Here is a 55,371-nt window from a genome sequence, read left to right as displayed (position 1 = left end):
GCCCTCTATCGCTGCGCTGGAAAGCCCACGCCGTCCGATACGCTGGATCGCACGAACACGGGGATCATCGCGGGCGATGCGGCGGGCCTCGTCGGAGGTGCCATCGGACGAGTTGTCGTCCACGACCAGCACTTCCCAGCCGAACGGGCCAAGTGCATCCTCGATCCGCTCTACCAGCGGGGCGAGGTTGTTACGCTCGTTGAGCGTTGGGAGGATGATCGCCAGGTCGAGCGCCATGGCCCTCGCCTGAAGCGAATTGCGTGTAAGATCAAGCCAGCGCGTTGAGCGCGCGAAGGACCGCGTCGCCGATTTCACCGGTCGAGGCAGTGCCGCCAAGGTCCGCCCCGCGCACATCGCTGGCCACGACCGTGGAGACGGCGCGCTCGATCCGTCCTGCCTCGGTCTCCCGGCCGAGCGAATGGCGCAGCAGCATGGCGAGGCTCAGGATCGCGGCGATCGGGTTCGCCTTACCCTGCCCCGCGATATCGGGCGCGCTACCGTGGATCGGCTCGTAGAGGCCGAACGTGCCGTATTCTGTCTGCCGCTCGCCGAGGCTGGCGCTGGCGAGCAGTCCGATCGATCCGACGCATGCGCTGGCCTGGTCGGACAGGATGTCGCCGAAGAGGTTTCCGGTCAGGATCACGTCGAACTGGCCGGGGCTGCGCACCATCTGCATGGCGGCGTTGTCGACATACATGTGGTCGAGCTCGACATCGGGATATTCTGCCGCGACCTCGATCACCGTCTCGCGCCATATGCGGCTCGTTTCGAGGACGTTGGCCTTGTCAACGCTGGTCAGGCGCTTGCGGCGCTTCTGAGCAGCAAGGAAGCCCGTATGTGCGATGCGGCGCACCTCGGCCTCGTTATAGGACATGGCGTCCCAACCCTCGCGCCCGCCGTCGCTGTCACGCTCGCCCTTGTCGCCGAAATAGACGTCGCCATTGAGTTCGCGCACGACGAGCAGGTCGATGCCTCGCGCCACCTCCGGCTTCAGCGAGGACATGTCCTCCAGCCCCGGATAGCCGGCTGCAGGACGCAGGTTGGCGAACAGGCCGAGCTCGCTTCGCAGGCCGAGGATCGCCTGCTCGGGGCGATGTTCGCGCGGCAAATCGTCGCACTCGGGGTCGCCCACCGCGCCGAACAATACGGCATCGGCTGCCCGCGCCATATCGAGCGTTTCTTGCGGCAAGGGATGACCGTGGCGCTTGTAGGCGATCCCGCCGACATCGCCTTCGAACAGCGTCAGCCCCGGCAGTGAAAGTACATCGAGCACGCGCCTCGCCTGCTCAGTAACTTCAGGCCCGATCCCGTCGCCGGGCAAGATCGCGATTTTCATGTCAGGCCATCCGTTCGAGCCGCTGCATCAGGAGAGCCCTAGCGGCTAGAACGTCATTGCGGGTGTCGGCAAGGAGGTATCTGGCGATGAGAGGCTCGGTGCCGCGCATAATTTCCAGAGCCTGCTCAAGTCCCTCTATCTCCGGTCTCGCACCGCCATAGCCGAGCTCGCGCAGAAGCAGCACTTCATAAGCCGCCAGCGCCGGCGCCCAACCCCTCGCTGAGGGCGCGTTGCAGACGGCATCCAGCAATGCGGAGAGCGCGCTGTAGAGGCTGGGATAGGGATTGCGTTCGGGCAAGGCGCTGGCGGTAAGCGCGCAGGTCCAGGCGATCGCGGCTGCTGGCAGCGGCTCGGTCAGCCAAGGCCCGCGGCTCTGTGCCAACTCCAGCCGCGCGAAAGGCAACTGGCTGTCCGACTTGGCGCGGATTTCGGCTTCGACCATGTTCCCGGGAATGACCACGGGCCGCAACTGGCGCCCCCGCCCTCCCGCGACATAGGCCGCGACGACACCGCTTTCCTCGGTCAGCAGGCGCGCAATTACCGCCGTCTCGCCGTGAGGGCGGGCAGCGATCAGGATTGCTGGTGCGCGTAGATGCATGGGGCACCCCTACCGCGCGGCAGGGGCGGAAGTCACTTGTGCTTGGCTTCCAGCGCCGCGACGCGAGTGGCGAGGTCTTCGGCCTGCTCGCGAGCCTTGGCGGCCATCGCCTTGACCGCGTCGAATTCCTCGCGGGTGACGAAGTCCATGCCGCCGAAAGCTTCCTTGGCCCGTTCACGCGCAGTTTCGCGCGCCTCGCGGGTCATGCCCGCAAGGGTACCGGCCGCCGAATTGGCGAGTTTGACGAAGTCGGCGATCATCGGGTTCTGGCTCTGCATGCAGGCTATCTAGGCCGACCGTGCCGCCAGTTCAATTGCCGATGCGCACACGCTCGACCGCTTCGCCCGACGAACCGCCGTCCGCATCCGGATTGAGCTGCAGGAATTCGTAATTGAGCAAGGTCGCGAAACAGACCCATGCGAGATAGGGCAGCAGCAGCAGCGCAGCGAGGCGGCGTACCTTCCAAAACAATGCGATCACTACCAGCAGGGTGAGCACGATGAGCACGATCACGACGAGCGCGGCACCCATCTGCTGCATGCCGAAAAAGGTCGGCGACCACGCAAGGTTGAGAAGGAAGTGCAGCGCGAAGGCGATAAGCGCAGCGGTGCGGCCCCGTGCGCCCCACGCCGATGCGACGAGCGCCACCGAAAAACCGATCATTACGTAGAGGATCGACCAGACGATACCGAACCACTTCGGCTCGGGAAAGATCGAGGGTTTCTCCAGCGACTGGAACCACGCGCTTTCAGGCCCCGGCCCCAATTGCCCGGCAACGAAGCCGAGCAGGACGATCAGGGGCACCAGGAAAAGGGCCCAGCGGATGAAACTCGCGCGCAGCTGTCCGCGCGATGCCAGCATATTCATGACTGCAATTCCTGTCGGCGACTCGTCAATTCAGGATGGTTCTGGCGAGGTGCGCACGGGCTGGCAATGCACGATAGCCCCCCGTCCACTTTCGGGACCCGTCAGGTCTTGACCACGCCGTGCTCGATAAGGGACTTCGCGCAATCCACGATACTCTCCTCCTCGGGCCGGGTCTTCCAGCCCAGGCGTTCCAGCGCATGGCCCGGATCGACATTGCGCGTCTTGCCGATCTCGCTCTTGATCGAGCGCACGCCCGGATTGAACAGCGAAAGGATCGAGACCATCCAGTTGGGCATGATCTTCCTGGGCACCTTGCGGGTATGCTCGGGCGGGAGGCGATCGCGCAGGACATCGGCGATCTCGATGATTTTCATGAACTTGCCGGCGGCAAGGAAGCGTTCGTTTGCAAGGCCCGGCTCTTCCAGGCAGCGGACGTGCAGGTCGGCAACATCGCGCGTGTCGACGATCGCAAAGCCAAGATCGGGGGCCATCGGCATGGAGCCGTCGAGGACCTGTTTCACCGCCTCGACCGAGGGGGAAAAATCGGGATCGTCCACCGGTCCGAGGACCATCGACGGATTGACCGATACGAATTCCATTCCCGCACCGTTCTCCTCGATCCAGTCGCGCGCTGCACGTTCGGCAATGGTCTTGGATTTGACGTAAGGGTAGATGTCGGGATGCGAGATATCGGTCCAGTCGCTTTCATCGACTGTGTAGACCTTGTCGCTCCGGCCATAGGCCACGGCTGCCATCGAACTTGTCTGGACGAACCGCTTCACGCCCGCGTCCTTCGCAAAGCGCAGGGCACGCAGCGTACCTTCGCGAGCCGGGACGATCATCTCGTTCTCGTCCTTGGGGGTGGACGCGGCGATGGGCGAGGCGACATGCGCCATATGCGTGCAGCCGGCGACGGCTTCGGCCCAGCCCGCATCATCCATCAGCTCGGCTTCGAAGACCTTGAACTGGGCCTCGTCAGGATTGCCGAAGCGGCGCTGGAGGATGCCCTTGCTCTTCGCCTTGTTGCGCACGGTCGTGTGAACCGTCCAGCCCTTTGCAAGCAGCTGCCGGATCAGCTCTCCGGCAATGTAGCCGGTGCCGCCGGTGACAAGCACGGTTCCAGTCATCGCAATTCTCCCTTTCGGGCGATGCTATGACCAAAGGTTGCGCGCTGCAACCGACTGGCGCGATCAACGCATCAGGACGAGTTCTTCCGCCATCGTCGGATGGATTGCGGTCGTTGCATCGAAATCCGCCTTGGTGAGGCCAGCCTTCACCGCAATCGCGGCGGCCTGCATCATCTCCGGCGCTTCGGGAGCGATCATGTGGATGCCGACGATCTTCCCGCTGTCGCCATCGCAGACCATCTTGATCAGGCTGCGTTCGTTACGACCGGCCAGCACGTTCTTCATCGGGCGGAAATCGGACAGGTACACCTTCACGCTGCCGAGCTTGTTCTTGGCCTCGCCCTCGGTCATGCCGACAGCGGCGATCGGGGGATGGCTGAACACGGCGCTGGGGATGCAGGAGTGATCCACCGCAACCGGGTCGCAGCCGCCGAAGATCATGTCGGCAAAGGCCTGGCCTTCGCGGATGGCGACGGGAGTCAGTTGGACGCGGTCGGTCACATCGCCGACGGCATAGATGTGGTCGACATTGGTCTTGCTGAAACGGTCGACCTTGACCTCGCCGCCATCGCCAAGTTCGACGCCCGCCTTGTCCAGCCCCAGCCCCTCGGTATTGGGAACACGACCGACGGCGAACATGACGAGGTCCGCCTTTTCCTCGTCCTGGTCGCTGAGCTTGACGAAATAGCCGCCTTCGTCACATGGTTTGATGTATTCGAAGGTCGTGTTGAAGCGGAACTTGATGCCCTTCATCGTGCTGATCTGGAGCAGGCGGTCGCGCACCGCCTCGTCATAGCTGCGAAGCAGGCGATCGCCCCGATTGACGATATGAACATCGCAGCCGAACTCGTTGAATATTCCTGCGAATTCGTTGGCGATGTAGCCCCCGCCGGCGATGATGACCTTCTTCGGCAGCTCGTCGAGGTGGAAGGCCTCGTTCGAACTGATCGCGTGTTCGGCGCCCTGGCATTCGGGCATACGCGGCCGGGCGCCGGTGGCGATCAGGATGTACTTGGCCGTGACCTTGCGCCCGCTTGCGAGCGTGATCTCATGCGGGCCGGTAATCTCGGCACGTTCCTTGAAAATCTCGACCTCGTGATTTTCAAGCGTTTCGGTGTAGGCGCCCTCGATGCGTTTCACATCGTCGAGCACATTGTCGCGCAGCACCTTCCAGTCGAACTTGCGCTCGCCGATTTCCCACCCGAAGCGCTGGCAATCCTCGAGGTCCTCGGCGAAATGCGCGCCGTAGACGAGCATCTTCTTGGGCACGCAGCCACGGATCACGCAGGTCCCGCCGACGCGGTGTTCCTCGGCAATCGCGACCTTCGCGCCATGCGCGGCAGAGACACGGCTGGCGCGCACGCCGCCCGAACCGGCGCCGATGGTGAAGAGGTCGTAATCGTATTTCTCGGCCATTCGGCGCTCCTGTCAGCTTTCGAGCGTGTCTCTCGCCAACCGTGAGCCGATAAGCAAGTTCCGACTTACCTTCCGCTGCGCGGCCGGTTCCGGTTACGGTTGCGATTACGGTTTCCGCCGGGGCGGCCGCCGGGCTTGCCGCCCTGCCCCGCCCCCTCGGGCTTGCCCTTGCGAGCAGGGTGCTTCTGCTTGGGCTTCGGCTTGGTGGCGCCGCCAGTCGGGCGAACCTTTGGCTTGGCCATGCGCTGCTTGGGCTCGCGCTTGGTCGGGCCGACGCCTTCGACCACGGCACGGAAATTGTCCGGCAGCGGCAGGCGCTCGAATTCCGCATCGGTCTTCTTGCGGATGTCCTTCAGGTAATCGCGCTCGTCTTCGGCACAAAAGGCAATCGCGATGCCGTCCTTGCCTGCACGCGCGGTGCGGCCGATGCGATGGACGTACTGCTCCGGCACGTTGGGCAGTTCGTAATTGATCACGTGGCTGACGCCCGGAATGTCGATCCCGCGCGCGGCGACATCGGTCGCAATCAGGATCGGCGTCTTGGCGCGCTTGAACTCGTCGAGCGCACGTTCGCGCTGCGGCTGGCTCTTGTTGCCGTGGATGGCATTGGCCGGAATGCCCGCCTGGCCGAGCTTCTTCACGATACGGTCGCAGCCATGCTTGGTGCGGGCGAAAATCAGCACGCGCTCGAACTTGCCGGGGACCTTGTGACGCTCGGACAGGATCAGCTCGATCAGCGTCTGCTTCTCGTCCTGCTGGACCATGAAGAGATACTGGTCGATGCGTTCTGCCGTGGTGCTTTCCGGGGTCACGCTGACCTTCACCGGGTTGCGGCAGTATTTACCCACCAGTTCCTGGATCTGCTTGGGCATGGTGGCGCTGAAGAACAGCGTCTGTCGGTCCGCAGGAACAAGTTCGCTGATCTTGCGCAGCGCGTGGATGAAGCCGAGGTCGAGCATCTGGTCGGCCTCGTCCAGCACCAGCACTTCGACGCCGTCGAGGCGGAAGGCCTTCTGGTCGATCAGGTCGAGCAGGCGGCCCGGCGTGGCGACGAGGATGTCGGTGCCGCGGTGCAGCTTGTTGCGATCCTTGTTGACCGAGGTGCCGCCGACGATGGAGTGCACCTTGAGGCCTGCCAGCGCGCCATAATCCTTGGCGCTTTCCGCAATCTGCCCTGCCAGTTCGCGCGTCGGGGCGAGCACCAGCATGCGGCAGGACTTGAACGGCGTCTGCTTGTCGGCGTCGCGCAGGCGGTCGATGCTGGGCAGCATGAAGGCAGCGGTCTTGCCGGTACCGGTCTGCGCGATACCGAGCAGGTCACGGCCTTCGAGAAGGTGCGGAATGGCCTGTGCCTGGATCGGGGTCGGCTCGGTATAGCCCTTCATGTCGAGGGCCTGGAGCACGGGCTGCGAAAGCCCGAGGTCATTGAATTGTGTCATGGCTAAACTCGCAAAATATGCGGCGCACTGACGGATTCCGGGCGGAATCGTCGCGCGGCGCGGGGGTTGGAACCACCCGCGTGAAAAGGGAAGTCTGGAAAAACTGGACCGAGGCACGGCCGGGGCGATGGATGTATCCGCATCGCCGCTTCACGCTGGCTTGCGCGCTTCGATGGGCGCCATGTGGTCCTAATACTGTGAATAGTCAACCGCACTCGCTGTTTCCAGCAGCCTGCAGAACATATTCGACCTCAAATTGTAGAGGGGAGAATCAGCATGCCGGTATGGGCATCAATCGTACTGCTTGTCGCCGGCATCGGTTTCGTAATGATCGCGATAGCGACTGCGATCCTGCATTTCTTCGTCGGCCTGAGGCAACCTCCAGCCAAAAGGGCTGCTCTCACCGTGGCGGTAGCCTATATCATTGTTGCAGCGTTTTTGGTCCTTTTCGGCCCGTCGGACTATCGCCTGTTCGCGCCTGTGGTTCCGATACCCGGTGCGATTGTAGCCTATTTCTTCTGGTGGCATGATTTTCGTATGAAATGGATCGAAGCAGAAGACATCGGCGATCAGGCGATTGCAGATGACGACTGGCGCGCAGGAATAGTACGGCTTCTTATGGTCCTTATGATCGGCGTGGGGATCGTTCTCTACAAGGCCCTGGTCACGGGAATGCTTAGTTCCGTCTTCTAGTCGGAAAGCCCAGCCGCCTCCAGAAGCCCTTCCGTGCTCGCGTCGAACTCCTCTCCGCGTTCCTCAGTCGCCTTGGCCATCCGCCTGCCCGGCTCGACGCCGTACTGGTCGAAGGGGTTGGTGCCCATCAGGATGGCCCTGGTGAGTTTGGCGTAATGGTGGAAGGCTATCAGCGCACGGTGAATGCGCATCACACCTGCCTGAAGTTGATCGTCGCGTTGAGCGCGAACACCGCCAGCCCCGCGAAGACCGACACGACGACGCGCGCCACGAGGTAATTCATCGGCGTCCATTCGGTGAGCACCCAGAAAAGGCCGACCGTCACGATCAGGCCGACAACCGCGTTGGCGAGGAACAGCGCATAGCCGGTCGAGAGCTTCCGCTCGGACCCGGCGAAGATCCACGTACGCCCGAAAATGTAATGGATCGAATTGGCGACCAGGAAGCTTATGCCCGTCGCCAGCACCGGGTCGACGCCTGCCTGTTCGACCAGCAGCCACAGCACGCCCAGCCCGAGGAGGAACACGCCCGTGCTGACAACCGTGTTGCGCCAAAGCATGCCGCCCGCACGGCGGTTGAAGAACCGTTTCAACATGAAAGGCTCGCTCAGCCGGGCACGGCAATCTTGGGCGTTGGCTTGGGATTGCTCTCGCCCGCATCGCGCCATTCCTTGCGGCGCGGCGCACCGAACCACAGGAACAGCAGCGGCAGCTTGATGAAGAGCAGTTCGGAATGGATCATCCGGTCGATCCACACTTCGCGCCGGTTGGGCATGCGGCGCTGGTTTTCGGCGAGCCACTTGTCATAGGGCAGGAAATGGTCGGGCTCGTCGACATGGACGACCTCGAAGATCTTGTGCAGCGCCTTGTCCTGCTTGACGAGCGGATGGTCGAGCAGGATTTCGACCTGCTTCAGCCCGCGCTTCTCGGTCAGCGAGATGACCCGACACAGCCGCTCGAACAGGTCGTCGCTGGCGATGATGGCATCGGTGTCGAGGCTGTCTATCGAGGTGCCGAAAGTGATCTCGATAAAGCGGTCGATATGGCCGAAAGTCCGGTCGAGCGCGATCGGCATGGTCCCGCGCAGCTGGAACCAGCGCTTGAACATGGTGTAATGCTTGCGCTCGTCGGCGCGGTGCTTTTCGACCGCTGCGATCAGTTCGGTCGCCTCGGGATGCTTCGCCTTCACCGCCTCCAGCACCCGGTCAAGCGCAGTGTAACCGCGATGCTCGTTATAGATGTAGATCGAGCCCAGAAGGTCGAGATAGCGGCGTGCGAACCATTGTTTCATGTCAACGGTTTACCATCTTTCCGCTGACGTTGTCACGACATTCCGGCGGCACCGAGCAAGGCTTCCGTACTCGCATCGAATTCCTCGCCGCCTTTCTCGATCGCCTTGGCCATTTCCTTGCCGAGTTCGACGCCGAACTGGTCGAAGGGGTTGATGCCCATCAGCACCGCGCTGGCGAAGGTGCGGTGTTCGTGGAAGGCGATGAGCGCGCCCAGCGTGGCGGCGTCGAGATCGTCGCACAGCATCGTGGCCGAAGGGCGATCGCCCGGGTAGTTGCGCGCGGGGTCCTTGCCCTGCTTGCCCGCCATCAGCGCCGCGCCCTGCGCAAAGCAGTTCATCAGGAGGATGCGGTGGTGCGCGGGGTCGAGCTCGTCGCCGGGCGCGATGCTGGCGATGAAGTCGACGGGGATGAGGTGCGTGCCCTGGTGAAGGAGCTGGAACACCGCGTGCTGCGCATCGGTGCCCACCCCGCCCCAGGTGATCGGCGCGGTCGGGCCGTCGACCGGCTGCATGTCGGCGGTCACGCGCTTGCCGTTGCTCTCCATCTCCAGCTGCTGGAGATAATCGGGGAACAGGCCGAGCCGCTCGTCATAAGCGAACACGGCGCGGGTCTGGCAGCCGCGCACGCGGGTGTAGTAGAGATCGGCGAAGGCGGCGCGCAGGACGAGATTGTCTGCCAAGTCGCTATCGCGGAAATGCTTGTCGACCTCGGCAGCGCCGGCAAGCATTTCGCGGAAATCGTCCATTCCCACCGCCATGGCGATCGGAAAGCCGATGCTCGACCAGATCGAATAACGCCCGCCCACGCTTTCCTGGAAGGGCAGGATACGCGTTTCGTCGACGCCCCATTCGACCGCGCCTTCGGGGTTGGCCGTCAGCGCAATCACGCGGCCGCCCGGATCGGATACGCCATTGTCGGCCAGCCATTTGAGCGCGCTTGCCGCGTTGGTCATGGTCTCGATCGTGGTGAAGGTCTTGCTGGCCACCGCGATCAGCGTCTTGGCAGGATCGCACTTCGCAAAGGCCGCCTCCAGCGCGACACCATCGATGTTGGAGACCACATGCACGTCGCAGCGCGCGAAATCGCGGCTGAGCGCATCGACACCCAGCGCAGGTCCAAGCGCGCTGCCGCCGATGCCGATATGGATGAGGTGGTCGATTTCGCCCAGCGCCCCCTGGTGGATCGCCTCGACCAGCATGCCCATGCGGTCGATCAGCGCAGCCGCTTCCTCGACCTTTGCCTCGTCACCCACGCCGCGCAGCGTCACATGATCGGCTGCGCGACCTTCGGTCGGGTTCACCACTTCGCCCGCAAAGAGCTTGCGGCGCATTTCGGTGAATTCCATCGCCTCGGCCAGCTCAGCAAACTTCGCCAGCACGGCGCGGTCGAGGTGCGTTTTCGACCAGTCGAACAGTATGCCGCCCGGCGCCATCGGATCGCCCGCAGCATCGCCTGCCAGCTCGATCCGGCCCGACAGCATAGCAACGCGTTCCTCGCCCCCCGGCTCGTCCGTGCCCTCGCCTCCATCGCGCTTGGTACTGAACAGTTCGAGCAAGGTCGGCTGCGGCAGCTTGGCAAGGTCGGTCCAGATATCGGCGGCGGCTTTGGTCATGGCGGGCAAAAATCCTTTCGCAGGGTGTGAATGCGGACTAGGGACTTCGGCGATGAATGAGAACCCCCGCCTGACGCAACCGAACGCCGATTCCGATCCGGAATTCGTATCCCAGCCCGAGAGCAAGCCCGAGAAAGAGGAAAGCTGGGGCGACTTCACCAAGTTCCTGCTCAAGCTGGTGCTGGTGGTCGTGATCTTCCGCAGCTTCATCTTCTCGCCCTTCACCATCCCGAGCGAAAGCATGCTTCCGGGGCTGCGCAATGGCGATTACCTCGTCGCGGCGAAGTGGCCCTATGGCTATTCCAGCCTGTCGCTGCCTTTCGAGGCACCGCTGATCCCGGGGCGTGTGTTTGCCCACCTGCCCGAACGCGGCGACGTTGTGATCTTCAAGCACCCGGTCGACGGCACCGACTACGTCAAACGCGCCATCGGCCTGCCGGGCGACACGATTGCCATGCGCAATGGTGTCCTGATCCTCAATGGCGAGCCGGTGAAACGCGAAGCGGTCGAAGATGCCCAGATCCCGATGAGCGAGAATACCGGCTGCCGCAGCGATGGCGGCCAGGTTTCGGACGGGATGATCTGCCGCTATCGCCAGTTCAGGGAAACGCTGCCTTCGGGGAAGAGCTACATGACGCTCGACTTCGGGCCGCGCTCGCAGGACAATTTCGGCCCCATCGTAGTGCCCAGAGGCAAGATCTTCGTAATGGGCGACAACCGCGACAATTCGCTCGACAGCCGCTTTCCCGCCTCGCCCGGACAGGGCGTGGGGCTGGTCGATGCGGACCTCCTCGTCGCACGCGCCAGCATGGTGCTGTGGTCGACCGACGGGAGCGCCGAATGGCTGCTGCCGTGGACCTGGTTCACCGCTGCGAGGTGGGACAGGATCGGGACCGACATATGAGCGTGCTTAATCCCGACACCCGCAAATGGCTCGAGGATACCGGCTTCACGGTCGGTGACGAGGCGCTGTGGCAAGCCGCGCTCACTCACGGCAGCCTCGGCGAGAAGCGCGATTACGAGCGCCTCGAATTCCTCGGCGACCGCGTGCTTGGCCTCGCCATTGCGCAATGGCTGTTCGAACAGAGCGAGGCGCCAGAAGGCAAGCTTGCCCAGCGCCTCAATGCGATCGTCAGCCGTGAAATGTGCGCCAATGTCGCGCGCGGCATCGAGCTTGCCGATCACATCCGCATTTCGAAGCAGGCCCGCGCCGACGGCGGCCGCGACAGCGACAACATCCTGGGCGACGTGATGGAAGCCCTGCTCGGCGCGCAGTTCCTCGACAATGGCTTCAAGGCCTCGCGCAAGCTGGTGAATGTCCTCTGGCGCCCCGCACTCGAAAGCGGTGCCGGGGAAAGCAAGCACCCCAAGAGCGCGCTCCAGGAATGGGCGGCAGGCAATCGCCGCAAGCCGCCCGAATACGAGGTGATCGACCGTTCCGGCCCCGATCACGCCGCAAAGTTCACGGTCCGAGTTTCGGTCCACAAGGTCGGCGAAGCAACCGCCACCGCCAACAGCAAGGGCGAGGCCGAGAAGGCCGCCGCCAGGGAATTCATGGAGAAATTCGGATGAGCGATCCGAAGACCAAATGCGGCCTCGTCGCCGTGCTCGGCGCCCCTAATGCGGGCAAGTCCACGCTGGTCAACCAGCTCGTCGGCCAGAAGGTCGCGATCACCAGTGCCAAGGCGCAGACCACGCGCGCGCGCATGCTCGGCATCGCCCTGCACAAGTGCGATGAGGCCGACACGCAGATGATCCTGGTCGATACGCCCGGCATCTTCGCGCCCAAGCGTCGCCTCGACCGCGCGATGGTGAACGCCGCGTGGGAAGGTGCGGAAGCGGCCGATGCCGTGCTGTTGATGGTCGACCCGATCAAGCAGCGCCGGCACGAGCTTGAACCGCTGGTCGAGGCGCTGGCGAATAGGCCCGAACGCAAGATCCTCGTCCTCAACAAGGTCGATGCCGCGAAGAAGGAACCGCTGCTCGCGCTGGCGCAGGAGCTGACCGACAAGGTCCAGTTCGAGACGGTCTACTTCGTCTCCGCCCTGACCGGCGACGGCGTGCCCGAAATGAAGGAAGCGCTCGCGGCGATGATGCCCGAAGGCCCGTGGATGTACCCCGAAGACCAGGTGTCGGATGCCAGCGAACGCCTGCTCGCCACCGAGATCACCCGCGAACAGCTCTACAAGCAGCTCCACGAAGAACTGCCCTATGACAGCGCGGTTCGGCCCGAGAAGTATATCCAGCGACCCGATGGCAGCGTGGAGATCCACCAGCAGATCGTGGTCATGCGCGACAACCAGCGCGCCATCGTGCTCGGCAAGGGCGGTAGCCGGATCAAGGCGATCGGGCAGGCTGCACGCGAGGAGCTGTCCGAATTGCTCGGCCAGAAGGTCCATCTTTTCCTCCACGTGAAGACCGACGAACGCTGGAGCGAGGACAAGGAAATGTTCGAGGAAATGGGCCTCGACTGGACCCGTTAGGGCACATCGGGCGGATGGACTGGCTCGGCATCCTTCCCCATCTCGGCGCGGCGCTGGCCGTGGGCCTGATGATCGGGATGGAGCGGGGCTGGAAACTTAGAGGCGCCCAAGACGGACAGCGGGTCGCCGGGATCCGGACCTTCACTTTGCTCGCCGTTTCGGCAGGCATTGCCGGCCTGCTAGCCGACCTTGGATATGAAATCGTCGCGGGCGTAGTGGTCGCGGGCGCGGCTGCCGTCATCGCCATCGGTTATTCGCGGTCGGTTGGCGACAGCGGCAGGCCGGATGCGACATCCGCGGTGGCCGCCATGGTCACGCTCGGCCTCGGTTTCCTCGCCGGGCTCGGGCAAGGCGCATTGGCCGTGGCCGGAGGCGCCGTCGTCACCCTGGTGCTTGCCTTGAGGACGGAAATGCACCGCTTCGTCGGCGCGATGGACGAGGCCGATATCAAGGCCTTCGCGCGCTATGCCGTCATTGCGCTCGCCGTCTTCCCGTTCCTGCCCGAAGGCCGGTTCGGGCCTTACGATGCATGGGAGCCGCGCAACCTCTGGCTGGTGGTGATCGTCGTCACCGGTTTTACCTTTGCAGGTTATGTCGCCAATCGCCTTTTCGGCGCACGCAGGGGCACTATCGCGACCGCAGTCATCGGCGGGCTCTACAGTTCGACCGCCGTCACCCATTCCTTCGCGCAGAAGATCGGTTCCGGAACCGGCGGCGGGGCCGAGAACGCGGGCATCGCCCTCGCCAGCGCTGTCATGTATCTCCGGGTCATCGTGCTTGTCGGCGTGCTCGCGACCAGCCTCCTGCCCCATTTCGTCATCATCGTCGCACCCGCCCTGCTGGTTGGCTTCGCGGCCGCGTGGAGGCTCTACCGGCAGGCGCCCTCGACCACCGGGCCCGCGCCGCCCGGAAACCCGATCGCCCTGTTGCCGGCCCTCACCTTCGTGACCTTCGTCGCAGTGGCAGCGGTAGCGGCACGCTGGGCGCAGAGCGAGTTCGGCGAACAGGGCATCGCAATCCTCCTGTTGCTGATGGGCAGCATGGACGTGGACGCAGCGATCATCACCGCTGGAGGGCTGGAACCGGGCACCATCGCACCCGACCTCGCCGCCCTCGCCATAGCGGGCACCATCCTTGCGAACATGTCGGTGAAGCTCGGCGTTGCGCTGGTTTACGGCAAGCGCGAGGCACGTCCGGCGGGCCTGGCGCTCGGGGCGAGCATGGCCGCTTTGGCAGTAAGCCTGGCCGTCGGGTATTTCCGGCTCTAAGTCCCGATTATCAGCGCTTTTTCGCCACTTTAATATTGTTCTTCTTGGCGAAATCCTTGGTCGATTCCTCGCTGCGTCCCAGCGCCTTGGCGATCTGCTTGAGCCCCTGCCCCTTGGCGGCGAGGGTGCGGAGCTGGCCCGCCTCCTCGCCCGTCCAGGGTTGCTTGTGCCTTTCGAAGCGCTCCTTGCTCATCAGTCGGCCTTCTTCTTGGCCGCTGGCTTCTTTTTCGCTGGAGCCTTCCTCTTGGCCGGGGCCTTCTTCTTGGCTTTCTTCTTCGCCGGGCCCTTCGCCGCACGGGCATCGATCAGTTCGATCGCCTGCGCTTCGGTCACATCCTCGGGCTTCATGTCCTTGGGGATCGTGGCGTTGGTTGTGCCGTCGGTGACATAGGGTCCGTAGCGGCCCGGCATGACCTTCATCTCGCCGCCGCTGGTCGGGTGCTCGCCCAGCGTCTTGATTGGTTCAGCCTTGCCGCGCCCGCCGCCCTTGCGATTGGCAGCCTCGGCGAGGAGCGAGACGGCAGCATTCATGCCGGTTTCGAACACATCGCGGGTGCTGGTCAGCTTGGCATATTTGCCATCGTGACGCAGATAGGGGCCGTAGCGGCCGATGTTCGCCTCGATCTCCTTGCCCGTTTCAGGGTGCGTGCCCACGATGCGCGGCAGGTCGAGCAGTTTCAGCGCCCATTCGAGATCGAAATCGTCGAGGTCCTTGGGAATGCTCGCGCGCTTGGCATCTTTGCCTTCGCCCAGCTGGATATAAGGACCGAAACGGCCCGTCTTGCGCTCGACCGGGAGGCCCGTTTCCGGGTCCTTGCCCATTACGCCGTCATCCGCGCCGTCATCCCCATCGCTGCCGGGCTTGGCGAACTGGCGGGTAAACTTGCATTCGGGATAATTGGCGCAGGCCACGAAGGCACCGAAGCGGCCACCACGAAGCGCCAGGCGGCCACCTTCGCGGCCCTCGGTCTCGCACAGCGGGCAATGACGCGGGTCTTTGCCGTCGGCGCGTTCGGGGAAGAGATAGTCGGACAGGAAGTCGTCCAGCACCTCGGTCACTTCCGAGGGCTTCTTCTCCATGATCTCTTCGGTCTTGGGTTTGAAGTCCTTCCAGAACTCGGCGAGCAGCTTCTTCCACTCCTCGCGCCCGTCGGACACGGTGTCGAGTTCATCCTCCATCCCGGCGGTGAAATCGAACGACACATAACGCTCGAAAAAGCGTTCGAGAAATGCCGTGAGGAGACGCCCCGATTCCTCTGCAAAGAAACGGTTTTTCTCCATCCGCACATAGGCTCGGTCGCGCAACGTCTGGAGCGTCGAGGCATAGGTCGAAGGCCGCCCGATGCCGAGTTCTTCGAGCTTCTTCACAAGGCTCGCCTCGCTGAAACGCGGCGGAGGCTGGGTGAAGTGCTGGTTCGCCTCGACCGCCTTCTTCAGCGGGCTGTCACCCTTGTTGACGATGGGCAGAAGGCCGTCCTCGTCATCCTCCGAAGGCTCGTCGCGGCCTTCCTGATAGACCGCGAAATAGCCGGGGAACTTCACGACCTGGCCGGTCGCGCGCAGCTCGTGCTTGCCGGTGCCGTCGCGCAGCGTGATCGTGGTGCGCTCGAGATTGGCGGACGCCATCTGGCTCGCCATCGCGCGCTTGAAGATGAGGTCGTAAAGCTTGCCCTCGTCGCCCGAACTTACGCGGTCGCGGGTGAAATCGGTCGGACGGATAGCTTCGTGGGCTTCCTGCGCATTCTTCGCCTTGGTCGCATAGAACCGCGGCTTGTCGGGCAGGTAATAGGCGTCATAGCGGTTCGCGATGGCCTTGCGGCAGGCATCGATCGCGCTGCCGTCCATCTGCACGCCGTCGGTACGCATATAGGTGATCGCGCCCGCCTCGTAGAGCGACTGGGCCAGACGCATCGTGTGGCTGGCGGAGAAGCCCAGCTTGCGCGCAGCCTCCTGCTGCAAAGTCGAGGTGGTGAACGGCGGCGCGGGACTGCGCTTGAGCGGCTTGGTCTCGATTTCCTCGACCGTGAAGCGCGAATCCTCGACCGCCTGTTTGGCGGCCTTGGCGCTGCCTTCGTCGCCCAGCGTCAGCTTCTGCAGCTTCTTGCCGTCATACTTGACCAGCCGTGCATCGAACTCGGTGCCGTCCTGCTCGAGCTTGGCGAGGACCGACCAGTATTCGTCCGCCTTGAAGTGCTCGATCTCGATCTCGCGGTCGACGATCAGGCGCAGTGCGACCGACTGCACGCGGCCCGCGCTCTTCGCCCCCGGCAGGCGGCGCCACAGCACCGGCGACAGCGTGAAGCCGTAAAGATAGTCCAGCGCGCGGCGGGCGAGATAGGCGTCGATCAGCGGCTGATCGAGCTCTCGCGGCGACTTCATCGCCTCGGTCACGGCGGCCTTGGTGATTGCGTTGAAGGTTACGCGGTCGACCTTCTCAGGCAGTGCCTTGCGCTTGCTCAGCAGTTCGCGGACATGCCAGCTGATCGCCTCTCCTTCGCGATCAGGGTCGGTCGCGAGGACCAGCCGGTCGGCCTTCTTGGCCGCATCGCTGATTTCCTTGAAGCGCTTCTGCTTGTCGCGATAGAGCTCCCAGTCCATCGCGAAATCCTCGTCCGGGCGCACGCTGCCATCCTTGGGCGGCAGGTCGCGGACATGGCCGTAGCTGGCGAGAACCTTGAAGTCCTTGCCGAGATATTTCTCGATGGTTTTCGCCTTCGCGGGCGATTCAACAATAACCAGTTGCATGGGGGTAAAAGCGGTCCCTTACGTGTGTACGTGTATGTACGCGCGATTTTCGGTTCGGTTTGCGGGCCGTCAAGCGGGCAATTGCTGCTCGGTCTCAATTTGGCTTACGAAGCGGTAGGTCGAGATACTCAGCAGCGTATACCAGACGATCGATGACAGCATCGCCAGATTGGAAACAATGGAAATCACAAACTCGTATCTGGGGGAATAATCCCAATCCTGATCGACCAGATAGACATAGTCGTGATGAAATATGGCAGCGACTGATAGCGCCATAGTGAATACGGGTCCGATCATGGCAACCAGCAACGGCTTGATCAGTCGCTCCGTGCTTTGCCAGCTCCAGACCAGCGCATCACGTTTCGAACCGCCGGCGATAAATACTCTCGGGAAGACAGGTAGCCATCTAGTCAGCAAGAAGATGCCTGGCAGAGCGAGTGCAAAAACACCGAGAATGATGGGTATTCCTGTCACCATTCCGAGAACGAAATAAGTCCCGATCCCCGCTCGCAGTCCGCTAGCGAGCAGCCCACTCCTCCGCAGTAGTTCCAGAAACAGGAGAAACATCGCACCCCAATCAAAAAGCGCGAACACCCAATAAAGGGCGTATGATGACAGCGCTGAGGTCTCGAAATACACATAGCCGCCGGTAAAAACGGCAAGATACAGAACGATTGGTAGGAGGCCCACGCGGAGCAGGCGAAATGTTTCGCTCGCGATCTTTAAGTAGGCTGGGCCAATCATCACGCCAAACTCACCCGACCCGCAGCATGCCGCTCCAGCCGTCCGGCAATCTCCAGCTCCAGAAGCGCCAGTTGCACCGCCGCAGCACTTTCGCCTGACTGGCGGATAAGTTCGTCGATCGACACCGGAGCGGTAGTCAGCAGTGAGGCGATGTCGGCAGGTTCCGCCTCGGCCATCTCCTCATGCGAGAAATCGAATTGTGCGACCGGCTCGCGGAAAGTCGAGCGCGGCTGGCCGTCAAACCCGGTGAGCAGTTCCACCACGTCCTCGGGCGATTGCACCAGCACCGCGCCTTCACGGATAAGGTGGTTGCAGCCGTGGCTCCGCGCTTCCAGCGGGGAGCCGGGAATCGCCATGACCTCGCGCCCTGCCTCGCCTGCCAGTCGTGCGGTGATGAGGCTGCCGGACTTGACCGCCGCCTCGACCACCAGCGTCCCGCTCGCCAATCCTGCGATGATGCGGTTGCGGCTCGGGAAGTGGCTGCCGCGCGGCTCGGTGCCGGGCGGCTGTTCGGCGATCAGCAGGCCCTCGGCCGCGATCCGCTCCTGAAGTTCGGTGTGCTGCGGCGGATAGGCGATATCGATGCCGCTTGCGATCACGCCGATGGTTCTGGGCATCGCGCCTTCATGCGCAGCGCCGTCGATACCGCGGGCAAGGCCCGAAACGACGGTGAAACCGGCCTCCGCCAGCCCCTTGCCGAAATCGCGCGCCAGCTTGACCGCCGCCGCACTCGCGTTGCGGGCCCCGACGATAGCAACACAGGGTTTCGAAGCGAGCGAAAGGTCGCCGCGATAGGTCACGATCGGCGGCGCGCCGTCGATCTCGCCCAACAGGCGCGGATAATCGGGCTGGTCGTGGAAGAGGTATTTCGCGCCCGCCTTGCGGACGCCCTCGACCTCGCGCTCGATTGTGTCGAGAGGCGCGGCGCGATACTGCCGCTTGCCGCCCTTCCCGAGCTCTGGAAGCGCCTCGAGCGCCTTTGCCGCCGTGCCGTAGCGCGCCAGCAGTATGGCGTAGCTGACCGGCCCGATATTGGGCGAGCGCAGCAGGCGGATACGGGCGAAGGCCTCGTCTTGTGACAGCGGCGCGACCCGTGGATGCGTGGCGTCGTTCACCCCTTGGAGCCGACCTTCGGTTCGGTGCCCGCTGCAAGGCGCTTGATGTTCTCACGGTGCAGCCAGAGGACGAGCACAGCGACGACTGCCAGCACCTTCACGAAGGTGGGCCAGCCGAACACTGCGGCGGCTACCGCAGCCGCGATCACGGCGGTCATGCCAGCCAGCGAACTGATCCGCGTGATGGCAAGCATGCCGATCCAGACCACCGCGTAGACCACGCCCAGCGGCCAAGCGAGGCCGAAAGCCACGCCCGCATTGGTCGCCACGCCCTTGCCACCCTTGAAGCCGAGCCAGACGGGGAAGCAGTGGCCGATCACCGCGAACAGCGCAGTCCAGCCCACTTCCTGCCAGAACAGGTTCCACGCGATCAGCACCGGCACCAGCCCCTTCGCAAGGTCGAGCAGCAGCGTCGCCGCAGCGAGTCCCTTGCTGCCGGTGCGCAGCACGTTGGTGGCACCGATATTGCCGCTGCCCTGAAGGCGAATGTCGCCCTTGCCCGCCATTTTCGCCAGGATCAGGCCGAACGGGATCGAGCCGAAGGCATAGCCGAGCAGCGCCGCCCACAGCACGTTGATGGTGAAATCCGTTCCGAAATCCATAGTCCCGATCCCCGGTCGTTGCGCGCAAGGCTTGTGAAAGCCATGGCAAATTGTCTAGCGAGGCATGTAGGGCCCAGTTTGTGATTTGGGCAAGCTTACCGCGAACGGAAGATCCGATTTGAACTCTAAATCCCCGATACTTCTGTTCGATTCCGGCGTCGGCGGCCTCACCGTGCTTGCCGAACTGCGCGAACTGCTGCCCGAAGCTCCCGTGATCTACGCCGCCGACATGGCCGGACTGCCCTATGGCACGAAAAGCGAGGCGGAGGTCGCTGCGCGCGTCGCGGGGCTGCTTGGTCGCATGGCCGAACGCTACGAACCGCGGCTCATCTGCATCGCCTGCAACACTGCCAGCACGATTGCGCTCGGCATGGTACGCGAAGTGCTAGAAACGCCGATCGTGGGGACAGTGCCTGCCATCAAGCCCGCCGCCGCGATCACCGAAACCGGCACCATCGGATTGCTCGGCACGGAGGCGACCGTCCGGCAGCAATATGTCGACGACCTCGAGAATCGTTTTGCCGAGGGCAAGAGGCTGCTGCGCTATGGCGCGAATGGCCTCGTCGCATTGGGCGAACGCAAGCTGCGCGGCGAGGAGGTCACGGTGGACGAAGTTGCCAGTGCGGCCTCGGGACTCGTGCTCCAGCCCGGTGGGGAGAATCTCGACACGGTCGTGCTCGCCTGCACCCACTTCCCGCTTCTCGAACCCGAGCTGCGCGAGGCCTTCGGCAAGGACGTGAAGTTCGTCCACGGGGCGCAAGGCATCGCCCGCCGGATCGATCACCTGCTGAGCGGCCAGAAATTCTCCCGCTGGAGCAAGAGCTTCGCCGTCACTACCGGCGAGCTGCAGGACTTCGAACGGCTGTCCGGAGCCTTCGAACAATACGGAATAAGTTCGCTCAGGCGCTTCTGAATCTTGCGAATCGTTCGCAAAGATCGCGGTGGCAAAACGCAATCGGTTTGCTTATGTGCTCCGCCATATTCGGCCGCTTTTGGACGGCGTTGAGACGGGTGATCCCGGGTGAACTACGACCAGGTTTTTGATGAAGCGATTGGCCGCCTCCACGAGGAGGGCCGCTACCGCGTGTTCATCGACATCATGCGCAACAAGGGTGCATTCCCCAATGCGCGCTGCTTCCACGGACATAACGGCCCCAAGCCGATCACCGTATGGTGCTCTAACGACTACCTCGCCATGGGCCAGCACCCCAAGGTGATCGAGGCGATGGAAAACGCCCTCCACGATGTCGGCGCAGGTTCGGGCGGCACACGCAATATCGGTGGCAACACCCACCTCCATGTCGAGCTGGAGCAGGAACTCGCCGAGCTCCACGGCAAGGAAGGCGCGCTGCTCTTCACCAGTGGCTATGTCTCGAACGATGCGACGCTTTCGACGCTGGCGAAGCTGCTGCCGGGCTGCGTGATCTTTTCCGACGAGCTGAACCACGCCAGCATGATCGCCGGTATCCGCAATTCGGGCTGCGAGAAGCGGGTGTTCCGTCACAACGACCTCGAACACCTCGAGCAGCTGCTGGCTGCCGAAGACGAAGATACGCCCAAGCTGATCGCCTTCGAAAGTGTCTATTCGATGGATGGCGATGTCGCCCCGATCCACGCGATCTGCGACCTTGCAGAGAAGTACAACGCCCTCACCTATATCGACGAAGTCCACGCGGTCGGCATGTATGGCGACCACGGTGGCGGCATCTCGGAACGTGACGAAGCGGCGCACCGCATCGACATTATCGAGGGCACGCTGGGCAAGGCATTCGGCGTGATGGGCGGCTATATCGCGGCCGACAAGCGCGTGATCGACTGCATCCGCTCCTATGCACCCGGTTTCATCTTCACCACCTCGCTCAGCCCCGTGCTGGTCGCAGGCGTGCTCGCTGCGGTGAAGCACCTGAAGGAAAGCTCTGAAGAGCGCGACGCCCAGCAGGCAGCCGCCGCAACGCTCAAGGACAAGATGCGCGCTGCCAAGCTGCCGGTCATGGAAAGCGTGACGCATATCGTCCCCTTGATGGTCGGCGATCCGGTCCGCGCGAAGCAGATCAGCGACATCCTGCTGGCCGAATACGGCGTCTATGTTCAGCCGATCAATTTCCCGACCGTGCCGCGCGGCACCGAACGCCTGCGCTTCACGCCGGGCCCCGCGCACACTCCGGAAATGATGGACCAGCTCGTCGATGCGCTCGTCGAGATCTGGGACCGCATGGACTTGGAGTTGCGGGAAGCCGCCTGATCGGCTTACTTGGCCGCTGCGGCCTGCGATAGAGAACGATCGATCGTTGCACCGGGCCGGATGGAGAGCTGCCCGATGTACGACGTTTCGCTGACCGAAAGCTTCTTTCCCCGCCAGACCGACCTCGAATTGCGCGACACCACCGTCGGCTCCGCCTTGCGCGAGGCCGCCTCGCAGTGGCCGGACGATATTGCGCTGGAAGAGTTCAGCGAAACCGGGGAATCGGGACGCAAGTGGACCTTTGCCGAACTGCTGGCGGATGCCGAGAAGCTCGCCGATGCGCTGCTGACCCGGTACCAACCAGGCGAGCGGATCGTCATCTGGGCCCCGAACATTCCCGAATGGATCCTGTGCGAATACGCCTTCGGCATCGCAGGGTTGGTCCTGGTCACCGCCAATCCGGGATACCAGAAGCGCGAACTCACCTATGTGATCGAGCAGTCCTCCGCCGTCGGCCTGTTCCACATCGGCAATTTCCGCGGCAACCCGATGGCCGAGATCGCCAAGGCGATTGGCGAGGACAATGACCAGCTTCGCGAGCTGGTCGACATGCAGGACCGGGACGCGCTTTTCGCCACCGGATCGCTTTCCTCGCCCCGTCCCGAGGTCACGCCATCGGACATCGCGCAGATCCAGTACACTTCGGGCAGCACCGGCTTTCCCAAGGGCGTCCTGCTGCATCACTACGGCCTGACCAACAATTCGCGTCATTCCTTCGAGCGGCTCGGAATCGACCCCAAGGGCAAGCTCCTGCTGGTTGCGCCGCTGTTCCACACCACCGGATGCGCGGTCTCTGTGCTGGGCGCCTGTCAGTCGGGCACGCATATCGTCCTGCCGCCGATGTTCGAGCCGAACCTTGCGAACAAGCTGGTGGAGTCCGAAAAGATCACCTCGGTCATCGGCGTGCCGACGATGTATATGATGATGCTCGAAGTCGACGATGCGAACCCGCGCGACCTGACATCGGTCGATGTGATCGGCGCCGGAGGCTCGATGGTCTCGCCCGAACTGATCCGCCGCATCAAGGACCGGTTCGGCTGCAAGTTCACCAATGGCTACGGCATGACCGAGACCTCTCCCCTGCTTACCGGAACGCGTGACAGCGACCCGATGGACAAACAGACGCAGACGATCGGCCAGCCCTTCTCGCAGCTCGACGTCTCGATCCGCGATCCCCAGACGAACTCGGTCGTGCCGCTGGGCAAGGTCGGTGAAATCTGTGCGCGCGGTTACAGCGTCATGGCCGGTTACAACGACAATCCCGAAGCCACAGCAGAAGCCATCGATGCCGAAGGCTGGATGCATACCGGCGATCTCGGCATGATGGACGAACAGGGTTTCATCACCATCACCGGGCGGGTGAAGGAGATGATCATCCGCGGGGGCGAGAACCTCTTCCCCGTAGAGATCGAGAACATCCTGCTCGAACATGACACGGTCGCACAGGTCGCGGTGGTCGGCCTGCCGGACGAGAAATGGGGCGAGATCGTCGCTGCTTTCATCCGCACGCCGGAAGGCGCCTCGCTCGACCCTGCCGTCCTGAAGGCGCACTGCCGCGAGCATCTTGCCGCGCAGAAAACGCCGGTCGTCTGGGTCGAGGTCGACGAATACCCGATGACGGGATCGGGCAAGGTCCAGAAGTTCCAGCTGCGCGACAAGTATCTCGCCGGAGACTACGACGCGGCCTGAACGTAGCGTCCTTTGCGCTTCCATCCTGCTCGGCTAGACCTGTGCCGAGACAAGGGAGAGAGTGCACGCGATGAGCGGAAATCCGGACCAGAAATACGATGAAGTCGTCCTCGGGCGACGTTCGATCCGCGGCTATCTCGACAAGCCCGTCCCGCGCGAATTGATCGAGGAAGTGCTGGCGCTCGCCATGCGTTCGCCGTCCTCGATGAACACGCAGCCCTATCACTTCCATGTCATCACTGGCGAACCGCTCGACCGGATTCGCAAGGGCAACACCGAGCGTATCCTCGCAGGCGAACCCGACAGCCGCGAGTTCCGCCGCGGCGAGCCCTTCGCGGGCGTGCACCGCGAACGCCAGATCGGCTGCGCCGTCCAGTTGTTCGAGGCGATGGGAATCGAGCGCGACGACAAGGAAAAGCGGCAGGACTGGGTGCTGCGCGGCTTTCGCCAGTTCGATGCCCCCGCCTGCGTGATCGTTACCTACGATAAGGAACTTTCGGGCAGCGACGATACGCCTTTCGATTGCGGCGCGGTCACCACCGCGCTGGTCAATGCGGCATGGAGCCGCGGCCTCGGCTGCGTGATCAATTCGCAAGGCATCATGCAATCGCCCGTCGTGCGCGAGCATGCCAATATTCCGGACGACCAGGTCATCATGAAGGCCGTCGCCATGGGCTGGCCCGACGAGGATTTCCCCGCGAACCCCGTCAAGATCACCCGGCGGAGCGTCGATGAAGCTGCCCGGTTCGTGGGGTTCGACTGAACCCCTCGGAAACCTGGTTTTAACCAATGACACGGGCGGAATGCCAAGCCTCTCCGCTCACCCCCGCCATGCATCGCCCTGTCGAACTAACCTTGCTCCTTTGAAGGAATTTAAGACGAGTAGGCGAACGAGCTTTCGGCGCGGGTGATCGCTCGCGCCAAGGCTCGATGGAGGGTTGTAATGAAAAAACTTGCTCTGGTCGCACTGCCGACCGCACTGACTATGGCCGTTGTCGCACCTGTCGCCCTTGCGCAGGAAGACACCGGCACCGATACCGACACGACGACCGAAACCGCCGAAACCAACGGCGCGATCGTGACGCGTGAAGCGGTTACCGAGGAACGCGAAGTGCTCGACGAAGACGGCAACCCCGTCCTCGACGCCGACGGAAATCCGACCTTCGAAACGGTCGAACTGGGCTGGACCCAGACGGTGGAAACGCCCTCGGGCAACGTCCACACGATCACCAAGATCGAAGGCGAACGTGCTGTCGTGACGCATGAAAAGGCAGAGCGCATTGCTCGTGCCGAGCGTCCGACCAAGCCCGAACGTCCGGAAAAGCCCGAAAAGCCCGAAAAGCCCGAGCGTCCGGAACGTCCTGACCGCCCCGGCCGCGGCGGCTAATCCGAATACTCCAGCGCGTCGCATGCCCGGTCGTTCAGGAGGCCGGGCATGCGGCGCGCAACCATATCCAGCGGAACCGATCCAAACATGAAAAAGTCCTTCGCAGCCGGCGCGGCAACTGCCTGCCTCATCGCCATTCCATCTGTCGCGCATGCCGATGACGACGATTACGTACAGCTCGCAGTCGGCGCGGACTATTCGACCGGCGACTACGGCCAGGACGAGGACACCGAATTCCTCGCCGTACCGGTTACGGTGAAATGGCAGACCGGCGACTTCAACCTGCGCGTGTCGGTGCCGTATATCAACGTTTCGGGCCCCGCCGATCTCATTCCGGGTGAAGGCGGCGTGCGCGGCGGACCCGGCGGTGGTGGTCCCGGCGGTGGTGGTCCCGGCGGTGGCAGCGGTTCGACGGGTACGGCCTCGCGCTCGGGCATCGGCGACACCAATGTAGCGGCGACCTATTCCTTCGAAGTGTCGGACACGACCTATTTCGACGTGACCGGCAAGGTCAAACTGCCGACCGGTTCGCAGGAGAAGGCGCTCAGCACCGGTACGACCGATTTCACGCTGCAGGGTGAAGTGCTGCAGGTTTTCGGCGATGTCAGCGCAGCCGTGCGCGCAGGGCGCCGCTTCAACGGCCAGAACGACGACTATCCGCTCGAGGATGCGTGGCTCGCCGGTGCAGGGCTCTACTTCGTCTCCGGCGACAGCACCTTCGGGCTCGACTACGACTGGCGCGACGGCTCGCTGCCCACTTCGCCCAATCGCAGCGAAGTGACCGGCTCGCTCACCCACAAGCTCAACGACGACCTGCGCTTGCAGGGTTACGCCTATACCGGCCTTGCCGACGGCAGCCCCGATGTCGGGGTCGGCGCGCAGGTGATGGTGCGCTTCGGGGAATAGCCCACCAGCATCGCCATATTCTTGCGGTCCCGGAAACCTTGCATCCCTCGATGGTTCGCTTTGCAGGAGGCGAATTCATGACAGGCAGACTGACCGAAATTGGCGAAGGCTTCTGGCGCGTAAGCGGCGATTTCAAGCTGGGAGGGGTTGTCAATCTAGGCACCCAGGCCTCACTCGTGCGCCTCGCGGACGGGAATTACGTCTTCCTGGACAGCTATACGTTGCCCGATGACGTGAAGAGCGAGGTCGATTTGCTGACCGACAACGGGCGCAAGCTGACCGCGATCCTCAACCTGCACCCCTTCCACACGCTGCACTGCGAGTGGATGCACGAGGCTTATCCCGATGCTCGCCTCTACGGCACCTTGCGGCACAAACGGAAGCTGCCGCAATTGCCGTGGCAGGAAACGCTGTGCGAGGACTCCGGTCTTGCAGACAAGTTCGGCGTCGATTTCGATTTCAAGGTGCCTGCCGGTGTGCCGCTTGTCTGCGAGGACGAGGACGTCCATTTCTCGTCCGTGCTTGCCCTGCACCGCAGCAGCGGGACGATCCATGTCGATGACACGCTTGTCTATCTCGACAAGGGCTTCCCGCTTTCGCTGCTGTCGATGATCCGGAGGGTCGATTTCCACCCGACATTGGCCAAGGCGCTCAAGCCACATGCCGGTGCAGCCGACGAGTTTCGCGAATGGGCGATCGCGCTGGGCACGGACTGGGCGCAGGCCAAGCGCATTGCCGCGGCTCACAACGCCGTTCGGGAGCTGGATACGGAAGAATTCCCCACGCTCGTCGGAGAAGCGCTCGGGCGGGTAAAATCCGTACTCGAAAGCCACCGCTCCGAGTACGGATGATTTCTGCCTATCGCAGGTTTACGACGTTGTCGGCCTGCGGACGCGAGCGGCTGCCGTCGTAGAGGCTCGCCATCGGTTCGTCGGTCACGAAGATGCGTTCCGCTGCGCCGAAGCCGTTGAAATCGGTCTTCATCGCCGCGCCATAGGCGCCGAGCATGCCGATCTCGACATAATCGCCGGCCTGGATGTCTTCCGGCAGGGCGAAAGGACCCGGCATGTAATCGGCATCGTCACAGGTCGGGCCGTAGAAGGCGAAATCCATCTCCGGCTTGATGAGGTCGTCTTCAAGCGCGCGAACCGGGAATTTCCAGTCCACGTGAGCGGCATCAAACAGCGCGCCATAGGCGCCGTCGTTGATATAGAGTTCTTCGCCGCGGCGCTTTTCCACCTTCACCACCAGGCTGCTGTATTCCGCGCACAGCGCACGGCCGGGCTCGCACCACAGCTCTGCGTTGTAGGCGATCGGCAGCGCGTAGAAGTGCTGGTGGATGATCTTGAAATAGTCTTCGAGCGGCGGCGGTTCCATGCCCGGATAGACCGAGGGGAAGCCCCCGCCCACGTCGATCATGTCGATGACCACCGATGCCTCGGCAATCGCCGCACGGGTGCGGTCCAGCGCCTGCACATAGGCAAACGGGCTCATCGCCTGGCTGCCGACATGGAAGCAGACGCCAAGCCAGTCCGCATACTGGCGGGTTTCCTGCAGCAGAGCGGGCGCTTCGATGAGGTCGCAGCCGAACTTGCTCGCAAGGCTCAGCGCCGCGTGCTCCGACGAGACGCGTAGGCGAACGCACAGGCGCAGGTCGGTGGCGTCTTTGCCGTCTTCATCGCGCGTCGCCTTGACGATCTTCGCCAGCTCTTCGCTGGAGTCGAGGCTGAAGGTCTTCACGCCGTGTTCGAAATAGGCTTCGCGGATCGCGCCGGGCGACTTGACGGGGTGCATGAAGCACAGCGTCGCATCGGGCAGTACCGAGCGCACGAGACGCACTTCCGCGATGGAAGCGACGTCATAATGCGTTACGCCATTGTCCCACAGGATGCGGAACAGGTCGGGTGACGGATTGGCCTTCACCGCATAGAGCGACTTGCCCGGAAACTTCTCGACAAAGAAGCGGGCAGCGCGCGCAGCGGCGTGCGGGCGGTTGAGGATAACAGGTTCGTCCGGCGCAAGTGCGCGGACTACAGCCTTGGCATCAGGAAAATGCTGCAACTCAAGGGACCCCCTAAACGGTCCGTACGGACCATGAAACGACAAGCTGCCTTGCGGTTAGGAAGTCCCCTTGGGGCAGCAGGAGCAGCGCAAATAGTAAGATTCGGCAAAAAATCAAGCCAAATCGCTCGCGTTTCGGCTCCGGACTTACCCTATCAAAACATTGCGCAGCGGGCCGTTCCGACAGCCCGACGAGCACCTCGCACAGCCGGTCGACTTACCGCTCCCGGAAAGCGCCATCTAGAGGCGCGCCCCGGAGCTTCGGACCCTATTCGTCGCCGGTCGCGGTACCTACGGCCCCTGGTGCGAGGCTGAGCAGAACCGAGATGTTTTCGCGCAGGTTGGCCATCGTCACGCCGTAGTCGATCACGACATAACGGGTGACGCCCAGTGTCTCGTTTTCGTAGTCCGCCCAAACATTCAGCGCCGCGTTCTGGAGGTTGGCCTTCGCCAGTCGCGCGTGGGTGACACTGTCGGGCAGGTCGTAGCGGACCTGCGCCATGATGCCCTGGCATCCCGGAACCGACCCGACATCGCACGCGGTGCCGAAGAGAGTATACGCAAGCCCTTCTTCATCGCGGCCGATGACGATGTATTCCTCTTCGATGACCCTGACCTCTTCATGGTCGAACGAAGCCACCAGCGCGCGCAGGTCGGCCGTCGAAACCGACTTCACCACCTTTTCGGGCACGTATTCCTGCGCCGCGACGGGGGCGGCCGCCATGGCGCCAGCCATGGTGATCGAACCAGCAAGGATCGCTGCGCGAAGTGCGTATTTTTTCATAAGAACTACCCCCCTTGGCGGACCGGCGACCTAGCTCAGCCTTCCGCGAAAATCTTCGTAACCGAACTCCTTCACCAGTTCGAGGGAGTCGGTCTCGCTGTCCCACATGTAAATCGACGGCAGCTGCACCCCGTTAAACGTGTTCGTCTTAACCATCGAATAATGCGCCTGGTCGAGGAAGGCGAAACGCTTGCCGACCTCGGCGCCGCCGGGAATGCGGTAGTCCCCGATGACATCGCCGGCGAGGCAGGAAGGCCCGCCGATGCGTACCTCCGGCGACTGCGCGTCCGCGGCCTCGCCCAGCATTGCGGGGCGATAGGGTGCTTCGATCACATCGGGCATGTGGCAGGTCGCCGATACGTCGGCAATCGCGACAGGCAGACCGTTGAAGCCGGTGTCGAGGATGGTGCCCACAAGGATACCCGCATCGAGGGCGACAGCTTCGCCCGGTTCGAGATAAATCTCGGCGTCAGTATCCTCCTTGGCGTCCTTGAGGAATTCGACCAGTTCCTCGCGCTGGTAGTCGGCGCGGGTGATGTGATGCCCGCCGCCCATGTTGATCCACTTGAGCTGGCCGAACCACGGCTCGATCGCATCGAAAACCTTGTCCCACGTCCGGTGCAGCGGCTCGAAGTCCTGCTCGCACAAATTATGGAAGTGAATACCCTCGACGCCTTCCATGATTTCGGGTGTCAGCTGGTCGATCGGAAAGCCGAGACGGCTGCCGGGACTGGAGGGATCGTAGCGCGGCACTTCGCCGGTCGGTACCTGCGGATTGATGCGCAGGCCGACTTCGAAATCCTGTCCGCTCGCACGCGCATTCTCGAGAATGAGCGCAGCGCGCTGCATCTGGCCGGGCGAATTGAAGATCACATGGTCCGACAGGCGGCAGACCTCGTCCAGTTCCTCCGGCTTGTAGGCCGCGCAATAGGTGCTGATCTCGCCATCGTAGAATTCGGAAGCCAGCCGCGCTTCCCATAGGCCCGAGGTGCAGACACCATCCAGATATTCGCCAATGATCGGCGCCGCGCTCCACATCGAGAACGCCTTGAGCGCTGAGAGTATCTTGATCTCCGCCTCGTCGCGGATCTCGGCCAGCACCTGGCAATTGGCGCGCAGCTTCGCCGCATCCACGACGAATGCGGGGCTGTCGACACGGTTCAAATCGAAATGGGCAAAGGCGCCCGGATCGCCGGCTTTTGTTTCCATGGGGCGCATCTAGGCGCGCGCGCGGCAATGCGAAAGGGCGAACTCACTCGCTGTTTTCGAGGCCGGCGGTGGCAAGTTCGAACTTCACCACGCGGTTGGCCTTGTTGTCGACCATGTAGACGCTGCCATCGCGGGCGAGTGCGATGTCGTGGCCGAGGCTTGTGCCGGTCCGCGGGTCGACGCCCGCATCGAAGACGCGTTCGAGCGAACCGTCCTCGCGGTAGAGCCTGCCGATCGCGCCATAGCGCCCTTCCGCGTCGCGCCCTTCGATAACCAGCACATAGCCGCCCCCGATGGGCTTTGCGGCGTAGGGATGGCCCGTCCCTTCCGGTTTCCAGCTTGCAATGGGTTCGCCTGCATGAGTGAGCAGCTGGACACGCCCGTTCTCGCGGTCGGCGACGTAGACGTAGGTCGCATCGGTTGCGACCGAGTGAGGCAGGTCGAACTCGCCCGGACCCCCGCCCTCCTCGCCCCAGCTTTCAAGGAAATTACCATCGCGGTCGAACACCGCGATCCGGTCATTGAGATAGCCATCGGCGACCAGCACCCTACCCGGAAGGAAGGCGATATCGGCCGGACGACCGAAGTGCCCGTCGTCCTGCCCGGTCACGCCGCGTTCGCCCAGCGCAAGCTCCTCCGCACCATCGTGGCTGAAACGCAGCACCTGCTCTCGCGCAACGTCGGTGATCCAGACCTTGTCCTCGTCATCGACCGACAGGCCGTGCGGCATGACGAGCGTATTTGCTCCCCATTTGCCGAGCAGCTTGCCGTTCGCAGCGAACATGAAAACCGTCGGCTCGGCAATCAGGTCGGTCGGGAATGGCTCTTTCCACTCCCGTCCGGCCCGATGGAGCACGAAAATATGGCCGTGGCTGTCGACATCGACCGCGCTCAATTCGCCGTAGGCGGTGCCGTCCGGCACCTGCGCCCAGTCGGCATCCATCTCGACGCGCGGCGCGTCTTCCCTGCCCGGCCCCGAGCACGCGGCAAGTGCCAGCGCGCCCGCGACTGCAAGGGCGTTAGAAGTCGACCGGGCCATCCAGTTCCTTCACCTGCCACGGCAGGCCGTGCTCATTGAGCATGTCCATGAAGGGATCGGGGTCCATCTCTTCCATGTTGAACACGCCGTCGCCCGACCACTTGCCGGTGACCATCATCGCCGAACCGATCATCGCGGGCACGCCGGTGGTATAGGATACCGCCTGGTTGCCGGTTTCCTCGTAAGCCGCTTCGTGGCTGCAGATATTGTTGATGTAGAAGGTCTTCTCGCCCGACCCGTCGAGCGCTTCGCCGGTCGCGATGACGCCGATATTGGTGTTGCCCTTGGTCGTTTCGCCCAGCGTTTCGGGCTTGGGAAGCACAGCGGCGAGGAACTGCAGCGGGATGATGTCCTTGCCCTGGTAGCGCACCGGGTCGATGCGCGTCATGCCGACGTTCTGCAGCACGGTGAGGTGCTTGATGTATTCATCGCCGAAGGTCATCCAGAAGCGCGCACGCTCGAGTTCGGGATTGAACTTGGCGAGGCTTTCCAACTCCTCGTGATACATCATGTACATGTTCTTGGGGCCGACGCCCTCGAAGTCGAATTCGACCTTCTTGCCCATCGCGGGGGTTACGACGAATTCGCCGTTCTCCCAGTGACGCGCGGGCGCGGTCACTTCGCGGATGTTGATTTCCGGGTTGAAGTTGGTCGCAAAAGCCTGGCCATGATCGCCGCCGTTGCAGTCGAGGATGTCGAGCTGGCGGATGGTCTTCAGCTTGTGCTTCTTCAGCCACATGGTGAATACGCTGGTCACGCCCGGGTCGAAACCCGAACCGAGCAGCGCCATCAGGCCCGCGTCTTTGAAGCGGTCGTGATAGGCCCACTGCCAGTGGTATTCGAACTTGGCCTCGTCCTTCGGCTCGTAATTCGCCGTGTCGAGATAGCTCACGCCCGCTTCGAGGCAGGCGTCCATGATCGGCAGGTCCTGATACGGCAGCGCGAGGTTCACGACGAGGCTCGGCTGGACCTTATTGATGAGGTTCACCATCGCGGGCACTTCTTCCGCGTCGATCTCGTAGGTCGAGATATCCACGCCGGTGCGGGTCTTCACGCTGGCGGCGATGGCGTCGCACTTGGACTTGGTGCGGCTGGCGAGATGGATATCGGTGAAGATATCCTTGTTCATCGCCATCTTGTGAACGCAGACCGAGCTGACGCCGCCTGCACCGATGACCAGAACTGTCGACATGGATGAAACCTCTTTTCTTGAAATCCGATTCTTGCGCGCCCTGTAACCGAATGCGCGGGAGACGCCAATCGATCCGCGAAAAGCCGTTCCCTAGCGCGCAAGGCTGAGTCATAGGGAAGGACATGACCACCCTCGCCCCCTGCTCTACAAGGCCGCTCGCAATGCACGCATGCGCGAGCATCATTACGTTCCGACAGGACCGTGTTCCATCCGTTCCAAGCTGTCGGACGGATCGGGGGAGGCTCCAGCAATGAGCGATATGCGCAAGCCCACCCGGGACGGCGTGCTCGAAGCCGCCGCATCGATCGGCGCGATCCTTCCGCCGACGCCTCTCCTGCCGGTCGAGATCGACGGGGTGACGGCCCATGTGAAAGCGGAAAGCCTGCAACCTGTCGGCGCTTTCAAGATCCGCGGCGGCTGGTGGCGCCTGTCGAACCTGAGCGAGGAAGAGAAAGCCCGCGGGGTCGTGGCCGTGTCCTCCGGCAACCACGCGCAGGGCGTTGCCTGGGCCGCCCGCAGGCTGGGGATCAAGGCCGCGATCGTGATGCCGCGCAATGCCCCGAAGGTGAAGCTGGAAGCCACACAGGCGCTGGGGGCTGAGATCGTGCTCTACGACCGCCCTGGCGAGGACCGCGACGCAGTTGCAGCCAAGCTGATTGCAGAGCGCGGCGGAACGCTCGTCCATGCCTTCGGCGATCCGTGGGTGATCGAGGGACAGGGTAGCGCCGGAGTGGAAATCACGCAGCAAATGGGGCGCCAGCCTTCGCGGCTGGTGGTGTGTTGCGGTGGCGGTGGGCTGGCCGCAGGCCTCGCTCTCGCCTGCCCCGAAAGCGCGATCCACCTCGTGGAGCCTGAGGGGTGGGACATGGTCGGTCAGGCTATGGCCGCGGGCGAGATCGTAAGGGTTGGCGATGCTCCGCCAGCGACGATCTGCGACGCATTGCAGCCCGATGCGACCAAGCAGATCAATCTCGACGTGCTTCATGGCCGCGCAGAACCGGGCGTTTCGGTGACCGACGAGGAGGTACGGGCAGCGCAGCGCTTTGCATTCGCGAAACTCAACCTCGTGGTCGAACCGGGCGGCGCCGCCGCCCTCGCCGCAGCGCTGGCGGGCAAGGTACCGGTGGACGAGGACACCGTGATCATGGTCACCGGGGGCAATACCGATGCGCAGAGCTTTGCACGGACCATCGCGCAGGTTTGACATTTGCGGGCCTGCGGGACAGGTCTGCTTTTGCAACTGGGAGGGAATATCCGAAATGCAGGCTCAAATACTCGCACCGGCAGCGGTGCTCGTGCTGTGGTCACTCGTCATGCTGTACTGGATGGCGTTCACCCGGCTTCCTGCGATCAAGAAGGTCAGTGGCGGCCTCGGCGATGCCAAGCCCGGCGGACGCGGGCAGGACCTTGAAGGCGTGATACCCGACAAGGTGCAGTGGAAAGCGCATAACTATGTGCACCTCATGGAGCAGCCGACGATCTTCTACCCGACGGTGGTGATCCTCGCGATCATGGGTGCCGGTGCACTCGATGTGCTGCTGGCTTGGACCTATGTCGCGGTCCGCATCATCCACTCGGTCTATCAGGCGACGGTCAACGTGGTGAAGGTTCGCTTCCTGCTGTTCCTCATATCGACGCTGGTGCTGACCGTGCTCGCTGTTCGCGCGGTAATGGCAACGCTGCTGTTCGATCCTTCGCTCGCCCCTGCCTGATCAGGAGAGAAACACGTGATTCAAGCCGAAATTCTCCAGCCCGTCGTCGTCCTGCTCGCCTGGACGATGGTGATGTGGGTCTGGATGTACGCCACCCGCATTCCCGCCATGAGCAAGGCCGGCATCCAGCCGGACGATGCCCGCAAGACCAAGGGTCTCGACGAGACGCTCCCCGCCGAAGTCCAGTGGAAAGCCCATAATTACAACCATTTGCACGAGCAGCCGACGGTGTTCTATGCCACCGCCCTACTGCTCGCCATGGTCGGAATGGGCGACGGGATGAACGCGTTGCTGGCGTGGATCTACGTCGGCCTCAGGATCATCCACTCGATCGTCCAGGCGACCGCCAACAAGGTGATGGTGCGCTTCGTGCTATTTTCCCTGTCAAGCCTCGTGCTGATCGCGCTGATCTTCCACGCGGCAATCTGGGCGTTCGACATTCATATCTGATCGGACAGGGACCGGCCTTTTGCGGGTCGGTCTCACGCTTCGTTAAAACCCTCTCGTTAGGTCCAGCCTCTCTCGAGCGAGAAAACGACCACAGCTAGGGCTGGTCAATGCAGGAAGACGATCGCGGTTGGTGGAAGTTTCTTGAATTCCTCTTCTCAGGGCAACCGGGTTCGTTCGTCTTCTGGGGGCTGCTCGCCTTTTACTTGCTGACGCGCAAGAACAAGAGCTGGATCGATCACGACGCCTGGATCCCCTTCTACGAGCGGGACAAGGACCAGTGAGCGATCCGGCGATCATGTGGCTGGCGGGACTTGGGCTTGCGGCCTACGTTGTAGGTCGCTGGGTGATTGGTCCCCGCGATCCGGGCAAGCCCCGCAAATGGTGGGACTATCGCCGCATCGACTAGCTGTTGCAGCGCTACTCGGCCGCGTGGGCGTGACCGTCGGCGTCGATTTCGAGGTTCGCGAGGAAGCGCTCTGCATCGAGCGCGGCCATGCAGCCCATGCCCGCTGCGGTCACTGCCTGGCGATAGACCTGGTCGGTCACATCGCCGGCTGCGAAGACACCGGGAATCTCGGTCCTGGGTGAACCCGCTTCGGTGAGCAGATAGCCGCCGTCGTCCATCGGCAGCTTGCCCTTGAACAATTCTGTTGCAGGCGCATGCCCGATCGCCACGAACGCACCGTCGGTGGCAAAAGTGCTGTCTTCGCCCGTCACGGTGTCGCGCAGGTTGAGCGTCGACAAAGCGCCGCTTTCGCCCGCTTCGAAGCTCTCGACGGTCTTGTTCCACAGCACCGAAATCTTCGGATGGTTGAGCAGGCGCTCCTGCAGGATCTTTTCGGCACGAAGTTCGTCGCGGCGGTGGATCAGAGTCACATCGTCGGAATGGTTGGTGAGGTAAAGCGCCTCTTCGACTGCGGTGTTGCCGCCTCCGATCACGGCGACCTTCTTGCCGCGATAGAAGAACCCGTCACAGGTGGCGCAGGCGGACACGCCCTTGCCGCCAAGCTCCATCTCGCCCGGAACGCCGAGCCACTTGGCCTGCGCCCCGGTGCAGATGACCAGCACGTCCGCGATATATTCATCGCCGCTGTCGCCCTTGGCCGTGAAAGGAGAACCCTTCGATACATCGACGTCGACGATCGTGTCCCACATCATGCGGGTGCCGACGTGTTCGGCCTGCTTCTGCATCTGTTCCATCAGCCACGGGCCCTGGATGACGTCGGCGAAGCCGGGGTAGTTCTCGACATCGGTGGTAATCGTCAGCTGGCCGCCGGGCTGGAGGCCCTGCACCACGATCGGCTCCATCATCGCGCGCGCAGCATAGATGGCAGCGGAATAGCCCGCGGGGCCGGAGCCGATGATAAGCATCTTGGTGCGATGGGTAGCCATGTCGAAGTCTCTTGGTACGTCTGGATTGGGATGGAGGCGCTATATGGGCATTGCCCCGCGCAGAGTCACGCCACGAAGCGCGCGCGCAGCCTGTCCTTCAACACCTCATCCACACCTAATGCATCCTCAAGGTAGCGATCGAGCGACCCATGGTCCTCTTCGACCACCCGCCAGAAGGTGGCGAGATAGTCCTCCTGGACTTCGAGAAGCGCCCTGATCGCCTCCTCGTCCAGCTTGCGCCCGAGCCGTTCCTCGATACCCGGAACCGACTGGCTAGCCAGCACCTCCAGCGTTGGCGCATCATTGGTGCGCAGGAATTCCGCCATCTGCTGGTCCCGGTCGGCACCCAGGACGTGCAGCACCAGCATAGCAGCGACGCCGGTGCGATCCTTGCCTGCGAAACAGTGGACGAGGCTTGCCCCCTCGCGGTCGGCCAGGGCCACGAAATAGCGCGAGAACATCTCCGTCATCGCGGGATTGCGCGGCATGCGGGTGTAAACGCCGATCATGCGCTGGCGAGCAAATTCTGCCGTCGTGGTGTCGGGCGCGACGTCCATGTGCGGTGGGCTGGAGCTGGTCTCGCCTTCGAAAGCGATGACCTTGCCGTCCCAACCCGGCGCACGGCGACAGGGGTTGCGCTCGCGTTCGGAAGCCCCGCGCAGGTCGATCACGGTCTTGATGCCGAGCGCATCGATAGCCTGCAGGTCGGCATCGCTGGCGCCGACATGCTGGCCGGAGCGCCACAACAGACCGCTTTTCACCCGCCCTGTGCCGGCGATCTGCCAGCCGCCGAAATCGCGGAAATTGTGAATGCCATCGGTCGGGAGGAAGGGATCGCGAATCATGAAGAGGTCAGTGCCAGTCACAGACCCGCGTAACAATGCGTATTGCCGCAATCACTGCGTTTTGCGACTTCCCCTACCACTTCCGCCAAGAGCCGGAAAAGGAGGAGTACTTGCCGCATATCCTGATCGTGGACGACGACGAGATCATTGCCGAGCTGGCGTGCCAATTGCTGATGGACGCAGGCTATGCCTGTGGGTGGGTAGGTGACGGGGAAAAAGCCCTGGAGTTGCTTCGATGGCGGCGCCCCGACCTCCTCCTGCTCGATCAGGACATGCCCGGCCTAAGCGGAAGCCAGGTCCTCAGGTCACTGCGGTCTTCTGCCGAGAATTACGATCTTCCGGTGATCATGTTCACCGGCATTTCCGGCGTGGAGGACGAAAACCAGGCCTATTTCAACGGCGCGCAAGCCTATGTCCGCAAGCCCTTCGAACCGGGGGCATTGCTGCGCGAAGTCGAAGAAATCCTCCGCCCAAGATCGGACAAGCCGCGCCATCGCGAACTGACCGAGCATCTGGAGTTTGCAGCCGGTCGCTGGCGCGATTCACCTTCGAACCGGGCCGTATCCTGAAAGCCTAATCGCGGCTGCTGTCCAGATCGGCGAGGAAGTTTCTGGTCCAGACCTGCACATTGTCGTCCTGCACGGTTCCGATCAGGCTGTTGTAACGTTCCTTGCGTTCTTCCAGCGGCATATCGAGCGCGATGCGGATCGCATGCGCAAGATCGTCCGGACTGTGCGGGTTGACGAGCAGCGCGTCCTGCATCTGGCCCGCTGCCCCGGCGAAACGCGAAAGGATCAGCACGCCAGGGTCTTCCGGATCCTGGGCGGCGATGTATTCCTTTGCAACAAGGTTCATCCCGTCGCGAAGCGGCGTGACAAGGCCGATCTTCGATGCGCGAAAAAAGCCGAACAGTTCGGAATGGGTGTATCCGCGGTTCACGTAGCGCACCGGCACAAGGTCGACTTCGCTGCGCGCACCGTTGATCTGGCCGGCCTTCTGTTCGAGCGTGGCGCGGATTTGCTGGTAGCTGTCGACATCCTCGCGGCTGGGCGGCGCAATCTGCACGAACACCAGGTCACGCGTCCGTTCCGGATGCTGGTCAAAGAAACGCGATATGCCGTCGAGCCGCTCCGGCAAGCCCTTGGAATAATCGAGCCGGTCGACGCCGATCATGGCGGTGCGGCCGCGTGTGGAATCGTTCAGGCGCTGTTCCGCCTGCCACGCTTCCTTGCTTTGCCCAAGGCTGCTGAAATGATCCCAGTCGATCCCGATGGGATAAGCGCGCGCAATCGTGGTGCGCCCGTCGAGGGTGACCTCGCCGGTGCCCTCATCCACATCCGCGCCAAGCTCGGTACGGCAATAGTGGAGGAAGCTGTCGAGCCATTCCTGCGTCTGGAAACCGACCAAGTCATAGTGCAGCATCGTGCGCACCAAGCGCTCGTGATAGGGCAGCGAGACGAACAGGCGCGTGGCGGGCCAGGGAATGTGCAGGAAGAAGCCGATGCGGTTCTTGCAGCCGCGCGACTTGAGCCGCTCGCCCAGCGGTATCAGGTGATAATCGTGGACCCAGACAACATCGTCGTCTTCGAGCAGCGGAGTGACCAGCTCGGCAAAGCGCTCGTTGACCCGCTCGTAACCCTTGCCGGTCTCGCGCTCGTATTTCGCGAGGTCGAGGCGATAATGGAACAGCGGCCAGAGCGTCGAATTGGCGTAACCGTTGTAATATTCCTCGATATCGCTCTGCGACAGGTCGATGGTCGCCGTGGTCACACCGTCATTGGTCTGTGTCGCGATATTGCCGGTGCGCCCAGTACCGCTTTCCTCGCCCGACCAGCCGAACCAGAGGCCCTTGCGGCTCTTCAAGGCTGAGTGCAGTGCCCCGGCCAGACCGCCTTGCGCCCCTGCCGCACCGCGTGCCTTCGGCACCGCGACGCGGTTGGAGATCACGACAAGGCGGGCGTCGGTACTCACCGTACCTCGCTCCAGTTCTTCGAAAGATGGCCAGCTGAATTGATGATACCTACTAGCGAATAGGTCTGGGGGAAGTTCCCCCACAGCTCGCCGGTGTCATAGTCGAGGTCTTCGCTCAGCATGCCCGATCGGGTCGTATGGCTCAACATCGAACAGAACAGTTGGCGCGCTTCGGCGCTGCGCCCGGTCAGGTGCAGGGCCTCGATGAGCCAGAAGGTGCACACGTTGAATGCGGTTTCCGGCGCGCCGAAATCGTCTTCCGCGGCATAGCGGAGCATGTGATCCCCCCGCCGCAGGTCGCGCTCGACCGCTTGGAAGGTCTTGAGGAAGCGCTCGTCATCGCCCTTGAGATAACGCAGCTCGACCATCTGGAGCAGGCTCGCGTCGAGATAGTCGCTCTCGAAACTGGCGCCGTAATGCTGGCCTTCCTCGCTCCATGCCTCGGCATCGATCTTTGCGCGGATCGCCTCGGCCCGTTCTTTCCAGAAAGTAACGCGATCGCCCTTCCCGAGACGCGCAGCCACGTTGGCCAGGCGGTCGCAGGCGGCCCAGCACATCACGGCGGAATAGGTGTGCACTTCCTGCCGCGTGCGGAATTCCCACAGGCCGGCGTCGGGCTTGTCGTGCTTCGCCCACGCCGCCTCGCCCACTTCCTCGAGATGCTCGAAGTCGCGTTCGTCGGCCATTCGCAACAGGCGGGTGTCGAAGAATGCCTGCGCGGTCGGCATGACGATCTGTCCGTAGCAATCGTACTGGACCTGCTTGTAGGCGGCATTGCCGATGCGCACCGGCCCGTTGCCGCGATAACCGGCAAGATGCTCGGCCTCGCTTTCGTGCAGTTCGGTATCGCCCATGACCGAATAAAGCGGCTGGATCTGCCCGCCGCGCGCCTCGTCGATGATATTGCGCAGGTAGGCGAGATATTTTTCCAGCACATCGAGCGCACCCAAGCGGTTCAGCGCCTGCACGGTGTAATAGCTGTCGCGTATCCAGCAGTAGCGATAATCCCAATTGCGCTGGCTTCCCGGCGCCTCAGGTATGGATGTCGTCAGGGCGGCAACGATCGCGCCTGTTTCTTCATGCTGGCAGAGCTTGAGCGCGATGGCGGCCCGGATCACTTCTTCCTGCCATTCGAGCGGGATGTGCAGGCCGCGAACCCAGTGCTGCCAGTATTTCTTCGTGCTCGCTTCCATCCGGCGCAGTTCGCTGCGAATGTTGCCCACGAATGGTTCGTCGGGGCCGAGGAAGAAATGCTGGTCGCTTTCGACGCGGTAGCTGCGACCCTCGATGAGATAGCCGACCGGCGCATCGGTCGAGAGGCGCAAGGCCTGGTCCCCGACGAGGTAGCGGACATGGTTGGTGCCGTTGGTGGTCTTGGCCAGTTCCTCGCCATAGTTCTTCATCGGCGCGAGCTTTACGCGAAGGCGCGGTGCGCCCGAAACCGGCCTCACGATACGCGCGAAGGCCACGGGGCGATACATTCGCCCGGACCGTTCGAAACGCGGGGCGAAATCGAAAATGTCGAGTGCGCTGCCGTCTTCCGCCTCCAGGCGCGTTACCAGGATCGGCGTATTGCGGATGTAATGCTGGCTGGAGGACACCTGTCCCTCCAGTTCGAAGCGCCAGACGCCTTCGTCGCGCTTGTCGCCGTTGAGGAGCGAGCAGAATACCGGATCCCCGTCGACCCGCGGAACGCATCCCCAGACGAACCCTCCCTCGCTATCGACCAGTGCGCTCACCTGGCAGTTTCCAATGGGAGAGAGTTCGAGGTTTGCTTCGTTCATAGATCCAGCCAATTGTGCACTGCGGCGACGTCTTCGAGGTGATAGCGCGCAGCCTTGCTTGGTCGTTCCCCGACTGCAATGCCGAAACCCGAGAATTCGATTGCGGCGGCCATCCCGTGCTCGTCGGTCACATCGTCGCCGATGAAGACGGGAGTGCTGCCGGAGAACGGCTCGATCCCCATGAAAGCCTCGAGTGCGGCGCCCTTGTTCGCCCCCGGACGGACGAGTTCTGCAACCGACTTGCCGCTGGTCAATTCCAGCCCGTGACGTAGGGCGACCGCCTTGGCGTGGTCGATTGCTGCCTCGCTAGATTCCGGACGCGACCGGAAATGGAGCGCGCCGCCGTGGCTTTTTTGCTCGTAGAGCAACCCGTGCGTTTCTGCGAAGGATCGCAATTCAGCGACTGCATCATCGGGCAAGCCCCGAGGCGCTTGTCCCAGTCGCGAGCCGTCTGCGCGAAAGCGCGAAGCTCCGTGCGATCCGGCGCGTGCAATTTCGAGCGTACCGAGGTGCGATTGCAGGTCGTCCAGCGAGCGACCGCTCACCAGAGCCAGTCGGCCAGCCAGCCGGTCACGCAGCGAGTGGAGGCGCAGGTTCAGGTCGGTCGGGACCGTGATCGCGTCGGGCGTCGGCGCGATGCCCACCAGCGTCCCGTCGAAATCCACGAACAGCGAAACGGGCCCCTGGCCGAGGAGGTCGGCGAGGCCGGGCGGAGATGGGAGCGATGTGGGGCTTGCCATCACAGCCGACTTAACGGCTCTGGCGCTGCGGTCAAACGCTCACTCTGCCGCCTGGTCGCCGGGATCGAGGATAAGGTCGCCATTCTCGACCCGCCAGCCCGCCAGGCGCGAGAGGAAGTTCATGCCGAGCACATTGGTCCGCCCGAGGTTCGGCGCGATTACCGCGTCGAGGCCGCGCGCCTCGATATTGCCAAATTGCAAATTGGTAACCGTGGTGAGCTCTGCCGTAACCGTGCCATTGGCAGTGCCAAGCATTACCGGAAGCCCCCCCGGCCGCGGTTCAAGGCCGGCCCTTGCAGCATCAGTGGAGGACAGTGCGGTCAGCGTGGCGCCCGTGTCGACAAGGAATCGAACCGGAACGCCATTCACCTGTGCCAGCAACCAGTAATGCCCATCGGGAGCGAGCGGGATGACGGTCTCGCTTCCCTCGATCCGCTGCTCGGGCAAGCCTAGGTCCGTCAACACGTCGAGCCGCGGATCGAAGCGCGCCAGTTGCAAGAGAACGGCGAGCAGGATGCCGATAAGGGCCAGCGTACTCAGCAAGCGCACTATCCGGCCGCCGACGATCTTGTTGCGCAGCATGAGCGCGCCGATCCAGCCGACAATAAGCGCGGCGACCATGCCGATCAGCAAGCCCGATCGCGGTACGGCGCGAACGATATCGGCTATTGCATCGAAGGCGGCCTGCAATTCCATGGGACCGATATAGGCAATCGCACCCTGCCCGTCGATGAACTAGGGCGCGTCGCGCTTTTCGGTCGCTTCGGCAAGGATGAGCGAGAAGCGCCCGGCCTCGTCGGTCCAGCGCTCGATCGGCGTCCAGCCGCCTGCCAGCAGTAGGGTGTTGGCGCTACGGCGCGTGAACTTGTGGCTGTTTTCCGTATGGATCGTCTCGCCGCGCTTCATGGTGAAGTTTCGCCCTGCAACCTTGAAGGCAATATCCCGCGTCGCTTCGAGATGCATCTCGATACGTGCGAAGTCGTCGTTCCAGGGGGCGGTGTGCCGCAGGGATTCAACGGGAATGGTCCCGCCCAGTTCGCGATTGATCCGGCGCGCGAGGTTCAGATTGAACTGCGCCGTGACCCCGCGGGCATCGTCATAGGCTGCCTCTAGCACTTCCGGGTCCTTCACCAGGTCCATGCCAATGAGCAGCTGCGGCGTTTCACCTTCTTCCGCACCCAGCGTCGCGCGCATCGAGCGCAGCAGGTCGACAGCAGTCCGCGCGACCATGTTCCCGATCGTCGACCCGGGGAAGAAGCCCAGTTTCTTCATGCCGAGCACGTCTTCGGGAAGCGCAACTTCACGCATGAAATCGGCTTCGACCGGATGGACGTTTAGCCCGGGAAACTTCTCGGAAAGGGCCGCAGCCGACTGGCGCAGGAAATCCCCCGAGATGTCGAGAGGAACATAGGCACCGGGAGCGATTGCATTGAGCAGGAGAGGCGTTTTCACCGAGCTGCCGGAACCGAATTCGACGACGGCGCGCCCCGGACCGATCAACCTGGCAAATTCCTGCCCCCTCGCCTCGAGAATTTCAGTCTCCGCGCGGGTCGGGTAATATTCCTCAAGGTCGGTGATGTCTTCGAACAGCTGCGAGCCTGCATCGTCATACAGCCATCGCGCAGGGATCGCCTTCTGGCGCTGGCTCAACCCTGCAAGAACGTCTTCGCGGAACGCCCGGTCCACACCATCCTCGTCGCGGTCGACGAGCGCTATTCCCTGTTCGGTCTTCATATGTCCTTGGCCAATCTCAGCCCGGTGAATTGCCAGCGCTGGTGGGGGTAGAAGAAATTGCGGTAGCTGGGACGCGAGTGGCCGCGCGAGGTAGCACAGCTCGCGCCCTTGAGGACGAACTGCCCGCTCATGAACTTGCCGTTGTATTCGCCAACGGCCCCTTCGGCGGGCCTGAAACGCGGATAGGGAAGATAGGCGGATCGCGTGAATTGCCAGCAATCGCCGAACAGGCCCTCGCTACCGGTCGGCAGCGGCGGCTCGGCTCCGTCGAGCTGGTTGCCGCCTGCCGGATCATGCGCCGGGGCATCGCCTTCCTGGCCGCGCGCGATGGCTTCCCATTCAAACTCCGTCGGCAGGCGTTTCCCTGCCCAAGTCGCGAAGGCATCGGCCTCGAAATAGGAGATGTGCGTCACCGGTGCGTCGGGCGCACGATTCTGCCAACCGCAATGGGTGAAAGCTTTCCCGTCCTGCCAATAGGACGGTGCGGCAATCTTGTTCTGGTTGAGCCACGCCCAGCCATCGGAAAGCCAGAGGCGCGCGTCCTCATAGCCGCCATCGGCGATGAATTCGGCCCACTCCGCATTGGTTACAAGGCTCGCCGAAAGCGCGAAGGGTTCGAGCAGGACGCGATGGGCCGGGCCTTCATTGTCGAAGGCGAAACCGTCCGCCTGATGGCCGACCAGCGCGATACCGCCCGGGTGCGAATACCAGCCTTGCGGCCGCACAGTGTCTTGAGCAACGCCCTTGTCCCACATCTGCGGGCCAAGCGGGTTCTGGAAAAGCGCATGCTTGATGTCGGTCAGGAGCAGTTCCTGATGTTGCTGCTCATGTGCGAGGCCGAGATCGATCAGCGGATGCAATTCTTCACGCTCCAGCAGCGGCTGGATCGCCTCGTCGACATGCGCACGCCAAGCCAGGATGTCCGCTAATGTCGGCCGGGACAGCATGCCTCGCGAAAAGCGCGCGATGCGTTCACCTTCCGCCTCGTAATAGGAATTGAAAACAAACGGCCAATCCTCGTCATAGAGGCGATAGCCATTTAGGTGGTCGCGCAAGAGGAAGGTTTCCCAGAACCACGTGACGTGCGCGATGTGCCATTTCGCCGGCGAAGCGTCTTCCATCGACTGCAGGGTCGCATCGGCTTCGGACAGAGGCGAGACAAGCGCTTCGCTCAGCGCGCGCACCGCCGAATAGCGGTCAGCAAGCCCATCGGCGGCCAGGTATTGATCGGCTTGAGTGCGGGACACAGTCTCGCCCTCCCCTCTCTGCGGGCGCCAGAAAGTGGCGACCATGGACCATCATGGCGCATTTCGGTGACGGTTTAAAGTCCCGTAACCCCCTCAATACGTTGAATTAGAACACGATCATCGCTCAGGCAGCCTGCGAGACGCGGTTGCGGCCCTTCCTTTTGGCTTCGTACAGCGCCTCGTCAGCACGCGCGAAAAGGACCAGTGCGCTGTCGCCATTGCGCATTTCCGCATGGCCGGCGCTTATGGTGACCGGCGGTAACGGGGCTCCGTGCGTGCCGGCTTCGATGGCCCAGCGCAGGCGTTCGGCCGCGCGAAGGGCGGATGGACCGTCGCAGCCCGGCATGATCCATAAGAATTCCTCGCCACCAATCCGGCCTACCTCGTCGTCCTCTCTCGTCTGTCCGGAGGCGATCTTGGCGACCTCTGCAATGACCCGATCGCCAGTAATATGACCGTGCCGATCGTTCACTGTCTTGAAGTGATCGATGTCGAAAACGATTATCGAAAGCGGCTCACCCGTATCACGCGCCCAAATGATCCGCCTGTCGAGTTCGCCCATGATTGCGCGGCGATTTGCAATCCCTGTCAGCGGGTCGGTATTCGCTTGCCGCTCTGCCTGCTTGGCCCGCTCGATGGCGCGCTCGCGATCTTGATGGAGCGAATATTCCTCGGTCACATCGCGGACAACCATGAAGACCTGCTCGCGCTGGCCTTCGGGTGAAAAGCTGTTCTGTGCGCGCGCCCGCAACACACGACAGCCGCTGGAGCCATGCTCGAGCTCGAATTCGACCGCGTAACTCTCGCGGTCCGCACCATGGGCGCACAGCGTCGTTTCGAGTTGATGCAGCCCGTCCGGCATGATCTTCAAGAGCGTTTGCCGCGTCGGCGCCGTCCCCGGTTCGAGGCCCGCCAGGCGGCACATTTCTTCCGACCAGAGATGCCTTCTGGGTTCCAGTTCGATGCACCAGCGGCCGATCCCGGCGAGCCCTTCGGCCGCCTCGAGCGCTTCGACGCTTCGGGAAAGCCCCTCGGCCTCCCTCGCGAGTGCCCGCCTCAGCCGCAAATGACGGTAGGAGAGTGCTGTCAGTGCCGCGAGCGACGCCAGCAGGAGGACGGGGTACTCGATTTCGCCCGGGATCAGGACTGCACATGCGGCGAGAACAAGGGGTATCGCCCATGCCAGAACCGCAACGAAATCGAACGCTGAACCACTACTCGCACGCACCGACAGCACCTCCTGCAAACGCAGTAGGCGATGGAGCGCGAAGATCAGGTAGCGTGCAGCCTAGCGATTAGCCCTTAGCGGGCTCGATGCTCAGGCAGCGTCGGCCTGCTGTTGCGCCTGTTCGGCATTCAGCGTTTCCGCGATCAGGAAGGCGAGTTCCAGCGACTGCGCCGCATTGAGGCGCGGGTCGCAATGCGTGTGATAGCGATCCTTGAGCGCCTCATCGGTAATTGCAACCGCTCCGCCGACGCATTCGGTTACGTCTTGTCCGGTCATTTCGACATGGATCCCGCCCGGATGCGTACCTTCTGCGCGGTGCACGGCGAAGAAGCCCTTCACTTCCGACAGGATGCGGTCGAAGGGGCGGGTCTTGTAGCCGCTTTCCGATTTGACGACATTGCCGTGCATCGGGTCGCAGCTCCAGACGACCGGATGCCCTTCCGCCTTCACTGCGCGCACGAGCCGCGGCAGGCCTTCTTCGACCTTGTCATGGCCGAAACGGCTGATCAGCGTGATGCGCCCCGGCTCCCGCGCGGGATTGAGTGTGTCGAGCAGCTTGAGCATCGCATCGGTCTCGAGGCTGGGGCCACATTTCATGCCGAGCGGATTGCCGATACCGCGCGCAAATTCGACATGCGCGCTGCCTTCGAAGCGGGTGCGGTCTCCGATCCAGACCATATGCGCGCTGGTGTCGTACCAGTCGCCGGTCAGGCTGTCGCGACGGGTCAGCGCCTGCTCGTAAGGCAGCAGAAGCGCTTCGTGGCTGGTGTAGAAACTGGTTCCTTGCAGTTGCGGAACGGTCGCCGGGTCGATGCCGCAGGCTTCCATGAAGTCCAGTGCCTCGCCGATCCGGTCTGCCACATCGGAGAACTTGTCGGCCCAGGGGCTGCGGCCCATGAAATCGAGTGTCCATTGGTGGACCTGACGCAGGTTCGCATAACCACCGCCGGCAAAGGCGCGCAGCAGGTTCAGTGTGGCCGATGCCTGGAAATAAGCGCGGACCATGCGCTGTGGGTCGTTGTGCCGGGCGGCAGCGTCGAATTCGATGCCGTTGACGTTGTCACCGAAGTAGCTCGGCAACGTCACATCGCCCTGCGTTTCGGTATCGGAACTGCGCGGCTTGGCGAACTGGCCCGCCATGCGGCCCACCTTCACCACCGGCTGCTTGCTGGCGAAAGTCATGACGACCGCCATCTGCAGCAACACGCGGAAAGTATCGCGGATGTTGTTCGGGTGGAACTCGGCAAAGCTTTCAGCGCAATCGCCGCCCTGCAGCAAGAATGCCTTTCCGGCAGCGACTTCGGCAAGGTCGGCCTTCAGGGCACGCGCCTCGCCGGCAAAGACCAGCGGCGGGTGGCTGGCGAGCGCCTGCGTTGCCTCGGCAAGCGCAGCTTCGCTTTCGTAGCGCGGCAGGTGCTTCGCTTCGAAGTTCTGCCAGCTATCGGGTGCCCATTCGCGTGTCATCATTAGTCCACTTGATCAAAAATTGCAGGGCCCTGCCAAGCCCATGCAGACCTATCGCGCAAGCAGGTTAAACTTGGCAAAGGCAAAAGCGCGATTGCCGTGATCGCCTCAGCGACCTGCTGCAGCCCCACCCGGGGGAAGCTGCGTTGCAAGCTCCTGTCCTTCGGGAAGCACCGCCATGCGCCATGCCGGATCAGCCAGATAAAGCTGCGCCAGCGTGAGCATGCGTTCGCTGGAAGGCTGCTGGAAGTCCTGCAGGAAGCCGCGCAGCGCCTGCATCCGGCGCATGTCGGTGGTCGAACCTTCCAGTTCGCTCATGAAGAAGTAATTCCCGCTCGAAAGGCGCTCGTAATAGCTGCGTAGTGGTTCGGCCGCGCGCTGGAGTTCCTCCGCCGTGGGAGGGTTCTTCGTGAGATCGGCCGCGATGCGGTCGGCTTCGGCAAAGAAGACCGGCACGTCTTTCGGCTGCATCTGCGCAAAGGCCAGGATCGAACCGCCGCTCTCGACGTCGGTCGGCCAGTCCATTCGTACAGAGGGCGAATAGCTCGCGCCGAACTTTTCACGCATGGCATCGAGCAGCCGGTTGCTGATGACTTCGGTGAGGATGGCAAGCTGGCGCGAAGTGCGCATGCCGCCGCGCCCTGCACCGGCAGGCCAGGCAATCACGGCCGCGGCCTGATTTTCCTCGCCATTGTGATAGCGCACGACAGTTTCGCCGGGATCGCCCAGCGCGTATTCGCGAGCCAGGACTTCCTGCGGAATGGGCTTGCGATCGGGCAAGGCGCCGAAGGTGCGACGCAGGTCCTCGACCGCTTCTTCGCGATCGAAGTCGCCGAAGATCAGGATTTCGACGGGGCCCTGTTCGAGGATCGGTTGCCAGACTTCGCGGAAGCCCTCGACATCGGCGGCCTCGAGCATTTCGGGCGTCGGGGTGCGGAATACCGGGTTCTGGTCATAGAGATAGTAGTTGAGGTCGCGTGACACGACGCTCCCCGGGCTGGCGGAATATTGCTCGTAGCCGAGGCTCGCCAAGGCCTTTGCGCGCGTGATCGGGTTCGGGTCCCAGTGCGGCATGTTCAGCTTTGCAGCGAAGAGATAGAGCTGGTCGGCCAGATCCTGACGGCGTGTTTCGGAGAAGAAGCTGAAAGTCCCGTCGCCGATTTCGAGCTGCCAGCTGAGCTTGCGGCCGGTGCGCAGACGGTCGAGTTCTTCCTGGCCCAGTTCGCCGAGTCCGGCCGCGAACAGCGCCTGCTGGCCAAGACTGATATAGGCCGCGTCCTCCGGTTCGAAGGCGAGATAGCCCTTGCCGAACCGGACCTTCACATAGGTGCGCCCGGGCTCGTACTCGTTGGCGAGCAGGAGTGCTGTCACGCCGTTGTCGAAGGTGATGCGTTCAACTTCCCCGATCCCATGCGAACCGCGGGAGACGATTTCACCCGGTTCGCCGATAGGCGGAAGGTCGTCGAACGAGACGGTCTGGGCCGCGAGACGGGCATTGCCAGCAGCATCGACATCTTCCAGCAGCTCGGTGCGCACACCCTGCTCTGTCGCGTCGCCGGCATCAGGAGTGATGTAGACTGCGCGGATGACATCTCCGGTGAACAATTCGCGGGTTTCCTGAAGGACGCTTTCGGGCGTCGCCTTGGCGCGCATCGAGTTGAACACCATCAGGAAGGTTTCCGGCGCAGCGATGGTTTCGCGGATATCGACCGCATTCACCAGCTCGTCGGCAAACCGCGCGGCGGGCAGGACCGAGCGCTGTTCCACGAGATCGGTATAGGCTACTTCCATCTCGGCCAGCTCGCGATCCATTTCCTCCCGCGTGGGGGGATTGGTCAGCGCATCGGAAATCACCGCGCGTGCATCCTGCAACGCAGCTTCCCAGTCGTTACCCAGCGGGGCGACCTGCACCACGGTCATGTGGGTGGATCGGCTGAGCTTGATCTCGCCTGCGCCCGCCTGAACGAAGCTGCCGCCCGAGCGCGCACGCGCCTCGAGACGACGGTTGATCAGCTGCAGGGCAAGTTGCTCCTGCAGGCGGCCTTCGTTGTAGACGATCGTGTCGTTCACCTGGCGCCATGGGCGCAGGTAAGCAAGGGTGAGGAACCGCTGGACGTTCGGTTCGGCGATGACCGCGACTTCGCCCACCGGATTGGCCGGATCCGCGCCGGCGGGTGCGACCGGGTCACCGAAATCGGGTGCCGCAACAGGCTCGCCCTCGACTTCCCAGCCGGAGAAATACTTCTCGACCATCGATGCAAGCAGCATCGGATCAAGATCGCCGACAACCGAGATGACTGTGTTTTCAGGCCGGTACCAACGATCGTAAAAATTCTGCACCGAGGCGCCGGTGGCGGAGGTCAGCGTTTCTTCGGTCCCGATGGTGATACGGTCGGCCAGCCGCTGCCCTGCGAACAGGGTGCGCGTGCGCGCTTCGTAGATCCGTTCTGCCACACCGCCGCGCTCGCGCTTTTCGGCCAGGACGATCGGTACTTCTGCATCGACATTGGCATCGGACAGGACCGGAGCGCGCACCATGCCCGAAATAAGCTTCATGCTTTCTTCGAACTTGGCCGGCGTCACATTGGGCAGGTCCAGCTTGTAGACGGTATGCGTTGCGCTCGTCTCGGCATTGGTATCGCTGCCGAAGGTCGCACCCAGCTTCTGCCAGCGCGGGATGGCCTCTGCGACACCGAGATACTGGCTTTCGCGAAATAGCATGTGTTCGAGCAGGTGGGCATAGCCCAGCTCGTCGTCATCCTCGTACAGCGAACCGGCATCGATACGCACGCGGATGGACACCTGGCCCGGCGGCACACCATTTTCGCGCACACCGTAGCGCAGGCCGTTTTCCAGCTTGCCGAAGGCCCATTCCTCGTCGCGCGGAACGTCGCTGCCTTCGTAGATCCAAGGGGTTTCGTCTTCGGCCTGAAGCGATTCAGGGCGTGGATACTGCTGCGCGTCCGGGTTCGGAACGACCGCGACCCTGACGTCTCCCCCGTGCGCCGAACCCTGTGCCGTTAAGCCCTGTGAGGCGAGCAACGTGAGCGGAAGAAGAAGTGCGAGACGCCGAAGAGCGCGCGAAGTACCTGTCATGGCTCGGGATATAGGGACAGGGTGTGTGAAGCGCCAGTGAATGGTCGGGAGGTTTTCGTGCCTTGTGCCTGCCAGCGCCGCCTCCTACATCGCGTCCATGTTCATCGAGACCGAAACCACGCCCAATCCTTCCAGCCTGAAATTCCTGCCGCAGCGCGCGGTCATGGGTCAGGGCACCCGCGAATTTGCCAGCCCCGAAGCCGCCGAGGCGAGTCCGCTCGCCCAGGCGATTTTCGACACGGGTGAGGTTACCAACGTGTTTTTCGGCAGCGACTTCGTAACCGTCACCGCCGCGCCCGGCGTCAGCTGGTCGGATCTCAAGCCGATCGTGCTCTCGGTCCTGCTCGACCACTTCGTCTCCGAAGCTCCGCTGTTCGCGCCGGGCACCGCTGGCGGCATCTCCGTCCCGGCCGAGGACGACATTATGGTCGAGGAAAGCGCGGAAGATGCCGACATCATCGCGCAGATTAACGAACTGCTGGAAACGCGGGTCCGTCCGGCGGTGGCAGGCGATGGCGGCGATATCCAGTATCGCGGCTACAAGGAAGGCGTGGTCTATCTCCAGATGCAGGGTGCCTGTGCCGGTTGTCCGTCGTCTTCGGCTACGCTCAAGCACGGTATCGAGGGCCTGCTGAAACATTATGTGCCCGAGGTCGTTGAAGTCCGCGAAGCCTGACCTCCACCCTCGAACTTCCAGGACTACCATGACCAAGCAATTCCACGACAACCACCTGTCGACAGACGCGCTCGACCAGATTTTCCGCGAAGCGCGCAGCTATAACGGCTGGCACGACAAGGAAGTGACCGAGCAGCAGATCCACGAAATCTACGACTTGCTGAAAATGGGCCCGACTTCGGCCAATATGCACCCCGGGCGCTTCGTCTGGTGTGTTTCGCAGGAATCGCGCGACAAGCTCGCCGAGATGGCTTCGGAGGGTAACAAGGAAAAGATCAGGACCGCTCCCGCCGTGGTGATCATCGGTTACGATATCGACTTTCACGAAGAACTGCCCTGGCTCTTCCCGCACACCGATGCGAAAAGCTGGTTCGAAGGTGATGAAAACGGCCGCAAGGAGGGCGCCGCGCGCAACTCCGCGCTGCAGGGTGCCTACCTCATGATTGCGGCACGCGCGCTCGGCCTCGACTGCGGACCGATGTCCGGTGTCGATCTCGACAAGGTGACCGAGCACTTCTTTGCAGATTACCCGCGGCATCGCGCCGATTGGGTCTGCGCAATCGGTTATGGCGACAAATCGACCATCTTCGATCGCAGCCCGCGTCCCGATTTCGACAAGTTCAACTCCATCGCCTGACTTGCAGGCTGCGTCCGGCTGAGGCAGGGCGCAGCCAATGCGTACGCTTGCAATAGAGACCGCCACTGAGGCCTGTTCCGTCGCCCTCTTCGAGGATGACGCGCTTATCGACGCGCATCACGAAGTTCTGGGTCGCGGCCATGCGGAGCGGCTCGTTCCCATGATTGCGGGTTTGCAGGATCAGGGACACGCCGATGCGATCCGTGTTTCCCTTGGTCCGGGAAGCTTTACCGGCGTGCGGATCGGCCTCGCCGTGGCGCGCGCGCTCGGTATCGCATGGAGCGCGGAAGTCAGGGGTTACCCGACACTAGCGCTGGTCGCAGCCTTCGCACGGGCCGAAGCTGGAATGGCGAACCCCGGCAAGCCGCTGACCGTCTGCATGAATGGTGGTCACGGCCAGTGGTTCGTCCAGAATTTCAATGGCGATGGCACTCCTCGCTCGGAGGCCAGTTCGCTTCAGCCGGCCGAAGCTGCGGCGTCAGACATCCTTGCCGACATCGCCGGCAATCGTGCAGCAGACCTCGCAGCCCTGCTTTCCGATGGCACGGCCGCAGCGTTCGACTGCCTGCCCGACGCGCGCCAAGCGCTGGCTCTTCCCGAAAGCGTCCTCACGACCGACCTCTCGCCCAAATATGGCAGGGCGCCCGATGCGAAAGCGCCTGCCCGGTGACCGATCTCGACAAACTCATGGAAGTGATGGAGGAGGCCTTCGACCCGCATTTCCGTGAAGCCTGGACCCGCAGGCAAGTAGAAGACTCGCTTCTTACTCCCTCTGTGTTCATGCTTCTTGCCAATGAGCTTGGCGATCCCTGCGCAGAAGGCGAGCCCGCCGCAGGGTTTGTCCTTGCCAGACAGGCGCTGGACGAGATCGAGCTGCTACTCATTGCGGTACGCCCTGCGTTGCGCGGAACCGGCGTCGGTCGCAGGCTTCTCGGCCGATTCCTCGATACTGCAGCACAGCGCCAGGCAACCAAGGTCTTCCTCGAGATGCGCGCCAACAATCCGGCGGAAAGTTTCTATCGCAATGCCGGTTTCACCCAGATCGGCCTGCGCCCCGATTACTATCGGACAGTACTGGGCAACCCGATCGATGCGCTGACCTTTGCCCGCGAAGTAGGCTGAAATCGCCGATACACTGCCAGAGTTGTATACACGCGACAGGTATGGCGGATTTTTACAATTTGCAGTAGACAGCCATAAAAACTCCGAATAGGCCTCCTAATAGTTGGGAGTTAGCCTTATGGAAGAATTCGAAGTCGATATGTCCGAAACCCTCATTACGCTCACTTCGGACATCGTCGCTGCACACGTTTCCAATAACAGCGTTGCGGTTGACGATGTCCCCGCGCTGATATCGAACGTTTATTCGGCCCTGTCCGGCCTCGGCGGCAGTGGTGCACCGGAAGAAGTCCGACCCGATCCGGCCGTCTCGATCCGCGCCTCGGTGAAGAAGGATCACATCGTCTGCCTCGACTGCGGCAAGAAGATGAAGATGCTCAAGCGTCACCTTTCGACCGAACACGACATGACCCCCGACGAGTATCGCCAGCGGTGGGACCTACCTTCCGACTACCCGATGGTCGCCCCCGATTACGCCGACACGCGCCGCGATCTTGCCAAGAAGATCGGTCTTGGTCGCAAACCCGGCCAGAAGCGCGGTCGCAAGAAGGCTGCATAAAGCCCTTCGGTTCGCCTTGAGGAAGACGCCCCGGCCCGATAAGGGTGCGGGGCGTCATTCTTTTGGGAAGCCGAATTGCATCAACGTATCGACCTCGAACAGCTCTGCGCCGACAAGGGTTTGCGCATCACCGAACAGCGCCGCGTTATCGCAAAGGTGCTGTCGGAGAGCGACGATCATCCCGACGTGGAAATGCTTCACGAACGGGCCAACAAGATCGATCCCGGCATCTCGATTGCAACCGTCTACCGGACTGTTCGCCTGTTCGAGGAAGCGGGCATTCTCGATCGCCACGATTTCGGCGATGGCCGCGCCCGCTACGAGGCGGCGCCCGAAGCCCATCACGATCACCTGATCGATGTCGAAAGCGGCAAGGTCGTCGAATTCGTCGACCCTGAACTCGAAGCGCTGCAGAAACAGATCGCAGAGAAACTCGGCTACCGTCTCGTAGACCACCGCATGGAACTCTATGGCGTCCGGCTCGACCGCGAAAGCTGATCGCAAGCTCGCCCGCTATTCGGCAAAACGTCTTGCTGCTGCGCGCGGCGAGAACGTGGCGCTGACGATTGCCGGCTGGATACGCTTCGTCCTGCGCACGATCGGCATCCTGGCGCTGCTGCTGGTCTTCGTGCCGCTGCACTATGCCTATCGCATTTTCGCCTATGGCTCGCCCTTCCCCATGCTGTTCCTGCGCTACACAGCGCGGGTTGTCGGCGCGCGGGTCGAGGTAGTCGGCACGCCTTTGCGTCGCGACGTGTTCTTCATTTCGAACCACGTCTCCTGGCTCGACATCCTCGCAATGGCGGGTGCCAGCGGAACGGCATTCGTCGCCAAGTGGGAATTGAGCCAGGTCCCGGTGATCGGGTGGCTGTGCGGCCTCAACCGGACCGTTTTCGTCAAGCGGGAACACCGCATGGGCGTCGCCGAACAGATCAATGCGCTCAAGGAGGCCTTGCAGGACAATTGGTCGGTCACCGTCTTTCCCGAAGGCACCGTTACCGACGGGCATTCGCTGTTGCCGTTCAAGTCTTCGATGATTTCCGTCCTCGAGCCGCCCCCACCCGGCGTGATGGTCCAGCCCGCAGTCGTAGACTACGGCGAGAATTCCGAAGAAATCGCGTGGGTCGGCGAGGAGAGCGGCCTTCACAACGCCATGCGCGTGATGGCGCGGCGAGGCACATTCAAGTTGCGCATCATCTATCTCGAGCCGTTCAGCCCTGAAGATCATCGTGGCCGCAAGGCCATCGCCGCCAAGGCGCGCGAGGAGATCGAGGAGCAGCTGGTCGCCAATCTCGGCAAGCCGCTGCGCGACTTCAAACATGTGGTCGATGCGGTGCGCTACAAGCCGCCGACGGGCGCGCCCGAAGTTTAGAGGCCGGCTTTCACCAGCCAGTCGTGGAAGAGGCGCACGGGGCGTTCCTCCAGCGCGGTGGGCTTGCAGACGAACCAGTAGCTGTAGGGGCTTTCGACTGCTGCGCCGAACAGGTTCGTCAGGCGATTGTCCGCGGCACGCTTGAGGTGATCATCGTGCATGATCGCGATCCCCAGCCCCTGCGCCGCTGCTTCGAGCATGAGCTGGCCTGAATCATAGTGATCGATCGCCGTCGGCTCGAATTCGTGCAGGCCGAGTTCCGCCTTCCACGCACGGAAGCTTTCGGGAAGCTCGTTGTGGATCAGGAACGTCTGCTTGGAGAGCACATCCAGATCGGGTTCGTCACCCAGCTTGGCTGCCAATTCCTTGCTCGCGATCGCATGGACCATGTTGAAGTCCAGCCGCACTGCATGGAGGCCGCTGGCAGGTCCGCGCGACAGGATGATCGCCGCATCCAGCGTATCGCCCACACGGTCTTCGAGATGGGGTCCCGTGTCGATATCGATATGCAGCAGCGGATGGCGTGCACGCAGTTCCGCGAGGCGCGGAAACAGGCGCTGGCTGCCGAACAGCGGCAAAACGCCAAGGTGAAGGCGCAGCACGGAAAGGTTCTCGGACTGGCTTTCCACCGCCCTCGCCAGCGCCTCCAGCTGCGGGTTCACCGCTTCGTAGAACGCGTGACCATCATCGGTCAGCTGCATCGCCTGGCGTGCGCGCGTGAACAGCTTTTTGCCGACGAAGTCTTCGAGGTTTCCGATCCGGCGCGAAAGAGCCGAGGGGCTCAGTCCCAACTCGTCCGCCGCTGCACGCGCCGAGCCAAGCCGCACGGTGCGAACGAAGGCCTCGAGGGCGCGGAGCGGGGGGAGCCTGCGGACAGCCATGTGAGCGGCCTATTCACCAAACCGCAGGCTGTCGAGGCAGAATGTTCGCTTTCGCGCAACTATCATCGAGGGTCAGTCTGCTTGCGTCTCATCGTCCGGAGCGTGCAGGCGCAGGCGGGTGACATGGGTCTCGTCACCGTCGGTGATTTCGATCCGCCAGCCGCTGGGGTGTTCCAGTACCTTGCCGACCGGAGGCACCTGTTCTGCCAAGACGAAAGCGAGGCCGCCCAGTGTATCGACCGATTCCTCGACCTCTGCGAGGCGCGGATCGATCTTGTCGGCTACGTCGTCCAGCTCGGCACGCGCGTCGCAATCCCACATCCCCTCGCCGATCGACGCGATCCAGATCTCGGGAGCGTCGTCATGCTCGTCCTCGATCTCGCCGACGATTTCCTCGACGAGGTCTTCGATGGTGATGATGCCGTCGGTGCCGGAGAATTCGTCGAGCACGATGGCAAGGTGCATGCGCTGCGCACGCATATCGGCCAGTACGTCCAGCGCATTACGCGTCTGCGGCACATAGAGAGGCTGGCGCATGAGCACCGTCCAGTCGGCAGGCGGAGTCTTCTTCTCTGCGAGGAAAGGGAAGATGTCCTTGATGTGGATCATGCCGATCACA

The 55,371-nt window shown here is 62.8% G+C and carries 60 protein-coding genes (2 of these 60 cut by a window edge); 25 read left to right on the top strand and 35 right to left on the bottom strand.

Going from position 1 to position 55,371, the window contains the following annotated elements; translation table 11 throughout:
* The 8 genes from K3136_RS13400 to K3136_RS13365 form a co-directional block, all read right to left on the bottom strand.
* Nucleotides 1–237, bottom strand: partial view of a glycosyltransferase gene (locus tag K3136_RS13400; RefSeq protein ID WP_221430792.1) — the start only. 855 nt of this gene lie to the left of the window's left edge; the window shows 237 of its 1,092 coding nt (coding positions 1–237); the start codon lies at nt 235–237; its stop codon lies off the left edge, out of view.
* Nucleotides 238–268: 31 nt separating this feature from the next.
* On the bottom strand, nt 269–1,336 hold the full coding sequence (gene leuB / locus K3136_RS13395) for a 3-isopropylmalate dehydrogenase (RefSeq protein WP_221430791.1): 1,068 nt from the start codon (nt 1,334–1,336) through the stop codon (nt 269–271).
* A 1-nt stretch (nt 1,337) separates the two neighbouring features.
* On the bottom strand, nt 1,338–1,934 hold the full coding sequence (gene recO / locus K3136_RS13390; protein WP_221430790.1) for a DNA repair protein RecO: 597 nt from the start codon (nt 1,932–1,934) through the stop codon (nt 1,338–1,340).
* Between the two features lie 32 nt (nt 1,935–1,966).
* Complete coding sequence (locus K3136_RS13385; protein WP_221430789.1) at nt 1,967–2,212, bottom strand: accessory factor UbiK family protein; 246 nt, start codon at nt 2,210–2,212, stop codon at nt 1,967–1,969.
* A 31-nt stretch (nt 2,213–2,243) separates the two neighbouring features.
* Entirely contained in the window at nt 2,244–2,801 is a 558-nt protein-coding gene (locus K3136_RS13380) for a TspO/MBR family protein (RefSeq protein ID WP_221430788.1), read from the bottom strand.
* Between the two features lie 101 nt (nt 2,802–2,902).
* Nucleotides 2,903–3,928 (bottom strand): NAD-dependent epimerase/dehydratase family protein, encoded by a 1,026-nt coding sequence (locus K3136_RS13375; protein ID WP_221430787.1) that lies wholly within the window; start codon nt 3,926–3,928, stop codon nt 2,903–2,905.
* Nucleotides 3,929–3,991: 63 nt separating this feature from the next.
* Nucleotides 3,992–5,344: a glutathione-disulfide reductase gene (gene gorA / locus K3136_RS13370; protein WP_221430786.1), complete on the bottom strand. Its 1,353-nt coding sequence runs from the start codon at nt 5,342–5,344 to the stop codon at nt 3,992–3,994.
* A 65-nt stretch (nt 5,345–5,409) separates the two neighbouring features.
* A complete protein-coding gene (locus tag K3136_RS13365; protein WP_221430785.1) occupies nt 5,410–6,783 on the bottom strand; it encodes a DEAD/DEAH box helicase in 1,374 nt (457 codons plus the stop codon).
* 276 nt (nt 6,784–7,059) lie between these two features.
* Between K3136_RS13365 and K3136_RS13360 the strand changes: the two genes are divergently transcribed.
* Entirely contained in the window at nt 7,060–7,476 is a 417-nt protein-coding gene (locus K3136_RS13360; RefSeq protein WP_221430784.1) for a hypothetical protein, read from the top strand.
* Here the strand turns inward: K3136_RS13360 and K3136_RS13355 are convergent.
* From K3136_RS13355 to pgi, 4 genes are read right to left on the bottom strand one after another with little or no spacing between them, the layout of a single operon-like run.
* A complete protein-coding gene (locus tag K3136_RS13355) occupies nt 7,473–7,667 on the bottom strand; it encodes a hypothetical protein (RefSeq protein ID WP_247711369.1) in 195 nt (64 codons plus the stop codon). The genes K3136_RS13360 and K3136_RS13355 overlap by 4 nt on opposite strands.
* On the bottom strand, nt 7,667–8,071 hold the full coding sequence (locus K3136_RS13350) for a GtrA family protein (protein ID WP_221430782.1): 405 nt from the start codon (nt 8,069–8,071) through the stop codon (nt 7,667–7,669). The genes K3136_RS13355 and K3136_RS13350 overlap by 1 nt, the downstream gene beginning before the upstream one ends.
* Before the next feature lie 11 nt (nt 8,072–8,082).
* Nucleotides 8,083–8,766: a ferritin-like domain-containing protein gene (locus tag K3136_RS13345; RefSeq protein WP_221430781.1), complete on the bottom strand. Its 684-nt coding sequence runs from the start codon at nt 8,764–8,766 to the stop codon at nt 8,083–8,085.
* Between the two features lie 32 nt (nt 8,767–8,798).
* Entirely contained in the window at nt 8,799–10,379 is a 1,581-nt protein-coding gene (gene pgi / locus K3136_RS13340; protein ID WP_221430780.1) for a glucose-6-phosphate isomerase, read from the bottom strand.
* 52 nt (nt 10,380–10,431) lie between these two features.
* On the opposite strand from pgi, the gene lepB reads away from it, so the two are divergent.
* From lepB to K3136_RS13320, 4 genes are read left to right on the top strand one after another with little or no spacing between them, the layout of a single operon-like run.
* Nucleotides 10,432–11,283: a signal peptidase I gene (gene lepB / locus K3136_RS13335; RefSeq protein WP_221430779.1), complete on the top strand. Its 852-nt coding sequence runs from the start codon at nt 10,432–10,434 to the stop codon at nt 11,281–11,283.
* Nucleotides 11,280–11,951 (top strand): ribonuclease III, encoded by a 672-nt coding sequence (gene rnc / locus K3136_RS13330; RefSeq protein WP_221430778.1) that lies wholly within the window; start codon nt 11,280–11,282, stop codon nt 11,949–11,951. The genes lepB and rnc overlap by 4 nt, the downstream gene beginning before the upstream one ends.
* Nucleotides 11,948–12,862: a GTPase Era gene (gene era, locus K3136_RS13325; protein ID WP_221430777.1), complete on the top strand. Its 915-nt coding sequence runs from the start codon at nt 11,948–11,950 to the stop codon at nt 12,860–12,862. Before rnc ends, era begins: the two co-directional genes overlap by 4 nt.
* 14 nt (nt 12,863–12,876) lie before the next feature.
* Nucleotides 12,877–14,130: an MgtC/SapB family protein gene (locus K3136_RS13320; protein WP_221430776.1), complete on the top strand. Its 1,254-nt coding sequence runs from the start codon at nt 12,877–12,879 to the stop codon at nt 14,128–14,130.
* A 10-nt stretch (nt 14,131–14,140) separates the two neighbouring features.
* Here the strand turns inward: K3136_RS13320 and K3136_RS13315 are convergent, their stop codons facing one another.
* The 5 genes from K3136_RS13315 to plsY all read right to left on the bottom strand — a co-directional run bounded on the left by K3136_RS13315 (nt 14,141) and on the right by plsY (nt 19,336).
* A complete protein-coding gene (locus K3136_RS13315; protein WP_221430775.1) occupies nt 14,141–14,323 on the bottom strand; it encodes a hypothetical protein in 183 nt (60 codons plus the stop codon).
* Nucleotides 14,323–16,875 carry a type I DNA topoisomerase gene (gene topA / locus K3136_RS13310; RefSeq protein ID WP_221430774.1) on the bottom strand — a complete coding sequence of 851 codons (2,553 nt, stop codon included), beginning with the start codon at nt 16,873–16,875 and terminating at the stop codon, nt 14,323–14,325. The genes K3136_RS13315 and topA overlap by 1 nt, the downstream gene beginning before the upstream one ends.
* Nucleotides 16,876–16,944: 69 nt before the next feature.
* Nucleotides 16,945–17,619, bottom strand: a complete 675-nt coding sequence (locus K3136_RS13305; RefSeq protein WP_221430773.1) for a hypothetical protein — start codon at nt 17,617–17,619, stop codon at nt 16,945–16,947.
* Complete coding sequence (gene dprA, locus K3136_RS13300; RefSeq protein ID WP_221430772.1) at nt 17,619–18,734, bottom strand: DNA-processing protein DprA; 1,116 nt, start codon at nt 18,732–18,734, stop codon at nt 17,619–17,621. Before dprA ends, K3136_RS13305 begins: the two co-directional genes overlap by 1 nt.
* Complete coding sequence (plsY, locus tag K3136_RS13295) at nt 18,731–19,336, bottom strand: glycerol-3-phosphate 1-O-acyltransferase PlsY (RefSeq protein ID WP_221430771.1); 606 nt, start codon at nt 19,334–19,336, stop codon at nt 18,731–18,733. The genes dprA and plsY overlap by 4 nt, the downstream gene beginning before the upstream one ends.
* 118 nt (nt 19,337–19,454) lie before the next feature.
* Between plsY and murI the strand changes: the two genes are divergently transcribed.
* The 7 genes from murI (at nt 19,455) to K3136_RS13260 (ending at nt 26,411) form a co-directional block, all read left to right on the top strand.
* Nucleotides 19,455–20,249 (top strand): glutamate racemase, encoded by a 795-nt coding sequence (gene murI / locus K3136_RS13290; protein ID WP_221430770.1) that lies wholly within the window; start codon nt 19,455–19,457, stop codon nt 20,247–20,249.
* A gap of 108 nt (nt 20,250–20,357) precedes the next feature.
* Nucleotides 20,358–21,578 carry a 5-aminolevulinate synthase gene (gene hemA, locus K3136_RS13285; RefSeq protein ID WP_221430769.1) on the top strand — a complete coding sequence of 407 codons (1,221 nt, stop codon included), beginning with the start codon at nt 20,358–20,360 and terminating at the stop codon, nt 21,576–21,578.
* 75 nt (nt 21,579–21,653) lie between these two features.
* Nucleotides 21,654–23,267, top strand: a complete 1,614-nt coding sequence (locus tag K3136_RS13280; RefSeq protein ID WP_221430768.1) for an AMP-binding protein — start codon at nt 21,654–21,656, stop codon at nt 23,265–23,267.
* Nucleotides 23,268–23,337: 70 nt separating this feature from the next.
* Nucleotides 23,338–24,030 carry a nitroreductase gene (locus K3136_RS13275; protein ID WP_221430767.1) on the top strand — a complete coding sequence of 231 codons (693 nt, stop codon included), beginning with the start codon at nt 23,338–23,340 and terminating at the stop codon, nt 24,028–24,030.
* Between the two features lie 180 nt (nt 24,031–24,210).
* The gene (locus tag K3136_RS13270; protein ID WP_221430766.1) at nt 24,211–24,654 is read left to right on the top strand and encodes a hypothetical protein; all 444 of its coding nucleotides are present in this window, start codon (nt 24,211–24,213) and stop codon (nt 24,652–24,654) included.
* Between the two features lie 87 nt (nt 24,655–24,741).
* Nucleotides 24,742–25,560, top strand: a complete 819-nt coding sequence (locus K3136_RS13265; RefSeq protein ID WP_221430765.1) for a transporter — start codon at nt 24,742–24,744, stop codon at nt 25,558–25,560.
* Nucleotides 25,561–25,637: 77 nt separating this feature from the next.
* Nucleotides 25,638–26,411 carry a hypothetical protein gene (locus tag K3136_RS13260; RefSeq protein WP_221430764.1) on the top strand — a complete coding sequence of 258 codons (774 nt, stop codon included), beginning with the start codon at nt 25,638–25,640 and terminating at the stop codon, nt 26,409–26,411.
* A gap of 7 nt (nt 26,412–26,418) precedes the next feature.
* Here K3136_RS13260 and K3136_RS13255 read toward each other — a convergent pair whose 3' ends face one another.
* The 5 genes from K3136_RS13255 to K3136_RS13235 all read right to left on the bottom strand — a co-directional run bounded on the left by K3136_RS13255 (nt 26,419) and on the right by K3136_RS13235 (nt 31,845).
* Nucleotides 26,419–27,621, bottom strand: a complete 1,203-nt coding sequence (locus K3136_RS13255) for a type III PLP-dependent enzyme (protein WP_221430763.1) — start codon at nt 27,619–27,621, stop codon at nt 26,419–26,421.
* Between the two features lie 268 nt (nt 27,622–27,889).
* On the bottom strand, nt 27,890–28,405 hold the full coding sequence (locus K3136_RS13250; protein WP_221430762.1) for a YbjN domain-containing protein: 516 nt from the start codon (nt 28,403–28,405) through the stop codon (nt 27,890–27,892).
* Nucleotides 28,406–28,435: 30 nt separating this feature from the next.
* Complete coding sequence (locus K3136_RS13245) at nt 28,436–29,614, bottom strand: carboxynorspermidine decarboxylase (RefSeq protein WP_221430761.1); 1,179 nt, start codon at nt 29,612–29,614, stop codon at nt 28,436–28,438.
* A gap of 43 nt (nt 29,615–29,657) precedes the next feature.
* A complete protein-coding gene (locus K3136_RS13240) occupies nt 29,658–30,653 on the bottom strand; it encodes a peptidyl-alpha-hydroxyglycine alpha-amidating lyase family protein (protein WP_221430760.1) in 996 nt (331 codons plus the stop codon).
* Nucleotides 30,634–31,845 carry a saccharopine dehydrogenase family protein gene (locus K3136_RS13235; RefSeq protein ID WP_221430759.1) on the bottom strand — a complete coding sequence of 404 codons (1,212 nt, stop codon included), beginning with the start codon at nt 31,843–31,845 and terminating at the stop codon, nt 30,634–30,636. The genes K3136_RS13240 and K3136_RS13235 overlap by 20 nt, the downstream gene beginning before the upstream one ends.
* A 250-nt stretch (nt 31,846–32,095) precedes the next feature.
* On the opposite strand from K3136_RS13235, the gene K3136_RS13230 reads away from it, so the two are divergent.
* The 5 genes from K3136_RS13230 (at nt 32,096) to K3136_RS14145 (ending at nt 34,413) form a co-directional block, all read left to right on the top strand.
* Entirely contained in the window at nt 32,096–33,049 is a 954-nt protein-coding gene (locus tag K3136_RS13230; RefSeq protein ID WP_221430758.1) for a threonine ammonia-lyase, read from the top strand.
* A 55-nt stretch (nt 33,050–33,104) separates the two neighbouring features.
* Complete coding sequence (locus K3136_RS13225) at nt 33,105–33,557, top strand: MAPEG family protein (protein WP_221430757.1); 453 nt, start codon at nt 33,105–33,107, stop codon at nt 33,555–33,557.
* Between the two features lie 15 nt (nt 33,558–33,572).
* The gene (locus K3136_RS13220; RefSeq protein ID WP_221430756.1) at nt 33,573–34,007 is read left to right on the top strand and encodes an MAPEG family protein; all 435 of its coding nucleotides are present in this window, start codon (nt 33,573–33,575) and stop codon (nt 34,005–34,007) included.
* A 107-nt stretch (nt 34,008–34,114) separates the two neighbouring features.
* Nucleotides 34,115–34,288: a hypothetical protein gene (locus tag K3136_RS13215; protein ID WP_221430755.1), complete on the top strand. Its 174-nt coding sequence runs from the start codon at nt 34,115–34,117 to the stop codon at nt 34,286–34,288.
* Entirely contained in the window at nt 34,285–34,413 is a 129-nt protein-coding gene (locus K3136_RS14145) for a hypothetical protein (RefSeq protein ID WP_282099959.1), read from the top strand. Before K3136_RS13215 ends, K3136_RS14145 begins: the two co-directional genes overlap by 4 nt.
* 11 nt (nt 34,414–34,424) lie before the next feature.
* Here the strand turns inward: K3136_RS14145 and trxB are convergent, their stop codons facing one another.
* Both trxB and K3136_RS13205 read right to left on the bottom strand, forming a co-directional pair.
* Nucleotides 34,425–35,399 (bottom strand): thioredoxin-disulfide reductase, encoded by a 975-nt coding sequence (gene trxB / locus K3136_RS13210; RefSeq protein WP_221430754.1) that lies wholly within the window; start codon nt 35,397–35,399, stop codon nt 34,425–34,427.
* 65 nt (nt 35,400–35,464) lie between these two features.
* Complete coding sequence (locus K3136_RS13205; RefSeq protein ID WP_221430753.1) at nt 35,465–36,244, bottom strand: tyrosine-protein phosphatase; 780 nt, start codon at nt 36,242–36,244, stop codon at nt 35,465–35,467.
* A 35-nt stretch (nt 36,245–36,279) separates the two neighbouring features.
* On the opposite strand from K3136_RS13205, the gene K3136_RS13200 reads away from it, so the two are divergent.
* Nucleotides 36,280–36,813: a response regulator gene (locus K3136_RS13200; protein ID WP_247711368.1), complete on the top strand. Its 534-nt coding sequence runs from the start codon at nt 36,280–36,282 to the stop codon at nt 36,811–36,813.
* Between the two features lie 4 nt (nt 36,814–36,817).
* Here the strand turns inward: K3136_RS13200 and K3136_RS13195 are convergent, their stop codons facing one another.
* The 9 genes from K3136_RS13195 to K3136_RS13155 form a co-directional block, all read right to left on the bottom strand.
* Nucleotides 36,818–38,215 (bottom strand): alpha,alpha-trehalose-phosphate synthase (UDP-forming), encoded by a 1,398-nt coding sequence (locus K3136_RS13195; RefSeq protein ID WP_221430752.1) that lies wholly within the window; start codon nt 38,213–38,215, stop codon nt 36,818–36,820.
* The gene (locus K3136_RS13190) at nt 38,212–39,999 is read right to left on the bottom strand and encodes a glycoside hydrolase family 15 protein (protein ID WP_221430751.1); all 1,788 of its coding nucleotides are present in this window, start codon (nt 39,997–39,999) and stop codon (nt 38,212–38,214) included. The genes K3136_RS13195 and K3136_RS13190 overlap by 4 nt, the downstream gene beginning before the upstream one ends.
* Entirely contained in the window at nt 39,996–40,739 is a 744-nt protein-coding gene (gene otsB / locus K3136_RS13185) for a trehalose-phosphatase (RefSeq protein ID WP_221430750.1), read from the bottom strand. Before otsB ends, K3136_RS13190 begins: the two co-directional genes overlap by 4 nt.
* Before the next feature lie 39 nt (nt 40,740–40,778).
* On the bottom strand, nt 40,779–41,435 hold the full coding sequence (locus K3136_RS13180) for a retropepsin-like aspartic protease family protein (RefSeq protein ID WP_221430749.1): 657 nt from the start codon (nt 41,433–41,435) through the stop codon (nt 40,779–40,781).
* A gap of 39 nt (nt 41,436–41,474) precedes the next feature.
* A complete protein-coding gene (gene egtD / locus K3136_RS13175) occupies nt 41,475–42,473 on the bottom strand; it encodes an L-histidine N(alpha)-methyltransferase (RefSeq protein ID WP_221430748.1) in 999 nt (332 codons plus the stop codon).
* Entirely contained in the window at nt 42,470–43,720 is a 1,251-nt protein-coding gene (gene egtB, locus K3136_RS13170) for an ergothioneine biosynthesis protein EgtB (RefSeq protein ID WP_247711367.1), read from the bottom strand. Before egtB ends, egtD begins: the two co-directional genes overlap by 4 nt.
* 124 nt (nt 43,721–43,844) lie before the next feature.
* Entirely contained in the window at nt 43,845–44,948 is a 1,104-nt protein-coding gene (locus tag K3136_RS13165; protein ID WP_221430746.1) for a GGDEF domain-containing protein, read from the bottom strand.
* A gap of 90 nt (nt 44,949–45,038) precedes the next feature.
* Nucleotides 45,039–46,412: a class II 3-deoxy-7-phosphoheptulonate synthase gene (locus K3136_RS13160; protein ID WP_221432335.1), complete on the bottom strand. Its 1,374-nt coding sequence runs from the start codon at nt 46,410–46,412 to the stop codon at nt 45,039–45,041.
* 108 nt (nt 46,413–46,520) lie between these two features.
* Entirely contained in the window at nt 46,521–49,508 is a 2,988-nt protein-coding gene (locus K3136_RS13155) for a M16 family metallopeptidase (protein WP_221430745.1), read from the bottom strand.
* A gap of 97 nt (nt 49,509–49,605) precedes the next feature.
* On the opposite strand from K3136_RS13155, the gene K3136_RS13150 reads away from it, so the two are divergent.
* The 7 genes from K3136_RS13150 (at nt 49,606) to K3136_RS13120 (ending at nt 53,871) form a co-directional block, all read left to right on the top strand.
* On the top strand, nt 49,606–50,184 hold the full coding sequence (locus K3136_RS13150; RefSeq protein ID WP_221430744.1) for a NifU family protein: 579 nt from the start codon (nt 49,606–49,608) through the stop codon (nt 50,182–50,184).
* A 28-nt stretch (nt 50,185–50,212) separates the two neighbouring features.
* Entirely contained in the window at nt 50,213–50,821 is a 609-nt protein-coding gene (locus tag K3136_RS13145) for a malonic semialdehyde reductase (RefSeq protein WP_221430743.1), read from the top strand.
* A 37-nt stretch (nt 50,822–50,858) separates the two neighbouring features.
* Entirely contained in the window at nt 50,859–51,491 is a 633-nt protein-coding gene (tsaB, locus tag K3136_RS13140) for a tRNA (adenosine(37)-N6)-threonylcarbamoyltransferase complex dimerization subunit type 1 TsaB (RefSeq protein WP_221430742.1), read from the top strand.
* A complete protein-coding gene (locus K3136_RS13135) occupies nt 51,488–51,943 on the top strand; it encodes a GNAT family N-acetyltransferase (protein ID WP_247711366.1) in 456 nt (151 codons plus the stop codon). The genes tsaB and K3136_RS13135 overlap by 4 nt, the downstream gene beginning before the upstream one ends.
* Before the next feature lie 118 nt (nt 51,944–52,061).
* Nucleotides 52,062–52,499, top strand: coding sequence for a Ros/MucR family transcriptional regulator (locus K3136_RS13130; RefSeq protein ID WP_221430741.1), 438 nt, complete (start codon nt 52,062–52,064; stop codon nt 52,497–52,499).
* A 75-nt stretch (nt 52,500–52,574) separates the two neighbouring features.
* Nucleotides 52,575–52,997, top strand: a complete 423-nt coding sequence (locus tag K3136_RS13125) for a Fur family transcriptional regulator (RefSeq protein WP_221430740.1) — start codon at nt 52,575–52,577, stop codon at nt 52,995–52,997.
* The gene (locus tag K3136_RS13120) at nt 52,969–53,871 is read left to right on the top strand and encodes a lysophospholipid acyltransferase family protein (protein ID WP_221430739.1); all 903 of its coding nucleotides are present in this window, start codon (nt 52,969–52,971) and stop codon (nt 53,869–53,871) included. Before K3136_RS13125 ends, K3136_RS13120 begins: the two co-directional genes overlap by 29 nt.
* Here the strand turns inward: K3136_RS13120 and K3136_RS13115 are convergent.
* Both K3136_RS13115 and K3136_RS13110 read right to left on the bottom strand, forming a co-directional pair.
* The gene (locus K3136_RS13115; RefSeq protein WP_221430738.1) at nt 53,868–54,752 is read right to left on the bottom strand and encodes a LysR substrate-binding domain-containing protein; all 885 of its coding nucleotides are present in this window, start codon (nt 54,750–54,752) and stop codon (nt 53,868–53,870) included. The two genes, K3136_RS13120 and K3136_RS13115, sit on opposite strands and share 4 nt — an antisense overlap.
* A 72-nt stretch (nt 54,753–54,824) precedes the next feature.
* On the bottom strand, nt 54,825–55,371 hold the 3' portion of the coding sequence (locus K3136_RS13110) for a hemolysin family protein (protein ID WP_221430737.1). 371 nt of this gene lie beyond the right edge of the window; 547 of the gene's 918 nt are visible here — the last part of the coding sequence; its start codon lies off the right edge, out of view — the gene reads right to left on this strand; the stop codon is at nt 54,825–54,827.

It is taken from the genome of Qipengyuania gelatinilytica, assembly GCF_019711315.1.
GTDB classification, from domain to species: domain Bacteria; phylum Pseudomonadota; class Alphaproteobacteria; order Sphingomonadales; family Sphingomonadaceae; genus Qipengyuania; species Qipengyuania gelatinilytica.
This window is presented reverse-complemented; position numbering and strand designations above follow the sequence as displayed.

Bases quoted from the DNA above. Each gene is read 5' to 3' on its own strand.
- leuB (WP_221430791.1), bottom strand. From the start codon at position 1,336: ATGAAAATCGCGATCTTGCCCGGCGACGGGATCGGGCCTGAAGTTACT.
- recO (WP_221430790.1), bottom strand. From the start codon at position 1,934: ATGCATCTACGCGCACCAGCAATCCTGATCGCTGCCCGCCCTCACGGC.
- K3136_RS13385 (WP_221430789.1), bottom strand. From the start codon at position 2,212: ATGCAGAGCCAGAACCCGATGATCGCCGACTTCGTCAAACTCGCCAAT.
- K3136_RS13380 (WP_221430788.1), bottom strand. From the start codon at position 2,801: ATGAATATGCTGGCATCGCGCGGACAGCTGCGCGCGAGTTTCATCCGC.
- K3136_RS13375 (WP_221430787.1), bottom strand. From the start codon at position 3,928: ATGACTGGAACCGTGCTTGTCACCGGCGGCACCGGCTACATTGCCGGA.
- gorA (WP_221430786.1), bottom strand. From the start codon at position 5,344: ATGGCCGAGAAATACGATTACGACCTCTTCACCATCGGCGCCGGTTCG.
- K3136_RS13365 (WP_221430785.1), bottom strand. From the start codon at position 6,783: ATGACACAATTCAATGACCTCGGGCTTTCGCAGCCCGTGCTCCAGGCC.
- K3136_RS13360 (WP_221430784.1), top strand. From the start codon at position 7,060: ATGCCGGTATGGGCATCAATCGTACTGCTTGTCGCCGGCATCGGTTTC.
- K3136_RS13355 (WP_247711369.1), bottom strand. From the start codon at position 7,667: ATGCGCATTCACCGTGCGCTGATAGCCTTCCACCATTACGCCAAACTC.
- K3136_RS13350 (WP_221430782.1), bottom strand. From the start codon at position 8,071: ATGTTGAAACGGTTCTTCAACCGCCGTGCGGGCGGCATGCTTTGGCGC.
- K3136_RS13345 (WP_221430781.1), bottom strand. From the start codon at position 8,766: ATGAAACAATGGTTCGCACGCCGCTATCTCGACCTTCTGGGCTCGATC.
- pgi (WP_221430780.1), bottom strand. From the start codon at position 10,379: ATGACCAAAGCCGCCGCCGATATCTGGACCGACCTTGCCAAGCTGCCG.
- lepB (WP_221430779.1), top strand. From the start codon at position 10,432: ATGAATGAGAACCCCCGCCTGACGCAACCGAACGCCGATTCCGATCCG.
- rnc (WP_221430778.1), top strand. From the start codon at position 11,280: ATGAGCGTGCTTAATCCCGACACCCGCAAATGGCTCGAGGATACCGGC.
- era (WP_221430777.1), top strand. From the start codon at position 11,948: ATGAGCGATCCGAAGACCAAATGCGGCCTCGTCGCCGTGCTCGGCGCC.
- K3136_RS13320 (WP_221430776.1), top strand. From the start codon at position 12,877: ATGGACTGGCTCGGCATCCTTCCCCATCTCGGCGCGGCGCTGGCCGTG.
- K3136_RS13315 (WP_221430775.1), bottom strand. From the start codon at position 14,323: ATGAGCAAGGAGCGCTTCGAAAGGCACAAGCAACCCTGGACGGGCGAG.
- topA (WP_221430774.1), bottom strand. From the start codon at position 16,875: ATGCAACTGGTTATTGTTGAATCGCCCGCGAAGGCGAAAACCATCGAG.
- K3136_RS13305 (WP_221430773.1), bottom strand. From the start codon at position 17,619: ATGATTGGCCCAGCCTACTTAAAGATCGCGAGCGAAACATTTCGCCTG.
- plsY (WP_221430771.1), bottom strand. From the start codon at position 19,336: ATGGATTTCGGAACGGATTTCACCATCAACGTGCTGTGGGCGGCGCTG.
- K3136_RS13280 (WP_221430768.1), top strand. From the start codon at position 21,654: ATGTACGACGTTTCGCTGACCGAAAGCTTCTTTCCCCGCCAGACCGAC.
- K3136_RS13275 (WP_221430767.1), top strand. From the start codon at position 23,338: ATGAGCGGAAATCCGGACCAGAAATACGATGAAGTCGTCCTCGGGCGA.
- K3136_RS13270 (WP_221430766.1), top strand. From the start codon at position 24,211: ATGAAAAAACTTGCTCTGGTCGCACTGCCGACCGCACTGACTATGGCC.
- K3136_RS13265 (WP_221430765.1), top strand. From the start codon at position 24,742: ATGAAAAAGTCCTTCGCAGCCGGCGCGGCAACTGCCTGCCTCATCGCC.
- K3136_RS13260 (WP_221430764.1), top strand. From the start codon at position 25,638: ATGACAGGCAGACTGACCGAAATTGGCGAAGGCTTCTGGCGCGTAAGC.
- K3136_RS13250 (WP_221430762.1), bottom strand. From the start codon at position 28,405: ATGAAAAAATACGCACTTCGCGCAGCGATCCTTGCTGGTTCGATCACC.
- K3136_RS13245 (WP_221430761.1), bottom strand. From the start codon at position 29,614: ATGGAAACAAAAGCCGGCGATCCGGGCGCCTTTGCCCATTTCGATTTG.
- K3136_RS13240 (WP_221430760.1), bottom strand. From the start codon at position 30,653: ATGGCCCGGTCGACTTCTAACGCCCTTGCAGTCGCGGGCGCGCTGGCA.
- K3136_RS13235 (WP_221430759.1), bottom strand. From the start codon at position 31,845: ATGTCGACAGTTCTGGTCATCGGTGCAGGCGGCGTCAGCTCGGTCTGC.
- K3136_RS13230 (WP_221430758.1), top strand. From the start codon at position 32,096: ATGAGCGATATGCGCAAGCCCACCCGGGACGGCGTGCTCGAAGCCGCC.
- K3136_RS13225 (WP_221430757.1), top strand. From the start codon at position 33,105: ATGCAGGCTCAAATACTCGCACCGGCAGCGGTGCTCGTGCTGTGGTCA.
- K3136_RS13215 (WP_221430755.1), top strand. From the start codon at position 34,115: ATGCAGGAAGACGATCGCGGTTGGTGGAAGTTTCTTGAATTCCTCTTC.
- trxB (WP_221430754.1), bottom strand. From the start codon at position 35,399: ATGGCTACCCATCGCACCAAGATGCTTATCATCGGCTCCGGCCCCGCG.
- K3136_RS13205 (WP_221430753.1), bottom strand. From the start codon at position 36,244: ATGATTCGCGATCCCTTCCTCCCGACCGATGGCATTCACAATTTCCGC.
- K3136_RS13200 (WP_247711368.1), top strand. From the start codon at position 36,280: ATGCGTATTGCCGCAATCACTGCGTTTTGCGACTTCCCCTACCACTTC.
- K3136_RS13190 (WP_221430751.1), bottom strand. From the start codon at position 39,999: ATGAACGAAGCAAACCTCGAACTCTCTCCCATTGGAAACTGCCAGGTG.
- otsB (WP_221430750.1), bottom strand. From the start codon at position 40,739: ATGGCAAGCCCCACATCGCTCCCATCTCCGCCCGGCCTCGCCGACCTC.
- K3136_RS13180 (WP_221430749.1), bottom strand. From the start codon at position 41,435: ATGGAATTGCAGGCCGCCTTCGATGCAATAGCCGATATCGTTCGCGCC.
- egtD (WP_221430748.1), bottom strand. From the start codon at position 42,473: ATGAAGACCGAACAGGGAATAGCGCTCGTCGACCGCGACGAGGATGGT.
- K3136_RS13160 (WP_221432335.1), bottom strand. From the start codon at position 46,412: ATGACACGCGAATGGGCACCCGATAGCTGGCAGAACTTCGAAGCGAAG.
- K3136_RS13155 (WP_221430745.1), bottom strand. From the start codon at position 49,508: ATGACAGGTACTTCGCGCGCTCTTCGGCGTCTCGCACTTCTTCTTCCG.
- K3136_RS13150 (WP_221430744.1), top strand. From the start codon at position 49,606: ATGTTCATCGAGACCGAAACCACGCCCAATCCTTCCAGCCTGAAATTC.
- K3136_RS13145 (WP_221430743.1), top strand. From the start codon at position 50,213: ATGACCAAGCAATTCCACGACAACCACCTGTCGACAGACGCGCTCGAC.
- tsaB (WP_221430742.1), top strand. From the start codon at position 50,859: ATGCGTACGCTTGCAATAGAGACCGCCACTGAGGCCTGTTCCGTCGCC.
- K3136_RS13130 (WP_221430741.1), top strand. From the start codon at position 52,062: ATGGAAGAATTCGAAGTCGATATGTCCGAAACCCTCATTACGCTCACT.
- K3136_RS13120 (WP_221430739.1), top strand. From the start codon at position 52,969: ATGGCGTCCGGCTCGACCGCGAAAGCTGATCGCAAGCTCGCCCGCTAT.
- K3136_RS13115 (WP_221430738.1), bottom strand. From the start codon at position 54,752: ATGGCTGTCCGCAGGCTCCCCCCGCTCCGCGCCCTCGAGGCCTTCGTT.